Source organism: Mesorhizobium sp. P2_B11, from assembly GCF_056404855.1.
The window spans coordinates 570,482-628,152 of sequence record NZ_JBFUDF010000001.1 but is presented as its reverse complement, the minus strand read 5'-3'; the positions used below and the strand labels follow the sequence as shown (position 1 = coordinate 628,152).

At 62.3% G+C, this 57,671-nt stretch carries 34 protein-coding genes, 1 tRNA gene and 1 pseudogene (2 of these 36 running past the window's edge); 18 read left to right on the top strand and 18 right to left on the bottom strand.

The features are described 5' to 3' along the window. From AC1DYJ_RS02770 to AC1DYJ_RS02735, 8 genes are all read left to right on the top strand, one after another. Positions 1-846, top strand: the 3' portion of a protein-coding gene (locus AC1DYJ_RS02770; protein ID WP_477425932.1) for an HNH endonuclease. It extends 201 nt beyond the left edge of the window; the window shows 846 of its 1,047 coding nt (coding positions 202-1,047); its start codon lies off the left edge, out of view; it ends in the stop codon at positions 844-846. Positions 847-908: 62 nt separating this feature from the next. Beyond that, complete coding sequence (locus AC1DYJ_RS02765; RefSeq protein WP_477279777.1) at positions 909-1,223, top strand: hypothetical protein; 315 nt, start codon at positions 909-911, stop codon at positions 1,221-1,223. A gap of 369 nt (positions 1,224-1,592) precedes the next feature. Continuing rightward, entirely contained in the window at positions 1,593-2,918 is a 1,326-nt protein-coding gene (locus AC1DYJ_RS02760) for a DNA cytosine methyltransferase (RefSeq protein WP_477279776.1), read from the top strand. A gap of 12 nt (positions 2,919-2,930) precedes the next feature. Then, a complete protein-coding gene (locus AC1DYJ_RS02755) occupies positions 2,931-5,039 on the top strand; it encodes a hypothetical protein (protein WP_477279774.1) in 2,109 nt (702 codons plus the stop codon). Beyond that, the gene (locus AC1DYJ_RS02750) at positions 5,036-6,541 is read left to right on the top strand and encodes a hypothetical protein (RefSeq protein ID WP_477279772.1); all 1,506 of its coding nucleotides are present in this window, start codon (positions 5,036-5,038) and stop codon (positions 6,539-6,541) included. The genes AC1DYJ_RS02755 and AC1DYJ_RS02750 overlap by 4 nt, the downstream gene beginning before the upstream one ends. Then, positions 6,538-11,997, top strand: a complete 5,460-nt coding sequence (locus AC1DYJ_RS02745) for an ATP-binding protein (protein WP_477279770.1) — start codon at positions 6,538-6,540, stop codon at positions 11,995-11,997. The genes AC1DYJ_RS02750 and AC1DYJ_RS02745 overlap by 4 nt, the downstream gene beginning before the upstream one ends. A gap of 8 nt (positions 11,998-12,005) precedes the next feature. Then, the gene (locus AC1DYJ_RS02740; protein WP_477279768.1) at positions 12,006-12,437 is read left to right on the top strand and encodes a very short patch repair endonuclease; all 432 of its coding nucleotides are present in this window, start codon (positions 12,006-12,008) and stop codon (positions 12,435-12,437) included. Positions 12,438-12,503: 66 nt separating this feature from the next. Beyond that, positions 12,504-13,721 carry a DNA cytosine methyltransferase gene (locus AC1DYJ_RS02735; RefSeq protein ID WP_477279766.1) on the top strand — a complete coding sequence of 406 codons (1,218 nt, stop codon included), beginning with the start codon at positions 12,504-12,506 and terminating at the stop codon, positions 13,719-13,721. Here the strand turns inward: AC1DYJ_RS02735 and AC1DYJ_RS02730 are convergent. Further along, complete coding sequence (locus tag AC1DYJ_RS02730; RefSeq protein WP_477279764.1) at positions 13,718-14,665, bottom strand: response regulator; 948 nt, start codon at positions 14,663-14,665, stop codon at positions 13,718-13,720. The two genes, AC1DYJ_RS02735 and AC1DYJ_RS02730, sit on opposite strands and share 4 nt — an antisense overlap. Then, positions 14,662-17,082: an ATP-binding protein gene (locus AC1DYJ_RS02725; RefSeq protein ID WP_477279762.1), complete on the bottom strand. Its 2,421-nt coding sequence runs from the start codon at positions 17,080-17,082 to the stop codon at positions 14,662-14,664. The genes AC1DYJ_RS02730 and AC1DYJ_RS02725 overlap by 4 nt, the downstream gene beginning before the upstream one ends. A gap of 599 nt (positions 17,083-17,681) precedes the next feature. On the opposite strand from AC1DYJ_RS02725, the gene AC1DYJ_RS02720 reads away from it, so the two are divergent. From AC1DYJ_RS02720 to AC1DYJ_RS02705, 4 genes are all read left to right on the top strand, one after another. Next, positions 17,682-17,972, top strand: a complete 291-nt coding sequence (locus AC1DYJ_RS02720; RefSeq protein WP_477279760.1) for a ribbon-helix-helix protein, CopG family — start codon at positions 17,682-17,684, stop codon at positions 17,970-17,972. A gap of 646 nt (positions 17,973-18,618) precedes the next feature. Continuing rightward, positions 18,619-23,154 (top strand): sacsin N-terminal ATP-binding-like domain-containing protein, encoded by a 4,536-nt coding sequence (locus AC1DYJ_RS02715; RefSeq protein WP_477279758.1) that lies wholly within the window; start codon positions 18,619-18,621, stop codon positions 23,152-23,154. A gap of 287 nt (positions 23,155-23,441) precedes the next feature. After that, positions 23,442-23,930, top strand: a complete 489-nt coding sequence (locus tag AC1DYJ_RS02710; RefSeq protein WP_477279756.1) for a hypothetical protein — start codon at positions 23,442-23,444, stop codon at positions 23,928-23,930. Continuing rightward, a complete protein-coding gene (locus tag AC1DYJ_RS02705; protein WP_477279754.1) occupies positions 23,927-24,367 on the top strand; it encodes a hypothetical protein in 441 nt (146 codons plus the stop codon). Before AC1DYJ_RS02710 ends, AC1DYJ_RS02705 begins: the two co-directional genes overlap by 4 nt. Before the next feature lie 167 nt (positions 24,368-24,534). On the opposite strand, the gene AC1DYJ_RS02700 is transcribed toward AC1DYJ_RS02705, so the two are convergent. Together AC1DYJ_RS02700 and AC1DYJ_RS02695 are read right to left on the bottom strand one after the other, a co-directional pair. Continuing rightward, positions 24,535-27,927 (bottom strand): TM0106 family RecB-like putative nuclease, encoded by a 3,393-nt coding sequence (locus tag AC1DYJ_RS02700; RefSeq protein WP_477279752.1) that lies wholly within the window; start codon positions 27,925-27,927, stop codon positions 24,535-24,537. A 186-nt stretch (positions 27,928-28,113) separates the two neighbouring features. Further along, positions 28,114-29,208, bottom strand: a complete 1,095-nt coding sequence (locus tag AC1DYJ_RS02695; protein WP_477279750.1) for a S1/P1 nuclease — start codon at positions 29,206-29,208, stop codon at positions 28,114-28,116. Between the two features lie 982 nt (positions 29,209-30,190). Here AC1DYJ_RS02695 and AC1DYJ_RS02690 point away from each other — a divergent pair. Together AC1DYJ_RS02690 and AC1DYJ_RS02685 are read left to right on the top strand one after the other, a co-directional pair. Next, a complete protein-coding gene (locus tag AC1DYJ_RS02690) occupies positions 30,191-30,820 on the top strand; it encodes a DUF4062 domain-containing protein (protein ID WP_477279748.1) in 630 nt (209 codons plus the stop codon). After that, complete coding sequence (locus AC1DYJ_RS02685) at positions 30,817-32,193, top strand: RNA-binding domain-containing protein (protein WP_477279746.1); 1,377 nt, start codon at positions 30,817-30,819, stop codon at positions 32,191-32,193. Before AC1DYJ_RS02690 ends, AC1DYJ_RS02685 begins: the two co-directional genes overlap by 4 nt. Positions 32,194-32,446: 253 nt before the next feature. On the opposite strand, the pseudogene AC1DYJ_RS02680 reads toward AC1DYJ_RS02685, so the two are convergent. Further along, a pseudogene (locus tag AC1DYJ_RS02680) lies at positions 32,447-32,933 on the bottom strand (type VI secretion protein); the annotation flags it as partial. A gap of 194 nt (positions 32,934-33,127) precedes the next feature. On the opposite strand from AC1DYJ_RS02680, the gene AC1DYJ_RS02675 reads away from it, so the two are divergent. Continuing rightward, positions 33,128-34,291, top strand: coding sequence for a hypothetical protein (locus tag AC1DYJ_RS02675; protein WP_477279744.1), 1,164 nt, complete (start codon positions 33,128-33,130; stop codon positions 34,289-34,291). Positions 34,292-34,884: 593 nt separating this feature from the next. On the opposite strand, the gene AC1DYJ_RS02670 is transcribed toward AC1DYJ_RS02675, so the two are convergent. From AC1DYJ_RS02670 to AC1DYJ_RS02660, 3 genes are all read right to left on the bottom strand, one after another. Further along, positions 34,885-36,246, bottom strand: coding sequence for an integrase (locus AC1DYJ_RS02670; RefSeq protein WP_477279742.1), 1,362 nt, complete (start codon positions 36,244-36,246; stop codon positions 34,885-34,887). 130 nt (positions 36,247-36,376) lie between these two features. Next, positions 36,377-36,453: transfer RNA gene (locus AC1DYJ_RS02665), tRNA-His, on the bottom strand. Between the two features lie 362 nt (positions 36,454-36,815). Further along, positions 36,816-37,274, bottom strand: a complete 459-nt coding sequence (locus tag AC1DYJ_RS02660; protein WP_477279740.1) for a phasin — start codon at positions 37,272-37,274, stop codon at positions 36,816-36,818. A gap of 300 nt (positions 37,275-37,574) precedes the next feature. Between AC1DYJ_RS02660 and AC1DYJ_RS02655 the strand changes: the two genes are divergently transcribed. Next, positions 37,575-41,663, top strand: coding sequence for a PAS domain S-box protein (locus AC1DYJ_RS02655; protein ID WP_477279738.1), 4,089 nt, complete (start codon positions 37,575-37,577; stop codon positions 41,661-41,663). A 360-nt stretch (positions 41,664-42,023) separates the two neighbouring features. Here AC1DYJ_RS02655 and AC1DYJ_RS02650 read toward each other — a convergent pair whose 3' ends face one another. After that, entirely contained in the window at positions 42,024-43,982 is a 1,959-nt protein-coding gene (locus AC1DYJ_RS02650; protein ID WP_477279736.1) for an acetoacetate--CoA ligase, read from the bottom strand. A gap of 349 nt (positions 43,983-44,331) precedes the next feature. Here AC1DYJ_RS02650 and AC1DYJ_RS02645 point away from each other — a divergent pair, with 349 nt between their 5' ends. Continuing rightward, positions 44,332-46,188, top strand: coding sequence for an AsmA family protein (locus AC1DYJ_RS02645; RefSeq protein ID WP_477279734.1), 1,857 nt, complete (start codon positions 44,332-44,334; stop codon positions 46,186-46,188). 231 nt (positions 46,189-46,419) lie between these two features. Here AC1DYJ_RS02645 and AC1DYJ_RS02640 read toward each other — a convergent pair whose 3' ends face one another. The 9 genes from AC1DYJ_RS02640 to AC1DYJ_RS02600 form a co-directional block, all read right to left on the bottom strand. Continuing rightward, positions 46,420-47,238, bottom strand: a complete 819-nt coding sequence (locus AC1DYJ_RS02640) for an ABC transporter permease (RefSeq protein WP_477279732.1) — start codon at positions 47,236-47,238, stop codon at positions 46,420-46,422. Further along, a complete protein-coding gene (locus AC1DYJ_RS02635) occupies positions 47,235-48,200 on the bottom strand; it encodes an ABC transporter permease subunit (RefSeq protein ID WP_477279730.1) in 966 nt (321 codons plus the stop codon). The genes AC1DYJ_RS02640 and AC1DYJ_RS02635 overlap by 4 nt, the downstream gene beginning before the upstream one ends. Positions 48,201-48,209: 9 nt before the next feature. Beyond that, complete coding sequence (locus AC1DYJ_RS02630; protein WP_477279728.1) at positions 48,210-49,349, bottom strand: ABC transporter ATP-binding protein; 1,140 nt, start codon at positions 49,347-49,349, stop codon at positions 48,210-48,212. An 83-nt stretch (positions 49,350-49,432) separates the two neighbouring features. After that, on the bottom strand, positions 49,433-50,530 hold the full coding sequence (locus AC1DYJ_RS02625) for a polyamine ABC transporter substrate-binding protein (protein WP_477279726.1): 1,098 nt from the start codon (positions 50,528-50,530) through the stop codon (positions 49,433-49,435). Positions 50,531-50,895: 365 nt separating this feature from the next. Further along, the gene (locus AC1DYJ_RS02620) at positions 50,896-51,849 is read right to left on the bottom strand and encodes a DMT family transporter (RefSeq protein ID WP_477425930.1); all 954 of its coding nucleotides are present in this window, start codon (positions 51,847-51,849) and stop codon (positions 50,896-50,898) included. Between the two features lie 168 nt (positions 51,850-52,017). Next, positions 52,018-52,245 carry a hypothetical protein gene (locus AC1DYJ_RS02615; RefSeq protein ID WP_477279722.1) on the bottom strand — a complete coding sequence of 76 codons (228 nt, stop codon included), beginning with the start codon at positions 52,243-52,245 and terminating at the stop codon, positions 52,018-52,020. 42 nt (positions 52,246-52,287) lie between these two features. After that, entirely contained in the window at positions 52,288-52,569 is a 282-nt protein-coding gene (locus AC1DYJ_RS02610; protein ID WP_477279720.1) for a DUF1360 domain-containing protein, read from the bottom strand. Positions 52,570-52,628: 59 nt separating this feature from the next. Continuing rightward, on the bottom strand, positions 52,629-54,665 hold the full coding sequence (locus tag AC1DYJ_RS02605) for a hypothetical protein (RefSeq protein ID WP_477279718.1): 2,037 nt from the start codon (positions 54,663-54,665) through the stop codon (positions 52,629-52,631). Between the two features lie 252 nt (positions 54,666-54,917). After that, the gene (locus tag AC1DYJ_RS02600; protein ID WP_477279716.1) at positions 54,918-56,351 is read right to left on the bottom strand and encodes a helix-turn-helix domain-containing protein; all 1,434 of its coding nucleotides are present in this window, start codon (positions 56,349-56,351) and stop codon (positions 54,918-54,920) included. A gap of 250 nt (positions 56,352-56,601) precedes the next feature. Between AC1DYJ_RS02600 and aceA the strand changes: the two genes are divergently transcribed. After that, positions 56,602-57,671: the 5' portion of an isocitrate lyase gene (gene aceA / locus AC1DYJ_RS02595; protein WP_477279714.1), read on the top strand. The gene runs 220 nt beyond the window's last position; the window shows 1,070 of its 1,290 coding nt (coding positions 1-1,070); the start codon lies at positions 56,602-56,604; its stop codon lies beyond the right edge, outside the window.

Sequence of the window (57,671 nt, the reverse complement as noted above, 5' to 3'; positions counted from 1 at the left end):
AGCCGGGTCGCCCAGGATTGGCCAGAAACTCAAAGGCGGTTGCTGGATGACTCGCAGGCTGCCCTTCCCGTTGACGAGGTGGTGACACTGATAGGCCAGCGGGCGGCGGCGATGGGGCGCCCGCTGGCAGCGACCGGCCACGGCAACAGTACCAAGCGAGTACGCATTGGTGTCCCCGGTTCGTCAACGGCCCAGCTACAGAGGCTTCTCGATAGCCTGCCCGCTAACCAGACCCCACGACTGCCTGCTGTAATCCAGCGGCGCGTCGAGGCGTGGATGATCGATGAAGCAATCGACGACTACATGGCTGGCGCCGAGCACAACTTCCACGGCTCCAGGGACTATGACCTTCTGCTGCCTTCGGGCGAACGAGTTCCGCCCAAGGCAGTCTTCGGCATTGCATTGAGCAAGATTATTGGCCGTCCAGCCACCCCAACAGACTTCTCGGCAGGCTGGGGAGAACCCTGCTTCGCGACCATAGAAAGCGCCGGCTACCCAATTGTCGCGAAGGATGAGAACTTAACGCTGTCCCAGCCCGATCAAGACGACGAACGATCGTGGGCGGAGGGCTCGCCCGGTCGCGTCCAGCACTTGCGCCGCGAAAGAGCGCCAGGCCTATCGCGGATGAAGAAGCGACGCTTTGTTGAGCAACATGGCCACCTCTTTTGCGAGCGTTGCGGCCTAGTTCCATCTCAAAGCCTCGGGCCACTCGGAGACGCGTGCATCGAAGTGCACCACGATACGGTCGCCGTATCCAAGATGACGGCCGCCATGCGCACCCGTCTTGCGGACCTTAAGTGCCTTTGCGCAAACTGCCACCGCATTGTTCATCGCGAGCAGTTATAGCCTTGGCTCGCAAAGGAGCTGGCCCTCCTGTATGATGAATCGAAAGGACGAGGAGGGAAGAATTGGCTCTTGAACCCGACGCCACCCTGATGACGGTCAGCCCCAAGAACCCGGCGACGTACTATCCGCCCTTGGTCAAGCGGCTAGTTGAGTGCGCTTCAATCCACGGGGCCGCCTATGTCCGGATCGGCACTAACGGGAACGGAACAGCGCCATACAACCTAATTACCGCTGACGAGGACGGGGCCCTGATATTCGGAGCCTTCGATTATGGAAACCCCTTCAACCACGATAGCAAAAGCTCGCAATGGAGCACGAAACCAATGGGAATGCATGAGGTCCTGGCACTCGCGAAGCAATATCTGAAGGGTGTTTGACGCGCACCCACCATCTGCTGAACCGAGCTTTCCAAGGCCTACGGCTTTCCTTCCCGCAAGTATCTCTACGCCATGCCGTCGCCGCATCTGATTGAACTGCTGCGAGCCTGAAGGGGAGGGCAAGCGCGCGGCGTGATGCATCCGTCGGCTGGCTGTTCCCTGGGGCGCCCCTTGGAACAATCCAAGAACAGCCTTCCTAATCTTAGGCGGAAAGTGTATTCTGCCGGCGGCACGGTTGTGCTCAAGCGCTGACTGGCTTTACCCTGCGATTCGTTTGCCTGGGAAGTCGCTGCCGATCGAGGAAGACAATACTCGCGAGGCCGTATAGCGTGTGCAAATGCATGAAGGCGGACGGGGATATTGCCGGGAATGAGCCAGTTTAGTTTTGCCGATTTATTCTCCGGTTGCGGCGGCTTTTCACTGGGACTGTCGCTGGCAGGATTGTCCGGGCGCTTCGCAATCGAGCGCGATCCAATGGCATTTGGTACGTTCTCGGCGAATTTTCTTTCGGGGCTCGGCAAAGCCGGCGACTTCGCCTGGCCTGCCTGGCTCGAGCAGAAGGCCTGGGACATCGAGGAACTGCTCACCCTTCACAAAAGCGAGCTCGTCGCGTTGCGCGGTACGATCGACGTCCTTGCAGGCGGGCCGCCTTGCCAGGGATTTAGTTTTGCGGGCCGCCGTCAGGAGGAGGATCCTCGCAACCTCCTGTTCGAGAAATATGTGGAAGTCGTGCGCGCTATCAGGCCGCAGGTCTTGGTGCTGGAAAATGTACCCGGCATGAAGGTCATCCATAGCCGGCGAAATGTCGTTGACCTTGTCCATCACGCCGAGGAACCTGGGCGGCAGTCGTTCTTCGAGCGCCTTGTCGAGAGCCTCGACGGCGCTGGCTATGTAGTCGAGGGCGAATTGGTCGACGCCTCGCGCTTCGGGGTACCTCAGCGACGCAACCGGCTCATTGCAATTGGCATCCGCAAGGATCTCCTGCGCTGGGTTGAAGGCGGCGTCCAGCGAGCCTTCGACTTGCTCGAGGCGGCCGGTGCGGCCCAACTCGCGGAGCTTGGACTCACGGCGCCCGTGACCGCGGAGGAGGCCATATCTGACCTTGAGCTAGCGCGGACGAGCATCTTGCCGTGCGACGACCCGGAATCCCCGCGCCACTTCAGCGAGGGGGCCTATCTCGCACCGCGTACCCGCTTTCAAGAGCTGATGCACAAGGATGCGCCACGAAAGATGAACAGCATGCGCCTTGCGCGGCACCGCGATGACGTCCGCGATCGATTTGCAAGGATCATCTCGGAATGCCGGAAGGGCGTCCGCATGGATGACGCCAGCCGCAAGACCTACGGGCTGAAGAAGCACCGTATCTACCCAATGGCTGCCGGTGACGCTGCGCCGACCATCACGACGCTGCCCGACGACATCCTGCATTACTCCGAGCCGCGAATCCTCACCGTTCGCGAATGTGCCCGCCTACAGTCATTTCCCGACTGGTTCCGTTTCACCGGCAAATTCACTACGGGTGGGGACCGGAGGACCAAGGAATGCCCGCGCTACACGCAGGTGGGCAATGCAGTACCGCCCTACCTCGCCCGCGCCCTCGGCATTGGGTTGAGCGCGCTGCTTGGGGAAATAACCGGGCGCAGGCTGGCGTTCGAGAGCGCGAGCACAAGGCTGCCACTTGCGGCAACAGCGTAGCCAGGGGGCGGCATGACGGACGGGGGAGGAAGGGGAGAGTTCCCTGCAAAGCTGGTCGACTGGGCTGGCCATCGCGCAGGCGGCGTGCGGCGCCTGTTTGACGACGACAGTGGCCGGCCTGGCGTCATCATATTCGAGACGAACCTCCTGCATCGCCTCGAGGCGTGGACAGGAGCCTTTGGCAGGAAAGAGCCCGGCATACCGCGGGTCCTGTTGCTCGTCGGCGGCCCGGGCAATGGCAAGACCGAGGCCATAGAGTCGACCATCGGTTGGCTCGATGCGTCGCTTGGCGCCGGGTCGAGGCTGGTCGACGCCTTGCGGCTCGCCTTCTCCCCTCCGGATGGTATCGTTCCAAGGGTAGTCGACTTCAAGCTCGGCGACTTGCCTGGCCTCGACGGCCGCGGAAACCTGATCGTCGTGCAAGATGCGTCGGTCGTGACAGGCCGGGAAACACGCACGGCAGCGCAAATGCTGCTCGCCGAATTGGAGGCGACGCTGTCGGACGATACGGACGGCGTGTACCTGTGTTGCGTCAACCGTGGTGTCCTCGACGATGCCTTGATCGAGGCCATCGACGCGGGAGCGGATTCTGTGCGTGACTTGCTGGAGGCCGTGTCGCGAGCGGTGGGCTTGTTCCCGGACGCCCCGCCGTGCTGGCCCTTGCCGTCGTACCCCGCCGTGGCGGTCTGGCCGATGGATGCCGAGTCCCTGCTCGTCAGTCCTGTCGCGGGTGGCCCGGCACCGGCCAGTGCCTTGCTGCAGGTCGCGCTGGACGAGCGGAGATGGAGGCCCCATGGCAGTTGCGAAGCTGGCCCGTCCTGCCCTTTTTGCTCGAGCCGGGAGCAGCTGTCTCGCGACCGCGAGCTTTCCGCCCTACTGAAGATGCTCCGGTGGTACGAGGTCGCGAGCGGCAAGCGATGGAGCTTCCGCGATCTCTTCTCGCTCGCGTCATACCTTCTGGCCGGGCACCAGGCATCATCCCGGAATGACGGCCTCGCGCCGTGTAGCTGGGCCGCACGGCTCGTGCAGCTGGACGACCTTCCCCGGCGGAAGGGCAAGCCATCGAAGGATACCTCGTCCGCCTTGTTCCACCTGGTCGCAGCCCAGTACCAGCACGCGCTATTTCATCGCTGGGACCGCGAGGCTGGTCCATCGCTCCTGCGGGACATCAAGGAGCTGGGCCTCGAGGACGACAACACGGCGATGGGCCTGCACTGGTTCCTAATGTCACGGCGCATCCAATACCTTCCGGCAATGATCGGCGTGTCGCTGGAGGGCATGGTGGAACTCATGGATCCTGCCCTGACGGACCCCGACACTGAGGTCCAGGCAACCCAGCGAACGACATGGTGGCTGCGCGATATCGACGTGCGGTTCAGCCGGTCCGTCAGCGAAGGGCTGGATTACGTGAGGAAGTCCCAGGTAATGTCGAAGGTCGAGCTGGAGCTGCTGGACCGCATTGCCGCGCTGGACGCCGTCCTGTCCAACAGCGCGATCCGCAAGAAGCGCCCGCAGGCGGCGAGCCGGGTGCAACGGATCTGCCGGGACTTTGCATGCCGCATGGTCAGGCGCACCCTAGGGGCGCGGACGTCGTCAGTCCTCGACGCAGGCATCCTCGCCGACTTCCAGGCGGTTATCGAGGACGTGGGTGGGAACGACCTCTACGACGTGGCCCGGGAGGTGGAGCGACTGCTCAACACCAACCAGGATTTTGAGATTTCCCTCACGACGACGTTCGGCCAGCCACTTCCCCCGCCGATGCAGCGTGCGGTGCTCGTCGTGCCCGCACGCCCAGTGAAGCCGCTGGACGAGGACCCTGTGGACCGGCCACGCAATCCGATCTCCTTCCTGAAGGTCGGCGCGGGCAGGTCATCACAGCCGATCGCCCTGACCTACGACCTGTTCAAGGCGGTCAAGGAGCTTGAACGCGGCATGTCGATTGCGTCGCTGCCGCGGACCGTGCTCGCCTTGCTCGACACGGCGCGGGCTCGGCTGTCTGGCTCGATCGTCCGTGACCGCGAGATTCTCGACCGGGCGCGCATCCGCATCGGCACCGGTGGCGTCGTGATCGAGGAACGGCGGCTCGGCTTCGCCTCCCACCGGGAGGGGGCAGGCCGATGACGCTTGCCAAGTTCCGCGACGAGCCATGGAAGACGTCGCATCGCGCCTATTCCTCCTCGGCGCTGGCGATGACGCCAGCACCCGAATATGCTAGCTCGGAAGTCATCCTCTCGTCCCTGTACCGCGTCGTCGGCTTCCCCGGGTTGTCCGAGGGTGCGGTGCCGCAAGCTGGCCGAGACCTCGACAAGGACATCCAGAAGTTCCGGAACAATCGCAGGGAGCGCGCGGGCGCGGCGCTCGATGCAGACTCCTTCCACACGATGCTGCACTCGGCGCTCGAGAGCCCTAAGTTGCCGAACCAGTCGTCGAAGCGGTTCCTGCAGGTGACACCCCTTGTCCCCCAGGCAACGGTATTCTCGGGTTCCGCCCGCAACGCGGGCAATCCCTGGTCTGCAGGTACGCTTGTTCGCCGGATGGTGTGGCTCGGCGCCGCAAGCCCCGAAGACGCCCAGGCAATCTGGAGCGAGCTGTTCGCGGCGCTGTCGGTCGACGCGGACGATGATGTGTTTGCGCGATTCCTCCAGCAGGAGATTGCCGCCTGGACGTCCGGCTCGACATGGCGCGCGGTAGCGCCCGAGGAAAGCGCCGCACTGGCCGCCGCCGATCGCGACGGACTGTCCTATCCGGCACGGCAATTTGCCACGGACCTCGTTGCAGTGCTGCGGGCGAAAGGCGCAATGACGCGCCGGCAATGGACCAGCCTCCTCGAGGCAGTCCTCCGCATCGGTGCCGTGTCCCATGTCGTGTGGTTGTGCGAGCTTCATGATCGCGCTTGGTCGTGCCTTCGTGCATCGGCCGCCGGGAACGGGCCGCGCACGGTCGGAGAGGCGCGCGTGGCCATGTTCCCGAGTGCATTTTCGTATCTCTCCTATGGCGACCGTGCCCTGCCAACCATCAAGGACCGGGCATCGTCGTTCCTTCAGGCTCGCGTTGGCATGAACGCGATCCTCTGGGGTATCCAGGAGGTCAGCGGCGATGTCGCGGGCGGCCTGGGATCGGCCGAGCAGTTGCTGGCTCTTTGCGATGCTGCGCGGAGCGCCGCAGGCGGGCTAGCCGGCCTTGGTATCGCCGACATCGTGGCGGAAATCCAAGAGCGGGAGAACCGGGCGATCCTTTGCCGGAAGGGCATCGGCTCGAACATCATGGAGTTCGCACGGCACGTCCTCGGACAGCGCCAAGCCGCGAGCGAGATCCTGCGGGGCTACGACCAGGGCTATGTCCTCCGGAAGAAGAGCTCCAGCAAGTCAAGCCCCTGGATCGTCGGGCTTGGGCCGGTCGCCGTCCTGACGCTTGTGCATTGCTCGCTCGCAGGAACATCAGGGCCGCGCTCGGTCCGGCGGCTTGCACAGCACCTTGGCGAGTATGGCATTTCCATCAACCACCGCGACATCGCGTTCAACGACCTGGGCCACCAGCTTCGCATGCTGGGCCTCGTGCTCGACAGCCCCGACGCCGAGAGCGGGATGCTGCTCGTGCCCCCATTCGTGGAGCAAGACGCATGAACCGCCTTGCCATGGCACTGGCGGATATCATCCGCGGCAGGATCAACCGCGCAGCGGTCGACGCTGGCGCCGAGGTCCGGTTTATCTTCCACGGACCGCCGCTCGAGATCCTGGGCCAGGCGTTCGACTTGCTTGTGTACGGGATGCGCGACGGCGGCCTACCCGTGCCGATCCTCCTGCAGGTCCCGTCACTGGCGCCGGACCAGGCAAATCCGGCGGTTGGGTCTGCCGGGCGCTGCGACGAGACGCACCTCCTCAACCTGCGGAATTCGCCGTCCAAGCCCACCTATATCGCGCTCGTCCCGCCCGGGCAGCATAGCAACAAGTCGGTCTCGAGTACGACCGACGAGTTCGGGATGCTGGCCTCGAACAACTCCGGAAACGTCCCCTTCGAGGACTGGTGGTCGGACGAGTTCCTCCAGGAGCTAGTCGGCATCGGCATCGCGCAAGCGGGCGTGCCAGAGCTGGATCGCGATAGCGCCCGCGCGGTAGTCGAGCATGCCGCGGGGGCTGGCGACGAGGTCGACAACGACCGCACCCAGCGCGCCGCCGCCTGGCGGGTCGTATCGCGCCTTTTCTCGGCCACCCCCATTGGCGACGGGCTATCACCGGCTTCGCGCGTCAGCCTTGCCGTGGGCGTGCCACCGATGCGGGACGGCAGCTTTTCGTCCAAGGAGCAGTTGGCAACCCTCGACAAGATCGCTGATGCCCTTGGCGACGGCTTCAACGCGGGAATAGCGCGCGCACAAGAAGGTGCGAGCGACGATGACGCGGCAATCCTCGGCGAGTTCCTTGCCCATCTCAAGGCCGCCTGCGACCGTCCGACAGCGTTCGAGCGCGCCGCCGCCGCATATTACGCACCGGCGGGCGGCCTTGAGGTGGGCCCGGCACCGGACTGGTGGACCGCGTTGACTGTAGAGAAATGGTCAGAGCTGCTGGCCGAGGACGCCACGGCGACCGGCGACATCAACATGATCTGCTCGAACGGGATCATCCCGCCCGGCAAGGGCATGCCGGTGCTTGTCGAGTCCGAGGTAGCCCTTGAGTTCGAGACCGTCGGTCCCGCCGCGTCGGATGCGGTCGTCACGATCGAGCGAACGCCAGGGGGGACGGCTGGCAAGCAAATCGGCCAGGTTCGCGCTGACAGCGGCAAGGCATTCCTCGACGCTGCCCCGCCGGTCCACCGGACCCCGATCCGCTATGTCGCGTCGGCGGAGCATTTCAAGCCTGGCGCGATCAAGATCGTTTCCTTGGCAACCTGGGCTCCCGGGATCTTCGTGACATGCCGCCTCGCCCGCAAGCTCACGCCCCCGAAGCGACGCAAGGGGCGCGGCGGGCCGGAGTTCGAGGCGGGCTTGCTGCTCCCGGGCGCTGGGCGATACGAGTTGCTCGTGTTCGCCTCGCCAGGCGTGGAGCTCGAGGATTCGGCCGCCGGCAACCCCGATGATGCTGCCGAGCGCGGAGACGCGGCAAAGGTGCTCCCGGTCCGCACGGTCAAGCCACGGCAGTTCCAAGTCGAAGTAGAGGTCGACGGCAACTATCAGGTCGATCTTCGATTCGACCGGCAGCTGGCCGACGGGAGGGTCTCGCGGGAGACCTGCCGCGTGTCCCTGTCGATCGAGGAGATCCAGCAACAAGGTTGTCGCAGCGAGTTCGAGCGGCTGATCCGTGCCAACCGGCGCACGATCCAGCCTTCCGAGGCGCGTGCCATCGTGCAGCTCAATCGCAATGCGCGTTGCTCGAGCCTCCAGGACTGGATGCTTTCGGCCGAGCTTGCCGCCAGGTCGTACATGCCTATCGTCATCGCCGACGACTATGTCGAGTCCTGGGTCCAGCCCAGCTGGACCGAGCCAGCGGGGCCGATCTTCTCGGGCGGCCGCTTCCTCAAGGACCCCCGGCCGGCGCCATCGGATTTCCAACCTCCCGCGGGGTTTGTCGAGGCACGGGTGGCGATCGCCGCGCGGATCCGAGGCGGGGATGACGAAACAGGGCTCGTCGAATCTGCCCAGCTCGGGAAATGGCTGGACACGGACACCGACTTCAGCAGGCTCGTGGAGCAATACCTGGGCGCCTACCAGTCCTGGCTGGCGGCCGAGCCAGATGTCGCATGCTGGGTGGACGTCGTGGCGATCACGTCGCTCCAGCAAGACGGTCGCACCTTGTCGCGCGTCCCGGATGCCATCTTGCTGTCGCCGCTCCACCCCGTGAGGATTGCGTGGCAGGCCATCGCACAACAGGTGCTGGTCGAGGCCGACGAGGCGGAGAAGCCTTGCCCGGCTGCAAGCGTGCTGGACCCCGACTGCGTCCCCGACATCCTCTCGATGGCCTTGCGTTCCCCCAGCGGGATCGACCATGTCGACTTCGTAGCGGTCGAGAACGGCACCGACTATTGGTCGGTCCTCTGGAATGGCCAGCAACTACGCGGCCTTCCCAAGCGGTCCCAGATGGCGCCGTTCGGCGACGGGTTTGGCATCTCGGTGGGCGGCATCTCGGTTGGCTTCAGTGCTGCCCAGGTGGGCCGCGCGCTTGATGACGTGTCGGATCTCCTGGCTGCCAAGCCAGTGATAGGAATCGCCGTGACTAGCGCCGGCGGCACCACGGATGCCTGCAACGAGGGCCTTATCGGATGGTGTGGCGCCCGGTACCAGCAGGACGAGGGACGTCCGGTGCGCCAATCCGTCGGTCCTCGCCTGGTCAACATCTTCGATGATCGCGACTTGGCCTCCCGGCCCGACGACGCCCGTATCGCCAACCTCTCCGAGGACACCGGGAACAAGGTCCGATGGTTCGATGGCCAGCCGCCCGACGTCGTGCCCGACCTCGGGATCATYGCCCAGCTCGATATGTCCGAGCCCGGTACGACAAAGGTCCAGAACCGCACGCCGCTCGGCCACGCCGCGCTGATCCGCCATCGTATCCGCCGCCAGTTGCGCGGTGCCTTCATCAGTGAATCCCGCCAGGGGCAGCAACCTGGCATGTCCGGCGATCCGCTCGCTGACAAGGTCGCTGCTTGCGTCGCCGCGATGGAAAGCCTGGGCCAGGAACGGACTGGGCTGAGCTTTGCGCCCAACGTGAACGCCATCCACGACATGCTCGAGACCCGCAAGACCGACTTCGTCGCAGTGTCTTCCTCGGCCATCGACCCGGCATGCTTCCTTGGTGGATGGCTTGAGGGAAGCTACCTCTGGGACTATGACCTGCCGTCCTATTCACACCGGGCGGGCGACACGAACGGATACTACCTGCTGTCGCGCGTGAAGGACGCCGACCGCGAGGCGCTTGCGAAGGCCTTGTCCCGGCTGCCCGGATGTGGGGACATGCCGCCTGGCAAGGTCCAGGACGTGCTCCTTGAGGTCGCGCGCCGTGGCATCCCGACCATCCGGGGGCTGGCGGGCGATGATTCAGGGGCGACCGGCGACCTGGGTCTCTTTCTCGCGGTCCGCCTGCTGCAAGACCGCTTCCGCGCCGCGAGCGAGGTCGAAAGCCTCCTGCCCGTCATTGGCGGTACCGGCGACGATGCCCAAATCGCGATCATCGTGCCGGTCGATCCGTTTCGCGGCTACATCTCGGACATCGCACGGACATTGCGGAAGGGGAGGGAGACGAGTCTTGCGCGCCCGGACTTGCTTGTCATCGGCGTCCGCCTTTCCGGTGACAAGGTTCGCATCCACCTGACCCCGGTCGAGGTAAAGTGCCGCCCCGGATCCAGCTTCCCTGCAGCCGAGGTCGCCGATGCACTCGACCAGGCCAAGACCATGTCGCGGCTATTGTCATCGATGCTGCCGCATGAGGGGCAACCGCGTGCGTGGTCACTGGCGTTCCAGCACCTGCTCCTCTCGGTCGTTGGCTTTGGGATGCGCGTCTACAGCCAGCATCCCGACGTCGTGGACCAGGAGCTGTGGTCGATGTTCCACGAGCGGATTGCCGCAGCCATTCTCGCGGAGGACTGCCCCGTCACGGTCGACCAGCGCGGCAGGCTCGTGGTGATCGATGACAACCCGCGCAGCAGCGCGCGAGACCGCGATGGCGATGGGTTCGACGAGACGATCACGATCGGCCTGGAGGACGGCGGCCGCATGGTCGCCGGCGACCCGGCTGCCTTCTATGACAGTGTCAGGGCAAAGGTCGGCGAATGGGACCTCTTGCCTTCGCCTGACGATCCCATTCCCCTGGGAGCCGCCAAGGTCGGGCAGGCAGTCGCGCGCGATGCCCCGCCGGCGTCGTCACCAGCGGCCAGGCAGGTCCCGCCTAGCGCCGGCGACGAGCCTGTCACTGACACCACGGAGATCAGGCCACCGTCCGAGCCTGCGCCAGCCGGGGATGCGAGGGGCATCGCAGTGGAGGTCGGCCGGACGGTCGACGGATTCCAGCCGCGCGACATCGAGCTGAACATCTCGGATACCCGGCTGAACCATCTCAACATGGGGGTGGTCGGCGATCTCGGGACCGGGAAGACACAACTCCTGAAGTCGCTGATCTTGCAGATATCGGCGGCGACGGAGGCAAACCGCGGCATCCGGCCGCGCTTTCTGATCTTCGACTACAAGCGAGACTATAGCAGTCCAGAGTTCGTGGCTGCCACCGGTGCGCGCGTAGTCCGGCCGGAACGCCTGCCAATCAATCTCTTCGACACGAGCACGATGGAAGAGACGACTGCGCCTTGGCTGCATCGCTATCGTTTCTTTGCGGACGTGCTCGACAAGATCTACTCGGGAATCGGCCCGGTCCAGCGCGACAAGCTCAAAAAGGCGGTTCGGGCCGCTTATGACTCGGCGCTGCCCGGACAGCCGCCAACGCTCTACGACGTTCACGCCATCTACGGGGAGATGCTGGACGGCAAGTCGGACTCGATCATGGCGATCATCGACGACCTCGTAGACATGGAGGTATTCGCGCCAAATACGCGCGAGACGATCCCCTTCAACGACTTTCTCAACGGCGTCGTGGTGATATCGCTTGATGCGCTCGGCCAGGACGACCGCAGCAAGAACATGCTCGTCGCGGTCATGCTCAACCTGTTCTACGAAAACATGCTCCGAACGCCGAAGCGCCCCTTCCTCGGCACCGATCCGCAGCTCCGTGCCATAGATTCCTATATGCTCGTCGACGAGGCAGACAGTATCATGCGCTATGAGTTCGACGTGTTGCGGAAGCTCCTCCTCCAGGGTCGCGAGTTCGGTACCGGCATCATCCTCGCCTCGCAATACCTGCGGCACTTCAAGGTGAATGCGACCGATTACCGCGAGCCGCTGCTGACATGGTTTGTCCACAAGGTGCCGAACGTCACGCCAGGCGAGCTTTCCGCCCTCGGGCTGACAGGTTCGCTGGCTGACCTTGCCGAGCGGGTGAAATCCCTCCAGAACCACCAGTGCCTCTACAAGTCCTTCGACGTGCCCGGCGAGATCATACGAGGGCTGCCGTTCTTCGAGCTGGTCCAGCGCGACGGGAACGGCTGAGGGCGTGGATGGCCGACTTCCTCACACCTGCCGAGCGATCGACCCGGATGTCGCGCATCAGGTCGCGGGACACCTCGCCGGAAATATCGTTGCGCAAGGCGCTGCACGCCCTTGGCCTTCGCTTCCGGCTCGACAATCGCAAGCTACCCGGGAAACCAGACTTGGTCCTGCCGCGATACAAGGCCGCCGTCTTCGTCCATGGGTGTTTCTGGCACCGCCACGAGGCTTGCAAGGTCGCCACGACCCCCAAGTCGAACACGGACTTTTGGCTCCAGAAGTTCGACCGGAACATAGCCCGGGATACCCGAGTCATCGACGAGTTGCGAGCGCTCGGGTGGCATGTGTTCGTGGCATGGGAGTGCGAGCTCGATTCCGGCCGCAAGGCATCGGCCAAGGCGCTGGAGCTTGCCCGCGCCATCCGCGCCTGCAACCCAGGATAGGGGATGGCACGGCCAATGGCCACTAGGTCCGCACTTCCCTTCGTGGATCCCGCGCCTCGCGCGGCGTTGACGTTCATCGACGTTTTTGCGGGTTGCGGGGGGCTGAGCCTTGGCCTGGAGCGCGCTGGCTGGGAATGCCTGGTCGCGATCGAGAAGGATCCGCTTGCCTTCGCGACCTACCAGGCCAATTTCCTTTCCGGCGCCACGCCGGTTGGCATGCAATGGCCCGATGGGGTGGCCGAGAAAGCATGGGACATCTCGGCCTTCAGGAAGGAATGTACGCAATTCCTGGACAAGGTGCGGGGAAACGTCGACCTTCTCGCCGGCGGCCCGCCTTGCCAGGGCTTTTCCCACGCTGGACGGCGGCAGGCCGACGACCCGCGGAACCGGTTGTTCGAGGACTACCTCTCCCTAGTCCGGGATCTCCAGCCCAAGGCAGTGCTCATCGAGAACGTCCGTGGTTTCACGTCGGATTTCGGGAGCGGGATGCCGGGTGCCGGCAGGAATTTCGCCGCCGAGCTCAAGGAACACCTCGCCGAGAGCTACGAGACAACCGACACGATCCTCATGGCAAGCGACTTCGGCGTGCCACAGGCTCGGCCCCGGTTCTTCCTTGTCGGCGTGCGGCGCGACCTGGCGTCGGCGGATGGCATGGGCTCCTTTTTCGGCATGCTACGTGGCCAGTCCCGCCGGTTCCTCGCCGCGCGAGGGCTGGCGCTGGGGACGACGGCGCGCGACGCGCTATCCGACCTGGAGGTCGAGCGGGTAGGCACGATCGATTGCCCTGACTCGGCGGGTTATTCGGCGATTGCCTATGGCGGCCCGCTGTCGGCCTTCCAGCGCGCAATGCAGGATGGCCATGGCAAGGCGCCGGGAGACACCCGCCTGGCACGGCATGCGCCAGAAATCCGTGCGCGCTTTGCGGACATCATTCGCTGTAGCAGTGAGGAGGGTCGGCTCAACCAAGTCATATCCCCCGACCTGCGGCGAAAGCATGGACTCAAGAAAATCGCAGTCCGCGTGCTTGATCCGCTGGCGCCGGCGCCAACCATCACCAGCATGCCGGAGGACCTGCTGCACTACCGGGAGCCAAGGACCTTGACCGTTCGCGAGAATGCGCGGCTACAATCCTTCCCGGACTGGTTCCAGTTCAAGGGAAAATACACCACGGGGGGCTTGGCGCGCCGGACGGAGATTCCCCGGTTCACGCAGGTCGCTAATGCGGTTCCGCCTCTGCTGGCCGAGCAGATTGGCAAATGCCTCGCCAACCTCCTCGGTTCCTAAGCGGGGCACTTTGCATTTATTGCCTCGCAGATGGCCTTGAGTGCATCCCGTTGCGCAGTCAGCTGGCTTCGAAAGGTCGTCATCCACGCCTCGTCGATCTCTATTGCCGGCTTGCCGAGGCGAATGGCTTGAAGTGATGCAGTCATGCCATCGTCCATCATGGCCCGCGCATGTGCGAGGAGATTGCGCTTTCCAATGATCTCGGTCTCGTAGTTCGCAAAGACCTGGCACGGGCCGCTATTTTTGCCGAGTGTCAAATCCCCTAGCTTCGCGATAGCCTGCCACTTGTAGGTTGATGTGAAGATTGAGTTGTCGGTTAGAATGCCAATGACATCGCTGGCTTTGACCCGCTTCTCAAGCCTACCCAGGTTTCCTTGCTCGTTGTCCCACAGGCTTTCAATGCGTTCGCGACCTTTGGCAACAAACGCGGCGTTTTTCGAAGCAAACGCCTTGGCAAGGATGTCCTCCATGAGGAGATCCATTTCCGCCACCTCCGCTATGGCAATCCCGCGCATGTGGTTCAGGTCGACGGCCTTGCCAACGATCGTGTCCGCGATTCCACACAGGACGGTGTCTAGGTCATTCCCGCGAGAAGCGATGAAGACGCCGTCCACGTGATATTCGGCCATCTTCGCCGCGAGCTCATTCCTGGGGCTTGTCGAATAGAAGATGATGTCAGTGTACTTTAGGCGACGGCGCACCGTACTTGCGGCTAGCGCGCCGTCTATATCTTCTTCGCCTAGACGATAATCGACGATCGCAAGATCGAAGTTTCTCCCCCCTGCCTGGCAATAGGCATCGATGCCCCTGACCGAGATATCAGGAGCGATCTCCACTTGCAGCCGGAAGCCCTTGTCCGCTAGGTCCATGCGGAGCATCTCGATGGCGTCAGATATTTCACCCGGCTGGTCATCGATCACGAGCAGTCTAAAATCCAGCCTCATGCCGGCAGCCTGATGCGAATGTGAGCCCCGGGGTGATCTTCGTCATAGGGCTCAGGCATGGCCTCGATCGTCCCCCCCATCGTCCCGACCACTTGCTGGACATGATGCAATCCAAGTCCGGATCCGTTTTTCCCAGTCGTTACGCCCATCTCGAAGACCGAGTCTAGGGGCTTGATAGTCCTGGGCCAGCCCGTCCCGTCATCTGCAGCATCTATGACAAGCAACTGCTTGCCATCACGTTTCTCGACCGAAAGAGCGAGCAGGAGCGTCGATGCCTCTGCCTTGCCGGCGTTCGAGACCAGATTGTCGACGATAATGCCGACCTCGATAGGCTTGAACTGCCGTTCGAAGCTTTTCTCCGTGCCGGTGACCGTGGCGGTCAAGCCAGACGGTGCCCAGGAATTCGCGATCGCCTCGGTATAGTCATGGATGAACTGGACGATGTCCTCCTTTCTCGACGTTGCCTGTTCCTTGTAGCCGCCTCGGCTGGCGAAGCGTGCCGCGGTGAGGATCTGGCTGTTGCGGAAGGACACCTTCTCGAGGAACCCCAAAATTTCTTCCTTCTTGATCTCGGTGGCGCGCCGAAGCTTGCCCGACATCAGCTTGATGCTGTCCTGGATCGCGGCAGCATGGATGCCAATCTGGTGGTGAAGATTGAGGATAGTGTCCTTGTCCAATGCCGAAGCCGAGATCAGGAAGCGGTTTCTCCCGCGCTCGTCGTCAAGCATGCCCTCGACAGCCACCAGCTCGGTCTTCGCTGTCGCGGCATCGCGCTCGGCTCGCAAGGCGCGGGCCTCGGCGCGTTGCTCGGCCTCTCGGGCCTCAGCCTCGGCAGCCTGCAGGGCTTCGATACGGGCGCGCGCTTGATCCACCGACGACAGGAGCTTCTTGTTGCCAGTCTTCTCCGCGAGCAATTCGAGCGCGCGGAAGGAATCCATGAAACTGTCGGACCGTTCGTCGACGATGCGCACGAGGTCCGGGTTGTAGGTGACGACCTCCACGCCCTCGGTTGCGGCCAGTCGCGAGACAAGCTGGGCAATCTTGGCGCTGCTGCTGTCGAGCCGCATCCTCGACGTGCTTGCCTCGTCCTTGTCGAAGTCGTCCTTCCAGGAGATATCCACGACGTAGCGCTCTAGCCGCTTGATGCACTTGTCGACCACCGCCTCGACAAGCTGCTCGACACCCTTGGTGTGGATGAAGCCACCCGCGCGGCTGGTCGCCTCGTCAAACCCCGGCACGCCGAGGACGTCCACGCGGCCGACGAGCTCGCGAGTGCCAAGAAAGCGCCGCTGGCCCTGCTGCTTGCGCTTGTTGAGGCCGAAAAAATCATCATCCTCGTTTCCGATCGGGAACACCCGAAAACCGTTGCGGAAGGCAAAGATCGAGCCAAAGTCGATCGAGCGGACACCCATGCGCCGCGAGAAGGTGACCTTGGCACTGCGGTTGAGGTAATACACGTCCGCAGAGAAGCCGGCGTCCTTCAGGCGCCCGTACGGGTTGGCCTCTCGAATCCGGTATACAAGCTCGCCACGATCCTCGAGCTCGGTCTCGAGCCTGCTGCCATCCCCGATCGATTTCACGCGGATGACGGTGGTCCGCTCGGCGAGTGCCTTGAGGATCGAATTTTCAATGATCCCGTTGACAGCGAACCCAGCCGGGTCCTCCGGGTCGCGCCCGGCATTGAGCGCATTGATCGCGGCATCTGCCTCGGCCTCGGCCTCCGCAACGATCTCGATCTTGAACTTGTCGCCCTTGGTCGAGAACGGGTTGATCAGCTTGCTCAACGCGCGGCGAAGGTCGAGAAGCTTCTCACGATCCCATTCAGACCGGAGCCGACGGATGACCAGGCTTGTACCGGTCCCACGCGGCGAATGGTGTGAACCGGGCGGGAATGCGCTGCCCTGGCCCAGTGTCACGCCGACCTTTGCGAACTCTTGCTTGGGATTCTTTTCGTATTTGCGCCAGTCCACGTCGAGCGTCTGGACCCTGCGGCCGCGCGCGCGACTATAAAGGAGCAGTGTCTCGCCAAGGCTGTCGCACGAGAACCGCCCAACTCCCTTCGCACCTGCGTAGACTCTGCGCGCCTCGCCAATACGATTACGATAGTCGACATCCTCGGTGCCATCGCGTTTCGCCGAGTAGGCAACGAACAGCCACTTGCCAAGTATATCCTCGCGTCGCATCCCCTTGCCATCGTCAGAGATGACGATTGCATCCTTCTCGAACACAACGACGACCTTCTTGGCGCGGGCATCGAAGGCGTTCTTCACGAGTTCGAACACCGCGACGAAGTCGTCGGTGATCAAGTCCCGCCCGATCAAATCCTTCAAGCCGGTGCTAACGCGGAAATGATGGACGCCGGGCCTCCCCTTGTCCGCCACGCTAGGTTTCTGGCTCGCCGCCGCGCTCATTGCCATCGTGTACCGCCACCCTCCTAGGCCGGGGCTTATCGCCGGGCCCAGATGCAGCCGTACTGGATCGTTTTCAGCGCACGGAATCACCTCGGCGCCGTTTACCCCTGGCCTCGCCATGCATGATGGCGCGCCAACGCGATTTGGGCAAGGCGTGTTGTATTCGGCGGAGCGGCTCGTCCAACGGTTCCTTCGCCGACCCGTGTGGGCCGTCACCAACCTCATGAGCCCACGCATCCAATCTGCACCCAAGATGGCGGCGGCCTCTATCCGTTTTGAGAACGACAAGCCTGTCCCTAGGGTGCGAGCCTTGCGCTTCCATACGGTTTCCGCAATCCTGACATGATGCGACGTTCTCCCCTTGGATTTGTGCTGGCGCTGGCAAAAATGCGGCTAGCTCAAAAGCCTTCCGCCGGTGCGGAGGATTGGGCACCGGTGTCGACAGCCGATACAGGCTCTGCAACTTCCCTCCGCGTCCACTACTCGCCAGAGGAGTTGGAACGGCGGCGTGAGAACACGAGGCGAGCAACCGAACACGCCACCGCCTACATCGCCGCTGAGCTGGAAAAAGCAAAAGCGCGCAGAGAACGGCGCGATAAAAGACCATGACCCGCATATCCTTTGCCGAGGAGCTTGAAAGCTGCGCTGATCGCATAGCGGACATGTCGCGGCCGGATCTGCAGATCATCCTTCGTCGCGCGGCTTTGATGCTCAGGAATGTTGCGGGCGTTTCCCTGGAGCCGGCGACTGAGGATGCACTCAACGACCTGGCTGCCGAGATGAAAGTGGGCCGATCCGACCTCATAGAGATTGTATTGCGCGAGTGGCTGGAGACGAACGCCTATCTCCCCGTGCGCATCATCGACGAGGAAAGCGAAACCAACGGGAGCGCTTAGTGGTGATAGCGCCATCCTCATTCGTCTTACCATACGACGCGTGCTGACTGGCTAATCTCCGCGCCGGCAACTGTCGGCGCTCCAAGGAAGAACGGCGTATAAACCGCAGTCCTGCGCGCGTCCGCAACAGGGGATGTTGTCGCGCGCAGGACGGAGGAAATTCGCCCCCGTCGCGGGCGGTGAACGGGACAGCCGTAGGAGCGTCAGCATAGCGCCGGCCGCAGGACGGGACGCGGGACCGACTGTCCCCGTCCGCGGCGGTCCGCATGATTTGCGTCACGACGGAAGCCGGCCGGCCTCGATCGCGCGCAGTTCAGGTTCTCTCGACAGTCCCGCCGCCGATCGGCCACGGTAGGATTGGCCAGTACAGCGGCGAGTTTGCCTGGAAGAAATCGATTAGGTCTTGCGCCCTACGCCTCAGTCCTCCGTATTTTCCCTGATCAATGGCGAGCATCCGCGCCGTGGAGCCTGTGGGCCCGTGGGCTGCAAGATCCGACATAAAAATCTGTATAGCATCGCCCTACGGAAGCTTTCAAAATACGCGGGGCCTGACCCTCGTGATAACTATTGCTCCTGCCTGTGACCAGCCGAACCTACGCCAGACAGAATTTTGCAACGCTGCGTTCACATAAGCTAGGATCAGCCCATGGACACCCAGTTACAAGCGCCGGGGACTTTCGAACAGGAAGAAGGCCGCCTCGCGGCTCAAAGATTGTGCGAATCCTGGCCCGATACCGCTTGGGTTCCAGAGCATCCGAGCCTGCCGTGGGCCGAAGGAGCATTGCAGGCCTTTGCCGATATCATCAGGCAACAGCCGGCGATATTCCGCGCAAGTCAGCGGGGCGCAGAAATCGGCGCCAGCATGCTCAGTCCGAGGCTTTTCCAGGGGCTGTCGGAGTCCCTCCAGAATGCGGATGACCTGGGTGCTTCCGAACTGCGGATCGTCGTGCGCCGCCAACCTCGCCGCGAACTTCTGCTGATCCACAATGGAAAGCCGGTTTCGCTCGCGCACGTGGGCGCAATGGTGTTGCCGTGGCTGTCAACAAAAGCTGACGACGACCAGGCCTCGGGCCGGTTCGGGATCGGGCAGAAAACCCTCAAAGCCCTCGGTGGGCCGCTGGAGATGCACTGCGCGCCCTTTCATTTCACCATGCTCGACGACGCCCCTAGGTGGGCTGATCCCTCCCCGCCAATTGCTGGCCTGTACCAGCCGGACTCACGGGACACGATGTTGGTTGTCCCGCTGTATCCGGAGATACAGGACTCCGAACTCGAGGAGGCGGTGGATTCCCTTGGGGTGGAAAGCCTGATCTTCCTGCGGAATATCCGTTCGCTATCATTTGCCGATCTTGATACGCCTGGCCAAAGCCGAACCTATTTAATCAAGGCGGGACCGGTGCGGGAAACCAAACTGCGCGTCGGGACTGAACTTCGCCCCGTCTCACACGATGTGCTGGAAATCCTCTCTCCGCCGGAGTCCTCTGGAACAAAGTTCCAGCGATATTGGACAGAACAGGCCGTTGGCCCGGATTCGGCGCGCCTGAACAAGGCCACGGGCAGGATCACCCCTCTGGGCGTTTGCATTTGCTCGGACCCGAGCAAGGCGGGGGCGCTCCACGACCGTGTGCCGCTCCCGATCAGCATCAACGCTCCGATCAGCCTGAACGCGCAATTCGATCCGGACGGCGCGCGCTCAGCTATCCTTCCGACCACCTGGAATAAGGAGCGCCTCGCCGATCTCGGCCAATTCCTGGGTGCTGTCGCTCTCGAAGCATTCGAGCGCGATCCTTCCAACGCGTGGTCGCATGTCCCGCTTAAATCGGAAGGGATCGAGGCCGGCGATTGGGTCCGAAAGCAGTTCGCCGAAGCCATTACCGGTACGTGCCATGCCCGGCTGATCGCAGAGCTTCGCCTTCCGGCAGGCACCGGCCTCGTTGCGCTTTCCCAGATCGTCTATGAAAGCGAGGATGTTGAGCCGCTGATATCACCGTCCGACCTGGAGATCCTCGCGAAAGGCCATTCGGCGATGTTGCCGACATGCCGAGACCAATTCGCGCGCTGGCGGCAATTATTGAACGAACTGGGACAATCCCGATCCTTAGGCCCAGCCCACGCTCTCGAATTGTTCGATCATGTTCATCAGGTCGAGGGCCGTGAACCGATCTGGTTCGTGGCGATGGCTGCACTGGCAATTAAGCACGGGCTTTGGGTCGAGTTCTCAAAAAAGGACGCTCTTCTCCTGGCCAATGGGAAGACAGTAGCCTGTCCCGCAAGGAATGGTCCGCGGGTGCTTGTCCGCAACGACAACCCGCACAGTCTTGCAAGGCGGCTCGGGCTCGCTCTGCCGCTACATAGGGCATATCTGGCGGAGACCCTCGAAGCCGCCAAGGTGACGGCAAAGCTTTCAGAAATGAAAACCCTGCGTGATTCATGCGACCAGCCGATCGAGGCCCTTCGGCTGCTCGCACGTTCCGAGGAGCCCACTGAGGCCCCGGTGCGGCTTGCGGACGACGATCTCCTCGCTCTCCGGCATGCCTGGGCTCACCTTACCCGCGACGAGCAACGAGACATGGGCGCCAAAATTGGGGCAAACGTCGAGTTGCGCACAATTGTCTATCAGAGCCGATCCCCACGTCCCGTCAGCGGCTGGGCCCGTCCCTACGATGCCTATCTTCCCGCACCCATCGATCGGGAGACTGATAGTTTCGCCAAGGCTGCCGCGCGAACTCCCGGCTTGATCTGGGTCGATCCCGACTATGCGAAGCTTCTGAAGCACGACCGCGGACGGAGCGAGGCGGGTGCACAGAGATTTTTGGTCGCCCTCGGCGTTTCTCGCGATCCTCGGCTCGTCGTGCCTCCCAACGAGTTGGTGAAGTGGTCTCGCGACACGCGCCCGGCGAGCCCGGCCGCCGGCGTTGATCGACCGGAGGCGCAGCTCAGGGCGATCAAGGGCGGGAAATATGGCGATCACCATCTCCTTGATGACCGATGGTCGCCTGACCTGGAAGCGGTGGTCAAAGACATCCAGTCCGGTCCCGCAAAGGCAAAGCGGAAGCGGGCCATGGCGCTTCTGAACGTGCTCAATCGCGGCTGGGAGCGGCGGTACGCCGACTACCAAACGGCGAAAGCGGTCATCGGCTACAATGGCTACTGGACGGATGCGCGAGAGGTGCAATCCACATGGCTCGCCCGTCTTGCATCTACGGCTTGGCTGCCCAACGGCAACGGCGCGCTCAGGGCTCCCAGCGAGCTGGCGTTGCCGACAGACGCCAATCGCCTGACCTACGGCGCGGATAGGAACGCTTACCTGGTAAAGATCGACCAGAAGGCGCTGAGGATTGATCTTCTCAAAGCGCTGGGCATCCGCCCCGGGCCTTCGGGTGACGATCTGATCGCGAGACTGCAATGGCTGCGAGACCAGGCTGTTACCCCCGAGGTCATCGAGCAGGTCCATACCGTCTATCAGCTTCTGGCGGCCGACCTCCAGACGAATGCCGCCGATATCAAGGCGGGCCGGGCGATGACGCCTCAGCGCCTCCGAAATGCCTTCCGGGCCTCGCCGGGACGCAGCGGGCTCTTGCTCGCGGCCGCAGGGTGGCATTCGCCAGAAGCAGTGCTCCGCGGCCCCCCAATTTTCGGGAATTATCGCGTCTTCGCACCCCACGTCAGCGGGCTCGAGCCGCTTTGGGCCGCCCTTAACATACCGACCCCAATCGCGAACGATTGCGTCGGCGTGCTGCGCGCGTTGACGAGAATTCGCTCGCCATCTTCGTCCGACCGGGGCGTGATGCTGATGACCTTTCGAGCGCTTGCGAACGTGATGAAAGAGGCTTCTCCCCAATTGCAGACGACATTGCGTCGCCTCCCACTCTGGACGGGGGAAGCATGGTCCACTTCGCGCCCGATGTATGTTCTGGACGGCGAGGCAATTGCGGGCGCGAACATTCCTGGCCTCAGTGTTTGGCGGCCCGGCTTTACCAGCTTCTCGGACCTGCGTTCCTTGTTTCCGGTCCTGGGCATCACTCATCTTCGATTGGAGGATTTCTCACCCCACTCATGGAGCGCCGCAGGGCTTGCAGAAGGAGAAACCAAAAGGAAGATCTTTGCCGAAGCCGTTGCGCTCCTCGACGACGAGCTCGTCCGCAACGACATCGGCCTCCATGAGTCGATTGGTTGCAATTGGAGCGAACTCATTCGCGCGCGATTCATAATTGATCCCGCCTTGGAGATCGCAGTACAGCTGGAGGGCCAGACCGCCATCCGAATTCCAGCTCGCGCTCATATGATGCGCGAGCCGCTCACCTTCATAGTGCGCAGTTTGCAAGACGCAGAAGCATCGGAAGCCGGCGGCCAGGCAATAGCTTCACTTTTCGCGGGTGATCGACAGAAGCTCGCCTGGGCATGGACATCCGTCTGGCGCCGGTCAAGCACAGGCGAGCAGGCCAACCACATTGTCCTTCCTTCGACCAAGCCTGAGGCAGCAAGCACGGTAGGCCGCTTGACGAATTTGCAGGCCCAGGCAAACGACCGGAGCGAGGGTGGACCGAAGCCGCCCAAACCCGGGCCAGGTAAATCCTCGGGCAAGCCGCAACCGGTTGTTCAGGTTCGTCAGCTCCGGGAAATCGAGACGCTTGAGCCGACGCTGGGAGCCATCGTCAACGCCGGCGCCAGCAACAACGGCGTGGTCTTCGTCAAGTCTCGCGCGAAAGGTCAGGCCGGGCGGACCTTCGATCCTAGCCCGAAAGGAGAGCCCGGGCAGAACCGTCAACCCAGTCGTTCGGTTCTTCCCCCCACCAGCGATCGGGAACAGTTGGCGCTTGAGGCCGTCAAGCGCGCGCTTCGCTTGAACCTGGGGCAAATCCAGGACGTTCGGGATCGGCGAGGAATTGGGGTCGATGCCATCGACGAGTTGCGCCAGTGCTACGAAATCAAGATGAGTTCCGGCGCAGCATTTCCCGTCGACGTGACCTTGACGGCAAGCGAAGTCGAAGCGGCGCAGAACGATCCGGATTTTTTCCTCGCTGTTGTAGCAGGGCTGGAAGCGGGCGATGGATGCTTGAGAGTGCGTTTCATCTTCAAGCCGCTTGAACAGCTAGCAGCCAAGATCCGCGGTGAAATTACTCTCACCGGCATCGATAAGGCCGAAGCGCTCGAGTACGAATTTCCGACATCGACGAAATAGAGCTTTCATGAGGCCGGGCGACTTTGGACTGGCTGGCTCCGGCGGGCGCCGACACGTGAAATTGTGGGAAGTCGAGGTTGGTGACGAATATGCCGCAAGTCATTTCTCACGGAGGCGCAATTCCAGACCGGCAATGGCATAACGCTCGCAAGGCTGAACGAGTCAAAGCCAATAGCCTGGCGCGAGCGCTGTTTGCGCCGATGGAGTGAGTTCATTCGGGAACGCGATGGAAATGACTGCGTCGGTGGGAAGAAGGCCTGCGAGTCAGGGGTTAGATGGAGAACAGCATGAGCGACATCGCGAAGATCCTGGGACTGATCGAGAACTGCAACGATCCGGAAAAGCTGAGATCGTGGATCAGGAACGCCCGGGACAAGGGTGAGCTGGGCGTCGCCGACGCGGCTTTCCGCAAGCTGGTTTCGGTCCTGCCCAAGGAGAAGCCGGGGACCGTGGAGCATGATTTCTGGCAGACGATACATGCCTTCGAGCATGTCCTGTCCGAAGAGCGGGGAAAGACGACCCGGCTCGCGCGCACAAGGCAGAAAGTCGCAAGGGCGGGAGTGGTCCAGACCCTTCAAGACTGGGCCATGAGCGCCAAGAGCACCGACGGCTTTGACATGCTGCTGGAGCGGAACATGCCGGAGCTGACCGGCGAAGCCATCGTCCTGCGGCACGCGCCGCAGTTTGGCGCCGAGGTCGTCGCGGCAGCCAGGCGCAGGCTGGAGGCAGCGGACATCGATATTGCCACGCTTCCTGGCGCCACGCCTGCCGCATGACCGTCCGCAAGAAGGGCCGTCGTCTCAGGTTGCCGCCGGTCGTGGCGGGCGAGTGGCGCGCCGAGATCGTAGGCCCGGCCAGCGTCAACTTCGGCCAGGTGGTCCAGCCAGGCCCGCCCCGCCAGTCGGTCGAGTTCACCTATTTCGTCATCCCCGCCTTGCTCATCATGCCGGACGCGGCGTTCCGGTGGCCGGCCGTCGTCATGATAATGGCGCCCACGCCCATGAAGACGGAGTTCCCTGACGCGGGCAAGCTCTTCCCGGCCGATCACCTGCCGTCGCTGAGCCTCTCCCTCCAAGTCACCAGGGCGCAGTTTTCGGACATTCTGCCACGCATCGAAGCCCGGCGGTTCAAGGAATTTTATTTCACCGTGGAGGAGGCAAGAGAAGGTTCCTGGCCTGTGCGTAGCTGGGGCATGGGAATCACGACGGCCTAGCGCGCCGGCGCGCCTCCATTCTATCCGTCACGACGATGGCAGGGTGCGCCTGGAGCGTCCGGCCATGATCGCCATCCCGGCCGCCTTGACATGTGCGGCGTCGCGCGCACGGACACTCTTCCTCGTCTCTGCCGTTCAACGGCCATGGCTGCGCGCCTGCGGGACGGCTATGGATCGACCACATCGGCCATTTCCAGGTAGCGGCAGAAGCCGTTGGCGAGCTGCATCTGGCGCGGCGTCCGGCATTCCGGCTCGAACACGTCCGGATTGGCCACGAGAATGCACAGTGCCTTGGCGCGGGAGGTGGCCACGTTGAGGCGGTTCGCGCTGTAGAGGAACTCCATGCCACGCGGGGCGTCGGCATGGCTGGAGGTCGTGATGGAATAGATCACGATGGGCGCCTCCTGCCCCTGGAACTTGTCAACCGTCCCTACCCTCGCGCTGGGGAGGCGCGCCTGGATTTCAAAGACCTGCGCGTTGTAGGGCGCGATAACCAGGATGTCTTCCAGGGTGAGCAACGCCTCGTTGCCCTCGCGATCGCGCCAACGCGCGCCCGAAGCAAGAATCCCCAGCACAATACTGCGGATACGGTCGGCCTCCTCCGGGCTGGAGTTCTGGTTGCCGCTGTGCTGCACCCCGACATAGCGCAGGCCGCTCCCGCCAAGGGGGCCGGCCATCAGGATGGCCTGGTTCTCGAGACCGGGACGGGGAAGGAGTCGGCTTTCGTAGAATAGCTCGGAGGTGAAACGGCAGATGTCGGGGTGGAGGCGCCAGGTCTGGTCCAGGAACAGGCCCTCGTCGTCGGCGATGGTCTGCCGTCCGCCGAGAAGGTGGTCGAGGGCCGAGACCTCCGTACCCTCGGGGTGCGAGCCCTGCATCGGCTGCTCAAGCTGCTGCGGATCGCCAAGCAGGACAAGGCTGGCTGCGGCCGGCGATATGGCAAGCACGTTGGCGAGCGACATCTGCGCGGCCTCATCCACGAACAGCACGTCGACGAGGCCAGCCGCATCGGGCCGGGCCCACAGGAACCCCGTGCCGCCGAGGACGTGGTAGCCGCTTGCAAAGGCGCCGAGGGCCTCGGGGTTCTTGGTGGTGAAGGTGAGGTGCGGGACATTGTCTTCCGCATCCGTGACCTTGTGCAGGCACTGCAGGTGGGAGTCTTCCTTCGCTTCTTCCTCGGCGGCCTTCGCGAGCAGGTTGCGAATGACCTTGTGGCTGTTGGCGGTCACCCCGACGCGAAGGCCGGCCCTGACCAGCGCAAGGATCGCGTAGGCGCCGGTATGGGTCTTGCCCGCGCCAGGCGGTCCCTGGATGGCGAGCACGCCCTGCAAGGCCGGGACCAGGCGGCAGGCCGCATCGACCGGGCTCTCGCCCGGCTGGCGCAGCGCCGCGCCGCCGGCATCGGGCGGCCGCCGCAGCAGCAAATCGCGCGCCGCCTTGTAGGCACCGGGACCACCGATGCCATGATCGGCCACATACTCGCCGATCCGGACCAGGGACTCGGCCAGGACAGCCGTGTCGATGTAGGTATGGGCGAAGATCGCTTCGGGGTGAAGACCGGCAGTGTCGCCCCGCTTCTTGATGTCGATGAAGCGATGTTCCAGGTCGACGCCCTCGACCTTGCCGAACCGCTCGCCACCGACGCTGCGCAAATCCTCCCCGCCGCGAAACTCCGCGTCCTGCGGGGGAAATCGATAGCGGTGGATAGGGGCCTTGGCGGTTCCGCCGACGGTATCCACGAACTCGAGGCCGGCGATGCCTTCCCGCTCGTCCTCCAGCTCGTCCGCGGACAGCGCCGCCAGCCGGAAATATTCCCACCAGGTCGCCTTCTCTTCCCGGCGATGCCAGTCGAGCACGTTCGCCAGCACGTAGAGCGCCTGTTGCTCGGCGCTGCGCTCCGCGGAGCCCACCGGAATGCCATCGGTCAGCACGGTCACGACTGCATCGATCCGCGCCTGCCAGGCTGTAATATCCGGCGAAGCGCCCACTCCAGGCGGAGCCGGGCGGGGAATCTCCTCGCCTGAGGCTACCGCGCGAGTCCGCAGGCTCTCCAGCCAGTCCCGAAGACGCTCCGTCGAGACACAATCATCGTGGTTGTAGCCCGCCACGACGGCCCGATCATCCGGATTGATGCCGTCGGCATCCCCGAGCTCCAGGCGGGCCTGGACCCGACTCAAGGAATAATTGGCATCGGGCAGCGACACCGCGCGTACGAACTCGTAGAGCGGCTCCAGCTTCTTGATGGAATAGCTCTCGACGCTGGCGCGGATGGCGTGGCGGACCACCGCGTAGAGATCGACCAGGACCTGCCCGCGCAGCAGCGTGTCGATCTCTTCCTCGCGCGTGGCGTAGCGCCCCATCAGGCGTTTGAGCGCGCCCACCTCATAGGCCGCGTAATGATAAATGTGCATGCCGGGATGGTGCGCTCGCCGCTCGATCACGAAATCGACGAAGCGTTCAAAGGCCGCCTTTTCATCGGCCTGGGTGAGACACCAGTCGGCGACGTAGGTGAGCGCGCCCCCTGCGTCCTTGAAGGCATAGCCGAAGAGATATTCGAGGCCGCCATCGCCGACGAAGGGATCGCCTTCGAGATCGAAGACAATGTCGCCGTCATCCGGCACCGGCAGGCGACACAGGCCAAAGCCCGATTCTATCGGCAGCACTTCATGGAGCACCTGCCCGGCCGCGCGCCCTGCGACCTGGATCCGGGCCTGCTCCCGGATGCGATCGTAGGACGAGGCGGCGCCGCGCTCCGGCTTCCACTGCAGCGGAAGGGGGAGCTCGGCCAGCGCAGTCATGGTGGCGACGTCGTGGCCGGCGAGCTCGCCGCGCTGCACGGCCGTGATCCCGGCCACAAGGGAGAGGTGATCGTCCTGGTGGCGCTGGTCGTCGCATCGGCCGCGCCAGCGGCAGATATCGCAATGAGCGACCGGCTCCGGATAGGTGCCGCCGTTTCCGTTCAAGGACGCGACGAAGCGATCGCGGACATTGCGGTAGTAGGCGGCATAGTCGCTGACCCGAAACGCCTCCGGCTCGAAGCCGGTAAGGGGCGCGACAACGTAGGCGTATTCTGGCACGAGGCCCTGCACCTGCCCGACGAGGTCAGAATAGAGGCAGAGCTGCAGCACCGTCCCGCCCTTGGTTTCGCGGGCGAGCTTGGTGTCGACGACTTCATAGGACCAGACGCCGAGTTCGCTTGGCGTCTGGACGCGCCGGAGGATATCGGCCCGGCCCGTGAAGGGCGGCGCGCGCAGCGCGGCCTGCACGACGATCTGCGCGCCGGCGCGCATCGCCGCGATCGTGGCGGCAACTGAGCTGTCATCAATGCCCTTGCCGTCGATGACCGCGACCGTAAAGCCGGACGCCCGCAGGTGATCGACATAGGCCGCCTCGTGCGCGGCGCCGCGCTGCTGCAGGATCTCGAGCAGCGGATCCCAGATCTTCGGCTTCGCAAGCGCCCCGTCCGCCACCTGGAGGTCAAGCGCAGTCAGGTGGCCGCAGTTCAAGTAGCCAACCAGGTCGGATGCGCTCAACTGCAATTCAGAGCCGATTCTCAGCATAAGCAAAGTCTACGCAGATTGCCGGCAGCCCGGCAATTCGGCTTGATATCGCCGGACCATGCCGCCGCTGATGCCCGAACTTTCGACGGCATGCCGCGCGATGATTCAGGCGGTCACTGGTATCGATGACGAGGGCGTTTCTCGCGAACGGCCCGTCGCGCGTTAACGAAAGACGCTTTCGAGACATCACTGCCTAGTTTGGCTACCCGCGAGTGCCAGTTCCAGGACACGGACCCGCGTCGTCAGTTCATCAACCTTCGATTGGAGGGATGCGTTGTTCGCGGTGTCTGCTTCCGCAATCGGCTGAAGCGCTTCGATGTTGTTGATCGGGGGAGCAACCGGCAACGTTCCACGAGCCAGCAGCACCCGCTCAAGAGAGAAACTTGACGCGTTAAGTGCCGCGACGTCTTCGGTGGTAGAGAAAATCCGGTTGATGATGTAGCCGAGGCGCACACCGGCCATCTGAAGTTGCTTCTTGACCAAAGGCGCCTGGCGCTCGATGTAAGCTTCGTCGGTGGTCACCGTCTTTTTTGAGTGTCCATCAAAGGACACCTGATCGGAGGTGTAGCGGCATTCGTTGCCGACCTTCACACAATACTCAGTGCCTGGCGCCAGTGATATCTCCAGCGAGGTATTCGCCCATCCCAAGACCGCCTTCTCGTCGATGTCGCCTTTTGTCCAAGCTGCTCTTTCGGTCGAGTCGATTTCGGACCTGATCTCTATCGCAGCAGTTTCGGGATCTTCTCCGAGCGTCTGCTCAATGATGCAGGTGTCCCACACGCCGTGAAGGTCCGTGTTGCAAGGAGAAGTGCCATTTATGAAACCCGCACCGTGATCATCTTCGAAGGAAACATGCAGAGGTTGATGGATGTCGCCAACCCAGTGGCCGAGGCTCTTTATCAAGGACAGTTGATCAGCATCCCGCGTTGTGAGAGCCAAGTCCCTCATATCGTTGAGGATCGCTGTAACCACGCATTTGTCAGCACCTGGACATAAATCGGCGGGCATAATCTGGGTCGCGTTGCGGGGAATGTTTACATAGTGCTCGACTTTTCGTTTCCTCGGGTGATCCATCCAAGTGCACGCTTGGGGAAATGCTCGGAACTCGCTGTCTTGAGCAATTAGGCTATCAACTTTTTGTCGTGCTGACGGCGTGAGTTCCTTGTAGGCGATGCTGCAGACGATCTGGTGCCCTTCGTCGCCCCAAGCAAAAGCCTTTTCCTGCCCAAGACACAAGGCAGCGATCAGGAATAGCACCGGGAATAGATAACGAGATTTCATTCTTACCTCCCCTTCTTTCTGTTGCCATGATACACTCAATGCTAGAGTTTTGCTCTGCTGGAATCACACTAGGAGCCTGAGATCTGCATCATGGTTTGATTTCGATCTCTTCAGCTGCCCCGAACAAGCCCGGCGCAATTTAGGGGACGCTGGTGCGCATAACAATTTGCAAAGCGCAACAATCATAAAAATAGGCAAGGAAATACTTCTGTACGTTCGCCGAAACATTCACGACATCTAGCGTTGACGAAGATCATTCTTCGAGTCACGCTCCTGTAAAGTGAGGCGCGAAGCTGCCGTTCGCGTTGTGGTAAACGTTCGTCGGCTTCGGGTCAGACTTTGCCCTTCCCCACCGGTCTTTGCAGCACCAAGACAGGTCCATCCCGCCCAACACCGTATAAAACACTGCAAGTGGCGCTCTCCCGCTACCGTGCCGGATGGCCCGTGCCGCACTGGATTGGGGTGTTCTGGATCTCGCTAGGGAAGCAGGTGTTCCACACAGACGATTGTGCGCCTGGAAAGAGGTGACGCGCTAAAACAACCGACTCTCGATCGAATACGCGAAACTTTCGAAGGTGCCGGAGTGGAATTCATTCCGGAGAACGGTGGCGGACCCGGCATGCGATTGGCACGACGATCTGACAACTGGTAGCATGGCCCACCGCAGTGTGCGTATGGTGTACGTTTGCAGGGGTCGGAATTATCGCTGGACGACCGATCTGGGCCGACGAACGAGCGCCGCGCGGGATGGGTGCGCGCTGCGAGGTAGAGGGCATGAACTGGTCGTCGCGCTCGCATTGAGCGTCGTGGGGGCGTAGAGCATCACGGGCTGCCCCCGCACGCAACCCCAGAGCGGACAGAGTTCCGGAAGTGAAATGAGGCGGCATCCGTAGGCGCCATCGCCCCCGCCTAGGGGCAATGACGATGCCATGTTCCGCGGTTCTTGACTCTGACGGCTTGAGCCACCACTGGTGGTGGTGCAATGGTGAGAAAGACCGCAAAAAAGACGCAGAAGCTTACCGTGTTAATCTCCTCGAGCGTATACGGGAAGGAACCGTTGCTCGAGCAGGTCGCCTCTGTGCTGAACGGACTTGGCTATGAGCCATGGAACTCACACTTGGGGACGCTTCCTGTCATTCTGAACGCCAGCACATATGAAAGCTGTATCAAAGCAGTCGAAGCGTGCGACATATTCTTCGGGCTAATCACGCCGCGTTATGGGTCGGGTACGGACGGCGCAGGCGGCCCGGCCATCACACATTTGGAACTGAACAAGGCAATCGAACTCGACAAGCCGAGATTGATGCTGGCTCATGAGCAGGTGGTTCACGCACGCCGCTTGCTGATGGACCTGGGCTTTTCTGGCACGGCCGGGCGGAAGGACTTGAAGCTCAAGAAAGGTGCAGAGATCATTGATGACCTCCGTCTGATCGACATGTACGAAACGGCAACGCGAGAAGAACTGCCGATCCCTGCCCGTCGCGGCAACTGGGTGCAGAAGTACAAGTCGGAACAGGATGTGCACAGATATCTGGAGACCCAATTCGGTCGCTACACTGAGATGCAGCGCTTCGTTGAGCAGTTGAAATCCGAGAAGGCAGCGGCGAAATGAGCAGCGACGCGCACCGTGACAGGATAGCTGCTGGCGAGAACGAAACCACCGAGTTCAAATCCGGTGTCGTGGACGAGTCCGCGGCTCGTGTTGTCTGCAGCTTCCTCAACTCCAAGGGCGGACAGCTGTATCTGGGCATCGACGACAACGGTCGACCGGTCGATCTTGGTGCCGATCTGAACCGCCAAGCACAGGATTTGGAGATCTTTCTCAAGCAGAACATTTCTCCTACTCCTTTCCTGAAGGTAGAGGTGATCACCATCGACGATGTCAGGATCGTTCTGGTTGACGTCCCGCAAGGCTTGGACGGACCCTACGTTTTCCATGGCGGTGTATGGTTACGCACCAATGCGACCACAAAAGCCGCGAATATCTCCCAACTGCGGTCGCTTCTTCGCAACGGTTCCGAGACCGATCGGTGGGAGCGACAGCTATCTCCACTTATGACGGAAGGGGAGCTCGATCGGGAAGAGATTCGCTCCACGGTTCGTGAGGCCGAGCGAAACAGGCGCTTTTCATTCAGCGATCAGAATGATGACCGTCTCGTGCTGAAAGATCTTTCCGTCCTCGCGATGGACGGAGTGACGAACGCGGGTGATGTTCTTTTTAGCCGCACGCCGGTGCGCCGGCACCCCCAGTGCAGGGTACAATTGGTTGCATTCTCGGGCGACAAATCCGATGCCAACTATGACGACAATCGTTGGTTCGAAGGTCCTCTCGTGCGGGTGTGCACGGACGTCATCAACGTTGTGAGTGCCAGCAATGCGACGCGTTCCGAGTTCCCACACGGAGAGGCTCGTCGGATCGACCGTCCCGCCTATGACCCGGACGCTCTGCGCGAAGGTCTGGTCAACGCGTTTGTCCATCGGGATTACTCCGCTTACTCCGGCGGTTTGAGGGTATCAATCTACGCTGATCGGATCGAAATCTGGAACAGCGGGAGCTTGCCTCAAGGTCTCAAGCCGAAGGATTTGGGAAGAGAGCACAGTTCGATCTTGGTCAATCCCGACCTGGCACAGGTTTTCTATCTGCGAGGATTGATGGAGCGCATCGGTCGCGGAACCGAACTCATCGTCAAGGCAGCCAAACGGCTTGGCGCGCCCGTTCCGCAGTGGCGCGACACAGACACTGGAGTCACTCTCACGATCTTCTCGGCTCACACGAGGTCGGGTAGTTCCTTCAATCTTCGTCAAACACGTCTTCTCGAGGCAGTGTCGGCTGGCGAGAGCCTGACCCTTAAGGACTATCGTGCCAATTTCGCCTCCGAGATAACTGATCGCCAGGCGCGGCGAGATCTCGACGAGCTCGTAAGACGGGGCTTATTGGTGAAGCTCGGATCAGGACCATCGACCGCGTACAGAAGACAACGTTAAGCCTTATCCGGACATTATCCGGACATGCGCTCTCCAAAAATCAGTCTTCAGCATTTCGGAGAAATGTGCGGTTTTTGGACGTGGCCCACTAACTACTCAAGCGATCAGTCGGCTGAATCCGGACATCCTCGGACATTCTCGAACCAACGCCCCAATTCCCGGTTCGAGCTTACTTTGCCAGATCGCTTGTCCACATAGGTTGTCATGTCATAACGCATGCACGGTGTGGCGGTCTCTTTAACGCAGACAGCGACCAGTCGAGCCGCGTGCCGAAATCCTTTTCCATTTGCGCGACCAGATTGGGGGCACACGATTTCAAGTCCGCCATTCCAATGGCGTCGTCCGGCGAGACGATGAAGCGGAAATGGTGACGATCGTCCTTAGCGCGCGCGGCGAAGGCCGCGCCGTCGGCATTCTCCGTCCCGGCTCAAACAAGCCGCACCTTCTGCCGGACCCGGGTGACTTTCTCGCGCCACAGGTAGCCGAGGCGAGAGGCAAGTGGGCGGCACGCACGGAATGGCACACAACGCGAGCCTTGATGACGGCCCCACGTGACCGCGCGGCAATGAGCCGGTGGGCCAGGATACTGGCGCGCTGACCGTGACCAAAGCGGACCGGGTTGCCTGTACAATGCGCCCTGAGCGCGAGATGCCGCCGCCAGCTTTCTTCGCCGCGGCCACCCCCTGCGCAATGAAGAGCCGGGCCTGCTGCGCGCGGGTCGAGCGGCTAGAGCGTCCCACTGATGCTCACCGAGAGCGCTGCTTCAGCTGCAGCCGATCTGCAGCAGCCTTGATGATGTACGCGCATTCCCGGCACGATCGAGGGGCGTTGGAGCTGCCAGATTTGACTTTAGTTGGCAATGGCCGGCCTGTCATATCGACACTGCGAAGGCGTGCCAAAAGCAGCCTGGCTGAACAAATGGAGGTAAGCCGACGTGTGGCAGAAAGACATTCTTGTGTTGCCCGACGATCTGATTGCGTTCGCTTGGTCTGCCCCGATGCGGGACTTGGCGGCGAATCTCGGACTGTCCGACGTCGGCCTAAAGAAGCTGCTGACGCGATGCGGGGTAGCGTCGCCGCCTCAAGGCTATTGGAACAAAATCCGTGCCGGAAAGAGGGTGCCAGCACTACCCAAGGCGCCACCCCGGCGCCCCGGTGAAATGGGCCGAGCAAGTGTCGACCATCGCTTTCGGAAAGTGCTGCCGATTGCAGCCCCTCTCGCATCCAGTGGGCCATTTGAATCCGCTCTGGTTCCAGAAGACCTCGACGAACTCCACGCGCAAGAGTTGAAGGCAATTGGAAAAGTTTCTGTCCCTCAGACGTTGGACAGGCCCCACAAAGGGCTCGTTCAAATGCTCAAGCAGGAGCAGCGTCGCCGCGACAAAAATGCAGGGCGCGAGTGGACCTTTGACGAACCCAAGTTCGACAATCCGCTAGACAAGCGGCGGCTGAAAATCTTCAATGCGCTGTTCTTGGCGCTCAGCAAGCGCGGCTATGACAGTGATGCCTACGAGCGCGATGGAGAAATCCATGCGCGAGCAGGCATTGGCGACACCTATCTTGGTTTGGACATTGGAATAGTCGGGAGCCACCGCACCGTACGTCAGCAGGGGTACCTGCGACCGGCTCCGGACCTGCCGGCATCAACCCCGCTTGCCCTGCGGATCGATCCAAGGTTCGACCGCAGGAATACGGTCTCTTGGCAGGATGACGGTGACGTCAAGCTTGAGTCAAAGATCGCTGAGATTGCGGCTGCCATCATCGTGGCGGGAGAGAGAAAGTTCCGCCTTAGCCTCCGCGAAGCCGAGGAGCGTGCAGAGCGGGAGCGGATTGAAAAGGAGAAGCAGCGCCAGGAATGGTTAGTCCAACTCAACCAAAAGCGCCTGCAAAACCTGCGGACTAGCGGGGAGTTGCTGCGTCAGGCTGAAGACATTCGCGCACTTGTTGAGCGCGTCCGCCGCGCGATCGATGATGGTTCGGCCGATATCGACGCCTCGACACTGGAAGCATGGCAACGTTGGGCGCTCGCAGAGGCAGACAGGATCGATCCAGTGCGGTCTGGTCAAATTTTGTCGCATCTCAACGAGCCATCGCTGTAGTAAGTCGGCGACGCCTTTCTGACCGACTGCCCGGCGGCAGGTGATAAACTTTGCGCTGTGCCTTAGGAACCGATGCGCAGAAAATGGCTCGTAAGCTCAAGGCATGCGCATTCCGGGTAGTGATCGGCCAAGTAGAGATAGGGTACGCCAAACAGTGCACGTGGCGTGTTGCCGGCAATCAGGCTGCAGCCCGACGATAACAAAAGAACGCGCCCTCAATAGTGGGTCTTGTGATGTAGCGGTCTCCCGCTACCAACCCCCGACGGGCAGAGAGTGTATCCCATTTTCAGGTCGCAGCCGCAGATTACAGCCGGAGCCGAACGCGGGCCTTCACTGCACCAGGAAAGTTCGCCTACGCATAAGGCATGTTGCATTCAGGGCCTTGCAGAAAGGCGAAGCCGTGAGGCGATACTCGCCCACGCCTCGACCAGTCACAGCACAGCGGATTGAGCGAGCGCTCGATCGCGTCGCCGAGATCATCGTGGCGCGAGGCGACCATGGTGAGACATGGCTCCCGCTTTACGATCATTTGGAACGCGCCCTGCAGGATCATCGAGCGAAGGAGGAACGTCTCGCCACAGTGCGCCAGCGTGTCAGACGATCCCAGGATCGAACGGCAACACGATCTTCATAAGTTCCTCTTGCCACATCTTCATGTCGCCGCCCTCGCCGTATTTCGGACGGTCGATCGTGTGGCCCATGAGCATGCGCCGAAGCTCCTCGTCCAGCCTACCGTTCTTCATGCGGTCTTCGAATGAATGGCGAAGTGAATAGACGGTGTGATTGTTGGTTGGGAACAAATTGTAGCTCTTGAAGTGCTTGTTGAGCAGGGCTGACAGCGACGCCTCGCGATCCTTGTACCGTGGGAAGCCCTTAGGATGCTTCTTGAACACCTCAAGCGCCACGCCGACCAACGGCACCTTGCGCACCGACGAGGCGGTCTTGATCTCTCGCGGATCATCGGGATCGTCGCGCGGCTCGACTGAAATGTGCGGCACCTCATGATCAACATGGATGACACCGGCATGCAGGTTCGCGAGTTCACTCGGTCGGGCTCCCGTCTCAGCGAAGGCAAGCACGATTCCCCGCGCCTCCTCATTGAGTGCTGCAAGCGCGCCAGGCGCAAATATCTTGTCGCGAATCCAGTCGGTCGGGAACGGCGGCCGACTGCGCTTCGACCTATCCGTGAATGACAGATCGGCGAATGGGTTTTTCTGTTCGGGGAAACCGAGATGGCGAAAGTAGTCGGCGTAGAGGGTTCGAAGGTTGCCCATGTTTCGGTTGCCTGTCGATGCCGAACGGTCCGCTCGCCCTTTTTCGGGTGCAACTCGGTCCAGCCAATATTTGTGCACCGCTCGCGCGTCGTCGCGCGAGATCTCGCTCATCGGCTTATCGGCGATCAGACCAATGAAGACATCGACGCTCATTTCGCGCTTTGCCTTCCAGCGCTTCTTTTGGTCAGGGCTTTTGGTGCGGATTTCGTCGCGAGCAATCTCGTTGAAATACAGCTTCAGCGCTTCCGATATCTTATCGTCAGGGCGGGCGACCGCGCCGCCGACGGCGTCGACAAATGGTGATTTGGCAGGCTCCACTATTGTGCTCTCGACCCGCTGCAGGATCGTATCGAGCGGCTCGGCGACCAGGATCTCGGCGAGTGGCCGATAGACGAATCCCAGCGACTCGGCTCGCTTGATGGCTTGGCGGTATCGGACACGCGCCGCCTTTGGATTTTCACCCAGCATCAGCGAAGCCCACAAAGCATTGTCAGCAGCCTCGTGGAGATCTCGGGCGGTGCGGGCCTTTATGCGGTCAGTAGTGTCGAGGGCGCGACGCACGAACACGCCACGCTCGTCCAGGTCCCTGACCTCTCTGGGCACCCGCCGGTAGTAGTGGAAATGATCGCCCCTCAGTTGCAGGAAGCGGTCAGGATCATGCTCTTCGCGCCGTCTTCCCACGTCTCTAAGACCACCATTTGTATCACAATAGGTAACACAATAGGTAACACAAAACAGGAATCATTCGCAAGATCGCCTACTCGCAATTCAAAATTCTATAACAAATTCAATGCTTTATGGAGAATGACGATGGTACCGTTGGCTGGGATCGAACCAGCGACCTCCGGATCCACAATCCGGCGCTCTAACCATCTGAGCTACAACGGCACGTTCGCCTGAGCCAGATCGTGGTGAAAAATTCATTCTCCGAGATCCGCTCTGTCGTTCGGCGATGCGTCCAATACGGTCTATCAGAGTCTAATTCAAGGCCTTTGATGAGGCAAAGCTGGTTCTGCGGACAGGCGCCGATTTTCATCGGCCGGTTTTCTTCAGGCAAAAGAAAAGGCCGGCGGGAGGAGGTGCCGGCCTTTTCCTGTTACGAGCCAGCGGGAGGAGGTGCTGGCTGGTCACCCCGGGGAGCAGAGGGAGGAGGTTCCACTCACCGGGTATTCACTTACACAACTCTATCGCACATCTATTTGTCTGACGAAATGCGACGTTTTGATGCATCGTAGGGTTGTGCGTAATTATTAGGCGGCCTTGATGTCCTTCAGGGCCTTCTCGAAAGCGGTCTTGACCGGCTTGGAGACGTCTTCGGCAGCCTTCGAGGCAACGGCCTGGAATTCCTTGGCCTGCTCGACGGTCGACTCGACGCGCTTGCGCAGGAAGGCGGTCTGCAGCTCGACGACTTCCGACAGCGACTTGGCGCCGATCAGGGCTTCGAGATGCGAGAAGCCGGCCTCGGCATTGGCGCGCAGAGCGGCGATGGTCTTGAGCGACAGGTCGCTGGAAACGGTCTTGGCGGTCTCGAAGGTCGATTCCAGAACTTTCTGGGTCTCTTCGGCGCCGGTCTTTAGCTTGGTGTAGGCTTCCTTCGACTGCTCAACGCCCTTTTCGGCGAAAGCGCGGATCTGGTCGGTCGCCTTGGAGGCGTCGAAGCTCGGGAATTCAACGTTTTCGATGGTCTCAGCGGTCTTGGCCTTGGTCATTTTCCATCCTTTCGGGGGTAGCGGCTTTGACAAAAAGCCGTCTCGTTCATGTATGATGGCAATATAGCGGTTTTTTTGTGCGATGCAATATCTTTGTTGCAGTGCACCATAAATTTCTTCCGCGACGTTACCCCGGGCTTTCCCCGGCGGGCCGTTAACCAAATGGCCAGAGATTCCATCTGCTTTCCGCCATGGCTTGTGGACCTTCGCCGCGCGGGCTTTTATTAACAAAGCGTTAACTGCAAATTGCCCGCCTTGTAGGTTCGCCAAGAGGTTTCACCGAAAGGGTCCGCCAAGCGCATGCCTTCCGAGAACTACTCTTTCCTCGATGTCGCCGTGCTCGATGCGGTCCGCCAGCGCTTTGCCGCCGGCGACGCGATCGCGATCCTATCGGCTGACCTCGAACAGGTGATCTGGGCCAACGGGCCGGGCGCGGCGGTGTTCGGCTATGCCGATATCGAAGCCATCATCGGCGCCTCGGCGCAGCTGCCGCTGATCGCCAGGCGGCAGATCATGGCGACGGCCGGATTCCCCAGGATCGGCAGCGACCGCGCCATCACGGTGCGGCTGGCGACCGGAATGACCAGCCGCGCCGTCGGTTTTCTGGCCAGCGCGGTGACCATGCCGGACGGCGAAAGCGCTATCATGCTGGCGGTGCCGGCAGCGCAGACCGGCTCGCGCAGTGCTGCCGACATTGCGGCCCGCGCCATCAGCGGCTTTAACGAAGACGGCCATTTCATCGCCTTTATCGACGCCGCCGGCACTGTCGAGGCGGCTTCGGACGGTTTTGCCGCGCTCGCCATCCGGTCCGAGACGCTGGCGGCGCTCGTCGCCGATGTGGCGAGCCAGGACGACCGCATCGTCAAGCGGCTGGTCCCCGGCGGCACGACATCCTATCCGGCGGGCTTTGCCCGTCTGACCGAGTCCAGGCATCTGCTGGTGGTCATCGACGAGGATCAGCTCGGGGAGGAAAATCCTGTCGGTGAGCTGGATGCCGAACCTGTTGCAGCGGAGCAAGACGCGGGCCCGACGCAAGCCGCCGCAGAGGACGCGGCAGCTGTAACGGCGGATGCGGTGGCTGACCAACCTGCAGCAAGCGGCGATCAGGGCGCACAGCTCGCGGTCGCGCCGGACGTCGCCGAAGCTGTTTCGGCTGCGGGCGACCATGATGCTTCGGCGTCAGCCGATACAAAAGCAGACGATCGCGAGCAGACGACCGGCCGCGAGCAGGCAGCCAACGACAGTGCGCCGGCGCAACATGATCATTGGTACTTCCATGCCGGCGAAGAGCCGCAGGCGAGCGAGCCGGACCGCCCGGCACAAGCCGGGTCGGAATCGGTTGTCACGGCTGAGAATGCGATGCCGGACAGTACTGTTGCCACCTCACCCACCCTGCCCTCCGACGTAACCTCGCCGGCTGCGCCATCCGCCGCCCGCGAGATCGACCGCTCGGCGGCGCCGCTGCGTTTCGTCTGGCGCACCGATGCCGAGGGCAAGTTCAGCGCGCTCTCGCCGGAGTTCGCCGACATCGTCGGCAAGCCCGCAGCCGACGTGATCGGCCGCCGCTTCAAGGATGTTGCGACAATTTTCGGCCTCGATGCCTCGGGCGAGATCGCCGGCCTGCTCGAACGGCGCGACACCTGGTCGGGCCGCTCGGTGCTGTGGCCGGTGGCCGGCTCCGACCTGAAGATACCGGTCGATCTGGCGGCACTGCCCGTCTATGGCCGCAGCCGCGCCTTCGAAGGGTTCCGCGGCTTCGGTGTCGCCCGCGCCAGCGATGCGGTGGTCGATCCGGAAGCGATCGGCATGGCGCTGATCCCCAATGGCGTGCCGCCAGCAGAAGCCGAGCCAGCCCCGGAAGAGACTGTGGCGGAAGCTCCCAAGGCGGCCGATCCGTTCGCGGGCGAAGTGCCGGCGCTGACCATCGTGCCGAAGCAGGAACGGCGTTTCGCCGACAAGGTCATCCGCCTGGCCGAGCATAGGCAGCCTGCCAACGACAAGCAGCCAAGTGAGAGGGGCCTGTCGACGCTGGAACGCAGCGCTTTCCGTGAAATCGGCGAGCGGCTGAAGAAGGACAATCCACCGCAGGAGACCATCAAGCCGGTCGAACCTGCCAAGCCGGATCAGGTGACGCCGGACAAGGCTGAAACGACCGCGCCAATCGGAGAGCGGCTGGGCACCGTCAATTTCGACCAGCCGAAGGACCTCAAGCCGGCCGAGCCGGCCGCACGTCAGATAACGCCAGATCAGGCCAAGGCAGATCACGCCGCGGCGGACCAGGCTGAAACGCCAGCCCAGCAACCCGCCGAAGCCTCCACTGCGGACGAGGCCGTGCCGGTTGCTGCGGCTGACCCATCGGCAGCCGCAGCCGACAGCGAAGCCGCTGAGGCCGAACCGCCGGAAAGCGATGCCGAGGACGAAAAGGATCTGGCGCGGCTTGACGGCGTGCAGCCAGGCGACGTCACTGCGGACAGCCAGGCAAGCGAGACGAAGGCGCCGATAGTCTCGCGCTCGCTGCTCGACTATGTCGATCCCGAACCAGGCTCCGTCAGCGGAGACAGCACCGAAGCGACGTCTTCCGACAGCGAGCCGGCGCCGGCTTCCGAACCGGATGAGACCAGCGCACAAGAGATCGTCGAGACCGCGGAGCCGCAGCCGGCTGTTGCCGAGGCGCCGGCCGATGCCGGTGAAGACGACAGCATGACTGCGGCCGATTTCCGCGACGCCGAGGACAGTGAGGACTGGGCGCCCGCCGACCAGGCGACCGCGTCGGCCGCGCAAGACGGGGACAGGGCCGGCGATGCGGACACCGCGCCGGCAGAACCGCCGCGCCTGAAAGTGCCGCCGCTCAAACTTGAGGGGTTCGTGCCTTCGGCATTTTCGGCCGGAGATGAACACAAGGCGCCGGATACGTCGATCCTCGGCAAGCTGCCGGTGCCGCTGCTCATCCATTCGGGTGACGAGCTTCACTACGCCAACGACGAATTCCTCGGCCTCACCGGTTATGACACGCTCGAGGATTTGAGCGATGCCGGCGGCCTTGGCGCGCTGTTTGCCGATCCCTATTCCGAGGCGGTCGATGAAAGCGACCACGCTCTGCGGCTGAAGACGCGGGAAGGCCAGGAATTTCCGATCGAGGCCATTTTGCGTTCGGTGCCGTGGCGCGCCGGCAAGGCGCTGATGCTGGTGGTGCGGCGCACCGGCGACGACGACGCGGCTATGGCGGCGCATGTCGCGGCCGAAGAGCAGACGCAGCCCGACGTGCCCGAACTCAAATCGCGCATTGCCGAAATGCGCACCATCATCGACACCGCGACCGATGGCGTGGTGCTGATTGGCCGCGACGGTGACATCCGCTCGATAAGCCGGCCGGCCGAAGCGCTGTTCGGCTTCGACAGCGACGAAGTGACCGGCAAGCCGTTCGCTTCGCTGTTTGCCATCGAAAGCCAGCGCGCTGCGCGCGACTATCTCAACGGCCTGTCCGAACCCGGCGTGGCGAGCGTCATGAACGATGGCCGCGAGGTGATCGGGCGGGAGGCGCAGGGGCGCTTCATCCCACTGTTCATGACCATTGGCCGGCTGCCCAACGACAGCGGCTTCTGCGCCGTGGTGCGCGACATCACGCAATGGAAGCGCGCCGAGGAGGATCTGACCCAGGCGCGCGCTGTGGCCGAGCGTGCCTCCTCGCAGAAGACCGATTTTCTCGCCCGCATCAGCCACGAGATCCGCACGCCGCTCAACGCCATTATCGGCTTTTCCGAGCTGATGGTGGACGAGAAGTTTGGCCCAGTGGCCAATGACCGCTACCGCGATTATCTCAGGGACATCAACCGCTCGGGCAACCACGTGCTCGATCTCGTCAACGACCTGCTCGACATCTCGAAGATCGAGGCCGGCCAGCAGGAGATGGATTACGAGGCGGTGTCGCTCAACGACACGCTGGGCGAGACGGTGGCGATGATGCAGCCACAGGCCAATCGCGAACGCGTCATCATCCGCTCCAGCTTTGCCTCACGGCTGCCGGAAGTAGTCGCCGACCTCAGAAGCGTGCGCCAGATCGCGCTCAACATCCTGTCCAACGCCATCCGCTACACGCAGGCCGGCGGCCAGGTGATCGTGTCGACGGCCTATGAGACCTCCGGCGATGTCGTCATGCGCGTGCGCGACACCGGCATCGGCATGAGCCATGCCGAGATCGAGCAGGCGCTGAAACCATTCAAGCAGATCAACGCGCTGAAGCGCGGACGCGGCGACGGCACCGGTCTCGGCCTGCCGCTGACCAAGGCGATGGTGGAGGCCAACCGCGCTCGCTTCACCATCACCTCGACGCCGGGCGAAGGCACGCTGGTCGAGGTCGCCTTCCCGTCGACGCGCGTGCTGGCGGAATAGCCCATCCTGAACCGGCACAAAGAAAAGGCGTCCAACGGGACGCCTTAAAGGGATTTGCTGTCACAACGGGGGCTTGAGCGAATCTGATCCTCAGGGGACGAGGAACGGGATTTCTCCCTCAAGTTACGTGCGACTATCGACGCCGGGCCTTAACAACTCCTTACCGGCCAGCCGGAAAGTTTACGAATGTGTACCACTCGTGAAATCTAGGTAAATTCGGCGGAGATATTTCGTTAACCATAGCGGGGTCGTTGGGGCACTGCGGTCGCTTTGCTTAGCGACTAACCTTCGCGATTTTCCAAGGGCGAAGCAAGGAGCGCAGCGACGCGGCGCAGACCCTAGGATGCAGGGAGGACGCGTCTACTCCGCCAGTTGCGGCAGGTTCCTGAACAGCTCCAGCGCCTCGGGGTTGGCCAGCGCCTCCTTGTTCTTGATGGCGCGGCCGTGCACGACGTCGCGCACCGCGAGCTCGGTGATCTTGCCCGATTTGGTGCGCGGAATGTCGGTGACTGCGACAATCTTTGCCGGCACGTGGCGCGGGCTGGCGCCGGTGCGGATCTTCGCCCGGATGCGCTTTTCCAGATCCTCGTCCAGCGTGACGCCGGCGGCCAGCCGCACGAACAGCACCACGCGCACGTCATTGTCGAAATCCTGGCCGATGCACAACGCTTCCAGGATTTCCGGCATCTGTTCCACCTGGTTGTAGATCTCCGCCGTGCCGATGCGCACGCCGCCCGGATTGAGCGTCGCGTCGGAGCGGCCGTGGATGATCATGCCGCCATGTTCAGTCCATTCGGCGAAGTCGCCATGGCACCAGACATTGTCGAAGCGCTCGAAATAGGCCGCCTGGTATTTTTTTCCCTCGGGATCGTTCCAGAAGCCGATCGGCATCGACGGAAACGCTTTCGTGCAGACCAGTTCGCCTTTCTCCTGCCGGATGGGCTTGCCGTCATCGTCCCAGACATCGACGGCAAGGCCGAGGCCAGGTCCCTGGATCTCGCCGGTCCACACGGCTTGCGTCGGCACGCCGAGCACGAAGCAGGAGACGATGTCGGTGCCGCCGGAGACTGAGGCCAGGTGCACATCCTGCTTGATGCCGTCATAGACGAAGCGAAAGTCCTCCGGCGAAAGCGGCGAGCCTGTGGAGGAGATCGCCCGCACACTCGATAGATCGTGCGTGCGGATCGGCTTGAGGCCGGCCTTGCGCACGGAATCGATGAACTTGGCCGAAGTGCCGAAGAAGGTCATCTTCTCGGCATCGGCGAAACTAAACAGCACGTTGCCGTCGGGATAGAAGGGCGAGCCGTCATAGAGCAGCAGCGTCGCCCCTGACGCCAGGCCCGACACCAGCCAGTTCCACATCATCCAGCCGCAGGTGGTGAAGTAGAAGAAGCGGTCGCCCTCGACCAACCCGGCATGCAGCCGGTGTTCCTTGACATGCTGGATCAGCGTGCCGCCGGCCGAGTGCACGATGCATTTGGGAATGCCGGTGGTGCCTGACGAAAACAGGATGTAGAGCGGATGCGCAAACGGCAGTCGCTCGAAGGTGACGGGTTTGGTGGCGAAAGGCGACAGCGCCTCTTCCAGCGCCTCGGCCTTGTCGATGACAGCAGCGACATCCCTTGAGGAGCCGAGATAATCGACGACCAGAACCTTGCGGACGGTTTCGAGCTTGGTGGCAACGGCGGCAATCTTGTCGGCGACTTCGATCGCCTTGCCATTGTACCAGTAGCCGTCCGGCGCGATGAAGACGACGGGTTCGATCTGGCCGAAACGGTCGAGCACGCCCTGTTCGCCGAAATCGGGGGAACAGGATGACCAGACCGCACCGATCGAGGCGGCGGCCAGCATGGCGGCAACGGTTTCGGGCATGTTGGGCACCATCGCGGCGATGCGGTCGCCCTTTTTCACCTTGAGCGACAGGAAAAGCTGCTGAAGGCGCGAGGTCAGCTGGTGCAGTTCGGTCCAAGACAGCCGCCGCTCGATCTTGTCCTCGCCGCGAAAGACGATTGCGTCAGCAGAACCGGTCTTTTTCAAGAGGTTCTCGGCGAAGTTCAGGGTCGCATCGGGGAAGAACGATGCGCCGGGCATCCTGTCGCCGTCGACGAGCACCGTCTCACCCTTGTCGCCAACGATGCCGCAAAAATCCCAGACCAGGCTCCAGAAGCCTTCGCGATCCTCGACCGACCAGCGGTGAAGTTCGGTATAGGAGGCGAACGATGTGCCGGCTTTCGTCGCCGCGGCCTTCATAAAGGCGGTCAGCGGCGCCGCATCGATCCGGTCTTGCGTCGGGGTCCACAGCGGTGCTTCGGCAGCCATGATCGATCCTCCTTGAAGCCCGTCGCGTCGCAAGACTGATATGCTTTTGTCTCTATGCGTGTCGTTATGCCGGAACCGCTGCACACTTCCCGGCGACATGCATTAGCCCCAGCTTTGCAGGTGCCGCTGTCCCAAAAACGCCGCGCCTCGTAGCAAGCTGAAGCTGCATCGCTTATGCCTATCGCCATGCAGCAGAGCAAGATTTTGTTCAGCTAAGCTCGGCCAGGTGTGCGCAATTGCCATCGCCGGGCCATAAAGACTTGAAATGCGTCAGCGCTAAGTCGTAGTGACGACCAGGGGTTACACCCGTCAGGCGATTTTTGGTCGGAATGAAAGCATACGGGGCTATATGCCATCACCTCTGATCCGGCGCGGAATATGGGCGATCGGCGTTGCCGTGCTCGTCATCGCGCTGGTCGTCGCCGCTCTGCCGCTGATTGCCTCGACCCGGATCGTGCGCGACCGCATCGCCTGGGAGATGAGCGCGTGGAGCGGTTTCAGGGTCACCATAGAGGGTTCGCCGCGCATCGAGGTGTGGCCGACGTTCCGTGCCATACTGAGCGACGTCACGCTGTCGCAATGGACCGAGACCGACGCGCCGCCGGTGATCGAGGCCGAACGGGTCGAGGTCGACCTCTCGGCCATGGCGGCGCTGCAGGGCGATGTGGTGTTTTCGACGGCGCGGCTGGTGCGGCCGACGATCCGCGTTCAGCGCACCGCGAACGGCATGTTCCTGCCCGCCGTACCCACGGGAGGCCGCATCACGCGCTCGATCGACACGGCCCGCGGCGTGGTCAGTGCGGATCCGTCCAAACCTGATCTGAGCAAGCTGCCGACCGATCCCTTCGGTACGGTGGAGTTCAGGGACGGCCGCATGGTTGCCTCCATCGGCGGCAAGGACGTGGAATTGCTGACCAGCCTCAGCGGCCAGGCGAACTGGGCGGCGATGAACAGCAATGCGACCTTGTCGGCGACCGGCATCTGGCGCGGCGAAAGCGTCACCGTCGAGGCGTCCTCGGCCAAGCCGCTGGTGTTGTTTGCAGGCGGTGCTGCGCCGGTCACCTTTTCGTTCAAGGCAGCCCCGGCCAGCTTCTCGTTCGACGGCACGGCCGGCATGTCGCAAAACGCCTATTTCGACGGCCAGGTGAAATTTGCCGCACCGTCGATGCGGCGCGTGCTGGAATGGTCGCAGGCCGGAATTGCGCCGGGCGCCGCGATCGGGTCGGTGTCGATTTCGAGCAAGATCACGGCGACGGCCGGCCGCGTCAAATTCGAAAACACCGCGGTGTCGCTCGACAACAACCCGGGCATGGGGGCGCTGGACTTCTCGTTCGGCGACGCCTTGCCGGTGATTTCCGGCACGCTGGCCTTCGATACGCTCGACCTCAGGTCGCTGTTCTCCGCCTTCACGCCGCTGGCGCCTACCGGCGAAACCGGCCCTGGGGAAATCGACACCAGCTTTGCCGACCGCGTCAATCTCGATCTGAGGCTATCGGCGGCCCATGCCTCGGCCGGCGCGGTCCAGCTTGCCGACGTCGCCGCCACCGCGCAGGTCAAGAACGGGCTTGCCGTCTTCGATATCTCCGATGCCTCGGCCTTTGGCGGCAACGTCCAGTCGAGCCTGCGCTTCGACCGCAAGCCCGAGGGCACGCAGGTCGAGATCCGGCTGCTCGCCTCCGACATAGACGGCGGCGCTTTCGGCAACGCGGCCGGAATGACACGGCTGGTGCCGGCCAGCACCGGCACGGTCTCGGTCATTCTCAAAGGGCCGGGCAAATCCTGGGACTCGATCTTCGAGAACGCCGACGGTTCGGTCTCGGCGACGTTCGGGCCGGGCGCGCTGAGCGGGCTCAATTTGCCGGCGTTTCTGAAGCACACCGAACAGGGCGGCTTCTTTGCCCTCGACGACGTCTCGAACGGCACGCTGCCGATCGACGGCGCCGAGCTCAAGGCCACCATCTCGAAGGGCGTGGCGCGGCTGGACAAGGCAGAGGCCAATTCGGCGAAATACAAGATCTGGCTTTCCGGCATCGCGTCCTATGGCGGACGCGGGCTGGCGCTGTCGGGCGGTGTTACCCAGGCAGACCCTGCGGCAGCGCCCGCCAATGGTCAGCAAGGCCCCAACAACCAGTCGTCCTTCTTCGTCGGCGGTACCTGGAGCACGCCGTTCATCTCGCCGATCAGCCGCGGCGTTTCAGGCGAATAAGGTATGTTGATATTCAGGTGAGGCCGGCCTGCAAATGGCTGATCCCTGCGCTTCCGGTGCTCACGTACAAAAAAGGTACGCTCCGCTCCGGCCTTCGCCGGCCGAAGCCGTGATAAGTGTCTGCGCTCAATGAAGGCTCCGGCCGGCGTAGGCCGGTTCTCGGGATCAGTCATTTTCGACTCGGCCTGACCTGAATCTCAACACGCCTTGAGCCGAGCCAATCAATCACACTCACCCGCGCTGCGCGGCCTGTTCGTCGAGTTGACGCTGCACCTCACGCCGCTTGTTGGCGACCGAGGCGATGATGACGCCGACAGCAACAACGGCGATCAAGATGGTGCAGGCGGCGTTGATTTCCGGCGTCACGCCGAGACGCACCTGGCTGTAGATCTTCATCGGCAGCGTGGTGGCGCCTGGGCCGGAGGTGAAGGAGGCGATAACCAGATCGTCGAGCGACAGAGTGAAGGCCAGCATCCAGCCGGAGACGATTGCCGGTAGAATGACCGGCAGTGTGATCTGGAAGAATGTCTTCACCGGCGTTGCGCCGAGATCCATCGCGGCCTCTTCCAGCGACCGGTCGAACGAGACCAGGCGCGACTGCACGACGACAGCGACGAAGCACATGGTCAGCGTGATGTGGGCAAGCGTGACGGTGAGGAAGCCGCGGTCGAGACCGACGGCGACGAAAAGCAGAAGCAGCGACAGGCCGGTGATGACTTCCGGCATGACCAGCGGCGCGAACACCATGCCGGAAAACAGGATGCGGCCCCTGAAGCGGGTGTAGCGGGTCAAGGTCAGGGCCGCCAGCGTGCCGAGCACGGTCGCCACCGTGGCGGAGATGACACCGACGCGCGCCGTCACCCAGGTGGCATCCATCAGCCCCTGGTTGTGGAACAGCGAGACATACCATTTGGTCGAGAAGCCGCCCCAGACGGTGACCAGCTTCGATTCGTTGAACGAGAAGACGACGAGCAGCACGATCGGCAGATAGAGGAAGGCAAAGCCCAGCACGACCGAGGTGACGTTGAAGCGGCTCCAGGTGGCGTTCATTTGTCCTGCTCCTGGGCGCGTGCCTGTGCCTGCTGGAAGAACATGATCGGCACGATCAGGAGCAGCAGCAGGATGACGGCGACGGCCGACGACACCGGCCAGTCACGGTTGGCGAAAAACTCGTTCCACAAGGTCTTGCCGATCATCAGCGTCTGCGAGCCGCCGAGCAGGTCGGGAATGACGAACTCGCCAACGGCCGGGATGAACACCAGCAGGCAGCCGGCGATGACGCCGGGCAGCGACAGCGGGAAGGTAATCTTCCAGAAGGCGGCGGTCGGCGGACAGCCGAGATCCTTGGCTGCCTCGATCAGGGTATAGTCCATCTTTTCCAGCGACGAATAGAGCGGCAGCACCATGAATGGCAGGTAGGAATAGACGATGCCGATGAAGATCGCCGTATAGGTGTTGAGGATGATCAGCGGCTGATCGATGATGTGCAGCGACAGCAGCAGCTGATTGAGCAACCCTTCGGGCTTGAGGATGCCGATCCAGGCGTAGACGCGGATCAGGAACGAGGTCCAGAACGGCAGGATCACCAGCATCAGCAAGGTCGGGCGAATGGTAGCCGGCGCGCGCGCCATGCCGTAGGCGATGGGGAAGCCGACGATCAAGGTCAGGACCGTCGAGACTGCGGCGATGATGACGCTGGTGATGTAGGCCTTGAAGTAAAGCGCATCCTGCGTCAGCCAGACATAGTTGTCGAAGCTGAGTTCGCGGAAACCGGCGAAGAAGCCGGAAATGCCGTCCGTGAAATCCAGCACCGGCGTGTAGGGCGGCATGGCGATCGCCGACTGCGACAGCGAAATCTTGAAGACGATGATGAACGGAATGAAGAAGAAGAACAGCAGCCAGAGATAGGGAACGATGATGACGAGCCGGCTGACGAAGCCGGCGCCGAGCCGTGTCAGCAATGGTTTGGCTGCTGTCGATGAGCCGGCGTCGGTGATGGCGATGTTGGACATGGCCGCCCCCTACCGCGTCAGCACGACGCCGGCGTCCGGCCGGAAGGAGACCCAGGCGCGGTCGTTCCAGGTCAGCGGGTCCTCGGTGACGCGCGCCGCGTTGAGCGCGCTTGCCCTGATCATCTGCCCGTCATCCAGCCTGATGTGGTAGACGGTCATGTCGCCGAGATAGGCGACGTCGTAGACCTCGCCCTCCAGCGCGTTGACGGCGTCGGCCGGCTTTTTCGACGTTACCTTGATCTTCTCCGGCCTGATGGCGAAGACGATGTCGGAACCGGCCTTTGTATCGGTGCTGTTTTCGACGACGATCTGAGCCCCTGTCGCGCCGGTGATGCGCGTGGTGTTTGCCGCCCGCTCGGCGACCTTGCCTTCGAACATGTTCACATTGCCGACGAAGTGGGCGACGAAGCGCGACGTCGGGGCTTCATAGACTTCCGCAGGCGTCGCCACTTGCATGACCTCGCCCTTGTCGATGATGGCGATGCGGTCGGCCATGGTCATCGCTTCTTCCTGGTCGTGGGTGACGACGACGAAGGTCAGGCCGAGATTTTGCTGCAGGTCCATCAGCTCGAATTGCGTTTCCTCGCGCAGCTTCTTGTCCAGCGCGCCGAGCGGCTCGTCGAGCAGCAGCACTTTCGGCCGCTTGGCGACCGAGCGGGCGAGCGCGACACGCTGGCGCTGGCCGCCGGACAATTGGTGCGGCTTGCGCTTGGCGAACTGCTCGAGCTTGACCAGCTTCAGCATCTCCGCGACGCGTTTTTCGATGTCCGGCGCCGGCATGCCTTCCTGCTTGAGGCCGAAGGCGATGTTCTTTTCCACCGTCATATGCGGGAACAGCGCATAGGACTGGAACATCATGTTGACCGGACGACGATAGGGCGGAATGCCGCGCAAATCCTGACCGTCGAGCAGGATGCGGCCGGCGGTCGGCTCCTCGAAGCCGGCGAGCATCCGCAGCAGCGTCGACTTTCCGCAGCCGGACGCGCCGAGCAGGGCAAAGAACTCGCGCTCGAAGATGGTCAGCGACAGATTGTTGACGGCGGTGAAGTCACCGAACTTCTTGGTGACGTTCTCGAATTGGATGTATGGCTTGGCGCTCGGGTCGTTCCATGGCGCGAAATCCCTGCGGATGCTGCCAAGCGATTTCATGTCCCACTCCGTCGTGTTTTTTTGCTTCTTGCCCCAGAGAAGAATGGTCCCGGCAGGTAACTGCCGGGACCATGTCGCATTGCTTACTGGCCGGTGACGATCTTGGTCCAGCTGCGCGTGATCAGGCGCTGGGTCTTGGGGTCGTAAGGCTGGACCGTATAGAGTTTCTTCAAGGTCTCGGCATCCGGATAGACCGCCGGATCATCCAGCAGCGCCTTGTCGACGAACTGCTGCGAGGCCTTGTTGCCATTGGCGTACAACACATAGTTGGACGACTTGGCGATCACTTCCGGCTTCATCATGTAGTTGAGGAATTCGAGCGCCTCGGCGACATGCGGCGCATCGGCAGGGATCGCCATCTGGTCAAACCACATCTGCGCGCCTTCCTTCGGCACCGAATAGCCGATCTCGACGCCCTGCTTGGCCTCCACGGCGCGGTTGCGCGCCTGGAAGACGTCACCCGACCAGCCGACCGCCAGGCAGATGTCGCCATTGGCGAGCGCGTTGATGTATTCGGACGAATGGAACTTGCGGATATACGGCCGCACCTTCAGCAAGGTCTCCTCGGCCTTGGCGATATCGTCGGGCGAGGTGCTGTTGGGGTCGAGCCCGAGATATTTCAGCGCCGCCGGGATGATGTCGGCCGGAGAATCCAGCACGTAGACGCCGCAGTCCTTCAGCTTGGCCAGGCTGTCGGGATTGAAGAACACATCCCAGCTGTCGATCTTGTCGGTGCCGAGTGCTGCCTGCACCTTCTTGATATTGTAGCCGATGCCGACCGTGCCCCACATGTAGTTGATCGAGTATTCATTGCCCGGATCGTATTTGGCGGTCCGTTCCAGAACGGTGTCCCACATGTTGGAAATGTTCGGCAGCTTCGACTTGTCGAGCTTCTGGAACACGCCGGCCTGAATCTGGCGCGCCAGGAAGTTGCCGCTGGGCACGACGACGTCATAGCCGCTGCCGCCGGCAAGCAGCTTGGTTTCGAGGATCTCGTTGGAATCGAAGGTGTCATAGACGACCTTGATGCCGGTTTCCTTGGTGAAGTCCTCGATGATCGAACTGTCGATATAATCCGACCAGTTGAAGACGTTGACGACGCGGTCCTCAGCGTGGCCGCCGACGGTGAAAAGCGTCAGAAATGCCGAGGTTGCCGAAAGCCAGAGCGCTTTGCGGATCATGCTGTTCTCCTTTGATGAGTGTTCCTTCGCCAATTCGTCGCAGTTTCAGCGCGATTGGGCATTTGCTTCAGAGTATTGAGCTTTCCGGGCAGCCACAAGCGCCAACTGCCGGCTGCATGCGGGCGGTTCGACGAGCGGTGGATGATGGCGCTGTGTCCCCGTCTGAGGGGCACGCTGCCGCCGTCAAAGGCTTTCGCCGTGGCGCGGGCAGGGATACGACACTGTGATCCGGTCTTGGTCCGACCGGCGGGGACACTTGGCAAGATAAGCCTGTCTTGTTGTTGCCGTGTCCCCAGCCTCCCGTGCCGCAGCGAGGTTGTCAATGGCCCGCGCGGGGGACGCCCGTCAATAAGGTGTGCGCCGCGTCAATTAGGAGATGGCAGGCCGGTGACACCTGGCCGCGCCGGCCGCGCCTGGCGCTTGAATTCAAGCCCGATATGGACAAGCAGCGCTGCGACCACAACGGCGCCGCCGATGATGGTGCGCACCGAGGGCACCTCGCCATGGACGAGCCAGACCCAGATCGGGCCGAGGATCGGCTCGAACGTACCGAGCAGGGCAGCGATGGCCGCCGGAACCAGCCGGGCGCCGGTGGCGAAGAAGGCAAGGCCAAGACCGAGATTGACGACGCCGAAGGCAAACAGGAAAGCCATGTCGTGGCCGGAGACGGCGAACTGCGTGGCTTGCGACGCGGCGAACGCCGCCGCGAGCACGGTGCCGAGGCAGGTCGCCGGGGTCATCCGCACGTGGGCGAAGCGCCGGGTGATGACGGTGGCAATCGAAAACATCACGGCGATCAGCAGCGACAGACCGTCGCCGATCGGCGATACCGCGCCGTCGAGCGATTCCGACACCATGATGGCGACGCCGGCGATGACGGCGGCAATCGCCACCCAGGTCGCGACGGCGACGCGTTCGCGAAACAGCACCCAGGCAAGCAAAGCCGCCAACAGCGGCACGCCGGCCTGCATCAACAGGATGTTGGCGACGGTGGTGTAGGCCAGTGCGACGACGAAGCATGTCGAGGCGGTGGCAAAGCAGATGGCGACGGCAAGGCCGGGCAGGCCCATGTCGCGGAACAATCTGAGCATGCCGCGCCAACCGTCGCGCCAGGCCATGAAGCCGATGAGGAAAGCGGCCGCCCAGAGCGAGYGCCAGAACACCACCGTCCAGCTGTCAGCGGTGTCGATGAAGCGGGCAATGGTGCCGCCAAAGCTCCACATCAGCGCCGACAGGAACACCAACAGGAACCCGACGCGCTCGTCGCGCGGCGACACGGTCGGCGAAATGGCTGTCGGGGACGATGCGGTATCGGTCATGGGCTGCGACTGTCGGCTATCTCGGGACGGCATGATGCACAATGGACGACAGAAACGTGCCGCATTCGCCTAGCGCAAAGTTGACGGCCGGGCGTGGTCCAGCATGGTGTTCCGCTTAGGGCACCTAGAGCCTGTTCCATCCCGATGGGATCGGGATGGGATCATGCTCTAGGCGCCGGCAATGACGAAGTCGCCCTGGGAAAGAAGCCAGGCGACGTCGCGGCCATCGACCTCGAGATGCTCTCCAGCCTTGGGAAAGACGTAGGTAAAGCCCGATTCCGGCGCGGCGACAACGATCGACGTGTCGCCGCGATACTCGATCGCGACAATGCCGGTCAGCGCCGGCGGCTGCGGCGGTCCTGATATCTGGGTTCGACGCGGCGGCGACTGCCACATCTGGCGATTTTGACCACAGCATCCCATCATCATCTCCTGTTGTTATGCCGTCTTCGACCCGGTCGCTTGCTCAAGCAAGCAGGCGGCACCCGAGGCGGCGAGCCAGACCAGCACAAACTCAACCCAGCCGTGGCTGACGAGCGGCGCAAACAACGCCGATGGCCACAGGCTCAGGCAATAGAAACAGTCCATAAGATGCCCCAGCACGCCGGCCTTGGCCCTGACCTTGACGACGATGTCAAAGGGTCCGTCCTCGGCGGCAACGAAATGCGCGATCCGCCAGGTGGCAAGGCTGATGAGGATGAAAATGAGTTCGCTCGACATCTGATCCCCATGAGAAATTCCCGCGCGGCGGAAAGACACCGCCGCGCGAGAGACAATTTTCATCCGTTGATGACGGCGATATCCACGTCGGGATCCACCCGGATATCGATCGGATCATAGTTCCAGTCAGACAGATGCCCATTGTCTGCGCCGGCAGGGTTCATTGCGCGGGCGAACGCGCTGCAGCCGAGGCCATAGGAGCCCTCGAACGCAGTCGAGTCCAAGCGATAAGTGCCGGACAGGAGGCAAGAGTTGTCGCTGGTCGTTTCATGCCAATGAGACGTATCGGCCAGCGACGTCTGCAGCGAGAAGGACCCGCTGCCGCAGCCATGCGACGTCAGGACAGCATTGCGCAAATGATGCGCAGTGACAGACACGACGATGCGCACGTCGATGTCTTGCGGCACGACGCCGCGCCGGATGGTCGGGCATGGCACCAGCAGGTTGCGCCCGGGCAGACCGAATGCGCTGTCGGGTTCCGAAGCGAATTTCCAGGCCAGCATGTCGAAATGCACCGTTGGGGCGGTGTTGTCCGTCTGTATGGCGACGACACCGGAATACATCAGGTGATTTTTCGCTGGCCCTCCAACCTCGATCTTGAGGAGTGTCCTCTGCAGTGTCGGCGTCGGCCATTCAAGCACGAGATTGTCCGGATGGAACGCCGTCGGATTGGGCAGCACCGGATACCAGCCATTGGCGTCCGGAGTAACAAGGTGCGGCGATCCCGACGGTATCGGATAGATGTTCCAGGACAGCCCGGTGATGGCGTTGAAGGTCACGCCATTGTCGGTGCTGGCGAGCACCCGGTAGAACTGCGCTTTCGGTACATTGACGCAGCCATAGAGCTGCAACGTGCCGTGGAACGGTGTCCGCGCCAGCGGGCGGGGCCCTATTGGCGGTTTTGGACGGTTCGGACGCACTGCATAGCCGGTGACGGCATTGAAGTAGGACGCATTGTTGAGCGGCATCAGACCGGCGAACAGGATTTCCGGCACGTCCTTGCAGGGCACGACGGGCGTTTCGCAGACACGCGATATACGCGCCCGGCTGGAAGCGACAAGCGTGACCGGAGGAATGACACCGGCATTCCAGCGGACGTCGAAATAGCCTTCGGAATAGATGACTTCCTCAATGCCGTCGCCATTGGTGTCCTGGGTGACCCGGAAGGTGATATCCGGCACATCCACGATGCGCTGCCACTCCGGCAGGAAAATATCGAAGCAGCGCAGGAACGGACCGATGTAGCGGTTGAGGTCAAACCCGTCGATTTCCGCATGATGCACGCCCAGTTGCTTGGCGACCGCGGCGCGGATGGCCTCGCTGGGGTCGGACGGCTTTTTGCCGACGATGTCGTCATCGCTGCTCAGCATCTTCTGGAATTCCATCGGAAGAGGCGCCTGCATTTCCGTCGGGAAAGCGCGCGCGCCTTCAAGCTCGGCCGCCAGTGTTTCCCGCCCGCTCTGCGAGCTCGCTTCCAGACTGAGGCTTGCGGCGTTCGACAGGGCGCCAAGCGCTGTCTCGATATGGCGCTTCAGCCCCGGCAGCTTCTCCACCGGGCCTGGCCGCGGTGGCACCGGCAGATCCAGTTCCGGTATGGCCACCAGATCCTTGATCGAAGGCCTGACGAAAATATGCGGGAAGCAGATGCGCCGACGGCGCCAGCGAAGAATCCAGTCGATATCGAAGCGCGGGACATAGACGCAGAAGCGTCCGCATTTGTCGGTCTTGACGGTGGCAATGACCTCGCGCCGACAGTGGAAAGGATAGAACCATCCCCAGCGCCAGTTGGCCGGGAAATAGCTGACCAGGTTGCAGTCGGTGTCCTGCACTTCGACGGTGGCGAACGGAACGGGGTATTCGACGCCGGTGATCGGATCTTTCTTGACGACGTGCCCGCAGATGCGCCGGAAGAAGAACAGTTCGGGATCGATACGCCATTTCAACCGCTCGGCAAGGTCGGCAATGCTGTGGCCGATGAGTTCCTTGGCATCAATCTCGGCCAGCGCGGCAAGCCGCTCGGCCTGAATTCTGGTGATGATGCGTTTGTCAGGGGTGAGTTCGGCCTTATGCGCGGCCGGTTTTTCAGGCGACTTCATGGCTGCATCTCCTCTGGTTTCAACTGCGGGGGTAAAAAATCCGCAGACCAGTATCGAGTAGCAGCATTGGGCAATTAGTTATGTTAGAGGCGTCACATATACAATATACAACTCTCAATTGCACTTTCAACTTATGGATTAATATTAACCAATTACTTTATATATTCTTGCGATACCTATGTATATATCGAAATTTATCTGTGATCTATTTCATAGACATTCTGTTTTGGTTTCGACAGCCGGCCTGGAATGTCACTGGAAATCGAAGGCGCTCAAGCCGGTCACCATCTCGTCGAGGCCGAGCGGACGGGTCACCGGCGGCTCGGCGCGGGCGAGGCAGCCGATGCGTTCGCACAGCCGGCAAGCCGGGCCGACCGGCGTGGCAGCGCCCTGCCCGCTCTTAGCCGACGCCGGCAGCCCCGCGCCATAGACGATCTCGTCGCGAAAGCCGATATCGCAGCCCAACAATATAGCGGTGCGGCGCGGACGCTCGGAGAACGAGCCCTGCGGCCCTTCGAGCGTGCGGGCGATGCAGAGGAACTCGGCGCCATCAGGCATTTCGACCGCCTCGACCAGGATCTGGCCGGGCAGCGCAAAGGCGGCATGCACCGGCAGTTTCGGGCAACCGCCGCCAAAACGGTTCTGCGGAAAGCCCTGGCCGCCGGCCTTGCGGAAGCGGTTTCCGGCATTGTCGACCTCGAGCATGAAGAACGGCACGCCGGACGCGCCCGGACGCTGCAGCATGGTCAGCCGGTTGGCCGCTTGCTCGAAGGAAACGCCGAAGCGCGAGCGCAGCACGTCGATATCGTAGCGAGCCCGGACGGCCGCGGCATGAAAAGCCTGGTAGGGCATCATCAAGGCATGGGCGGCATAGCGGCCAAGTTCGAAGCGGGCGAGGCGGCGGGCTTCATCGGTGCCGAGCTTCAGCGCCTGGATCTCGCCGGCGACCGCGACCGTCATGCGGATCAGGCAGGCCTCCATGGCGACTTCGCGCAACTGGTCGAAAGGCGACAGCCGCTCGGACAGGAACAGGCGCTGCGAATGACGGTCGTAGCGGCGGCGCCAGTTCGGCATGGTGGCGACCGGCAATACCTTGACGACGATGCCGTACTCGCGCTTCAGCCAGGCTTTTAGCGCGCCGAACAGATCGTCGCCCGGGTCGAGCACGGAGGTGAAAGCTTCGGCTTCTTCCTCGAGTGCTGCAAAATGGTTGGGCCGGCGCTCGAAAATCTCGTGCACCTCGTCGATCGGCAACCGCGCGCCGGAGAGTGCGGTGGCCCGGCCCTCGCGCGCCAGAAGTTCGTTGAGATCGGACAGCCGCTCGGCCTGCTCGCGATAGGCACGAAACAGTTTTATCATCGCCGCCGACGCGTTGGGCGCCGCCTCCGCGAGTTCGATCAGCTCCTGGTCGCCCGGCAATTCACCGGCAAGCAGCGGGTCGCCGAACACTTCCTTCAAAGCCGAGATCGACCCCCGCGCCTCGCCCTGCAGTTCATGCGGGTCGACCTTGTAGACCGAGGCCAGCTTCAGGATCAGCTGCACCGTCAGCGGCCGCTGGTTGCGCTCGATCAGGTTGAGATAGGAGGGCGAGATGCCGAGGCCCTCGGCCATCGCCGTCTGGGTCAGGCCCTTGGCGATGCGGATGCGGCGGATGCGCGGCCCGGCGAAGATCTTCTGGTCTGCCATTTCTGTCCTTGACAGGAATTTTACACGGTTTGCGCGCGACGAAGAGTGCACTGCCCTTTTACAATCGTGACAAATTTACAGCGCCTGCCAGTCAAACACAACACAGGTTTTCCCTTATTTTCACCCGAAAATCCCGGTTTTCCTCGCCCCTTTCGCAGCCGCAATGTAAATGATGTCACACACCGACGACGCAAAGCCATGAGTGATGCGGCGTTGCAAGATACTGACATCGATTGATCTGGAGTGACCAATGACCGATTTTTACAACCTCGTCCCCTCGGCGCCCGAAGGCCGCTTCGACGGCATCGAACGGCCTTATTCGCCGGACGACGTGAAGCGGCTGCGCGGCTCGGTCCAGATCCGCCAGAGCCTTGCCGAAATAGGCGCCAACCGGCTGTGGAAGCTCATCCACGAGGAAGACTTCGTCAACGCGCTCGGCGCCATGTCGGGCAACCAGGCCATGCAGCAGGTGCGCGCAGGCTTGAAGGCAATCTATCTCTCAGGCTGGCAGGTTGCCGCCGACGCCAACACCGCGTCGGCCATGTATCCGGACCAGTCGCTTTATCCCGCCAATGCGGCGCCGGAACTGGTCAAGCGCATCAACCGCACGCTGCAGCGCGCCGACCAGATCGAGACCTCGGAAGGCAACGGCCTGTCGGTCGATACCTGGTTCGCGCCGGTCGTCGCCGATGCGGAGGCCGGGTTCGGCGGCCCGCTCAACGCCTTCGAGATCATGAAGGCGTTCATCGAGGCGGGCGCCGCCGGCGTCCACTATGAGGATCAGCTGGCCTCGGAAAAGAAGTGCGGCCATCTCGGTGGCAAGGTGCTGATCCCGACCGCTGCGCATATCCGCAACCTCAATGCGGCGCGCCTTGCGGCCGATGTGATGGGCACGCCGACGCTGGTCGTGGCGCGCACCGACGCGGAAGCAGCCAAGCTTTTGACCTCCGACATTGACGAGCGCGACCAGCCCTTCGTCGACTATGACGCCGGCCGCACGGTCGAAGGCTTCTACCAGGTCAGGAACGGCATCGAGCCGTGCATCGCGCGCGCCATTGCCTATGCGCCGCATGCCGACCTGATCTGGTGCGAAACCTCCAAGCCCGACCTGGCGCAGGCCAAGAAGTTCGCCGAGGGCGTGCGCAGGCATCACCCGGGCAAGCTGCTCGCCTACAATTGCTCGCCGTCGTTCAACTGGAAAAAAAACCTCGACGACGCGACGATCGCCACGTTCCAGCGCGAACTCGGCGCAATGGGCTACAAGTTCCAGTTCATCACGCTTGCCGGTTTCCACCAGCTCAATTTCGGCATGTTCGAACT

What these genes read in the sequence shown, in the direction of transcription:
- AC1DYJ_RS02760 (WP_477279776.1), top strand. Translation starts at nt 1,593, where the DNA reads ATGAGCCAGTTTAGTTTTGCCGATTTATTCTCCGGTTGCGGCGGCTTT.
- AC1DYJ_RS02755 (WP_477279774.1), top strand. Translation starts at nt 2,931, where the DNA reads ATGACGGACGGGGGAGGAAGGGGAGAGTTCCCTGCAAAGCTGGTCGAC.
- AC1DYJ_RS02750 (WP_477279772.1), top strand. Translation starts at nt 5,036, where the DNA reads ATGACGCTTGCCAAGTTCCGCGACGAGCCATGGAAGACGTCGCATCGC.
- AC1DYJ_RS02740 (WP_477279768.1), top strand. Translation starts at nt 12,006, where the DNA reads ATGGCCGACTTCCTCACACCTGCCGAGCGATCGACCCGGATGTCGCGC.
- AC1DYJ_RS02730 (WP_477279764.1), bottom strand. Translation starts at nt 14,665, where the DNA reads ATGAGGCTGGATTTTAGACTGCTCGTGATCGATGACCAGCCGGGTGAA.
- AC1DYJ_RS02725 (WP_477279762.1), bottom strand. Translation starts at nt 17,082, where the DNA reads ATGGCAATGAGCGCGGCGGCGAGCCAGAAACCTAGCGTGGCGGACAAG.
- AC1DYJ_RS02720 (WP_477279760.1), top strand. Translation starts at nt 17,682, where the DNA reads ATGACCCGCATATCCTTTGCCGAGGAGCTTGAAAGCTGCGCTGATCGC.
- AC1DYJ_RS02715 (WP_477279758.1), top strand. Translation starts at nt 18,619, where the DNA reads ATGGACACCCAGTTACAAGCGCCGGGGACTTTCGAACAGGAAGAAGGC.
- AC1DYJ_RS02710 (WP_477279756.1), top strand. Translation starts at nt 23,442, where the DNA reads ATGAGCGACATCGCGAAGATCCTGGGACTGATCGAGAACTGCAACGAT.
- AC1DYJ_RS02705 (WP_477279754.1), top strand. Translation starts at nt 23,927, where the DNA reads ATGACCGTCCGCAAGAAGGGCCGTCGTCTCAGGTTGCCGCCGGTCGTG.
- AC1DYJ_RS02700 (WP_477279752.1), bottom strand. Translation starts at nt 27,927, where the DNA reads ATGCTGAGAATCGGCTCTGAATTGCAGTTGAGCGCATCCGACCTGGTT.
- AC1DYJ_RS02695 (WP_477279750.1), bottom strand. Translation starts at nt 29,208, where the DNA reads ATGAAATCTCGTTATCTATTCCCGGTGCTATTCCTGATCGCTGCCTTG.
- AC1DYJ_RS02690 (WP_477279748.1), top strand. Translation starts at nt 30,191, where the DNA reads ATGGTGAGAAAGACCGCAAAAAAGACGCAGAAGCTTACCGTGTTAATC.
- AC1DYJ_RS02685 (WP_477279746.1), top strand. Translation starts at nt 30,817, where the DNA reads ATGAGCAGCGACGCGCACCGTGACAGGATAGCTGCTGGCGAGAACGAA.
- AC1DYJ_RS02660 (WP_477279740.1), bottom strand. Translation starts at nt 37,274, where the DNA reads ATGACCAAGGCCAAGACCGCTGAGACCATCGAAAACGTTGAATTCCCG.
- AC1DYJ_RS02655 (WP_477279738.1), top strand. Translation starts at nt 37,575, where the DNA reads ATGCCTTCCGAGAACTACTCTTTCCTCGATGTCGCCGTGCTCGATGCG.
- AC1DYJ_RS02650 (WP_477279736.1), bottom strand. Translation starts at nt 43,982, where the DNA reads ATGGCTGCCGAAGCACCGCTGTGGACCCCGACGCAAGACCGGATCGAT.
- AC1DYJ_RS02645 (WP_477279734.1), top strand. Translation starts at nt 44,332, where the DNA reads ATGCCATCACCTCTGATCCGGCGCGGAATATGGGCGATCGGCGTTGCC.
- AC1DYJ_RS02640 (WP_477279732.1), bottom strand. Translation starts at nt 47,238, where the DNA reads ATGAACGCCACCTGGAGCCGCTTCAACGTCACCTCGGTCGTGCTGGGC.
- AC1DYJ_RS02635 (WP_477279730.1), bottom strand. Translation starts at nt 48,200, where the DNA reads ATGTCCAACATCGCCATCACCGACGCCGGCTCATCGACAGCAGCCAAA.
- AC1DYJ_RS02630 (WP_477279728.1), bottom strand. Translation starts at nt 49,349, where the DNA reads ATGAAATCGCTTGGCAGCATCCGCAGGGATTTCGCGCCATGGAACGAC.
- AC1DYJ_RS02625 (WP_477279726.1), bottom strand. Translation starts at nt 50,530, where the DNA reads ATGATCCGCAAAGCGCTCTGGCTTTCGGCAACCTCGGCATTTCTGACG.
- AC1DYJ_RS02615 (WP_477279722.1), bottom strand. Translation starts at nt 52,245, where the DNA reads ATGTGGCAGTCGCCGCCGCGTCGAACCCAGATATCAGGACCGCCGCAG.
- AC1DYJ_RS02610 (WP_477279720.1), bottom strand. Translation starts at nt 52,569, where the DNA reads ATGTCGAGCGAACTCATTTTCATCCTCATCAGCCTTGCCACCTGGCGG.
- AC1DYJ_RS02605 (WP_477279718.1), bottom strand. Translation starts at nt 54,665, where the DNA reads ATGAAGTCGCCTGAAAAACCGGCCGCGCATAAGGCCGAACTCACCCCT.
- AC1DYJ_RS02600 (WP_477279716.1), bottom strand. Translation starts at nt 56,351, where the DNA reads ATGGCAGACCAGAAGATCTTCGCCGGGCCGCGCATCCGCCGCATCCGC.